Raw genomic sequence first — 46015 nt, forward strand, 5'->3', positions numbered from 1 at the left:
CACCCGCCTGGATGGCGGGTGATGAGCCCCCATGGACGGGTTCACGGCGTGTCTCACAAGGGTATGCCCCGGCGGAGCGCTTTATCCAGAGCACCAAGTTCGATCACCAATCGTTCTCGGTTGGATTACTCACGTCAGACCAACCCAGCGGGCAGGAGCGGGCGGGAGCCGATCCGGGCGCCCTACACAGTTAAGGGGGGTTGCTGTATAATCCGCCGCCGTTGAGCCGTGCCATCAACCGCCTCCCGGGGCGCGGCGCCGGACCCTGGGTCCACTCGCATCCATGACGGTCATGGATAGTCTCTCAAGGCAGAGATCCTGTTGAGAGAGTAACCCCACAAAATCAGAGGAACTCAATCGTGCTTGAAGCCTATCGTACTCACGTCGCGGAACGCGCCGCGGAAGGCGTACCCCCCAAACCGCTGAACGCAGAACAAGTTGCCGAACTGGTCGAACTGCTCAAAAACCCACCCGCTGGCGAAGAAGAGACCCTGGTCGAGCTGATCAGCCATCGCGTCCCCGCCGGTGTGGATGAAGCCGCTTACGTCAAAGCCGCTTTCCTGAGCGCCATCGTGAAAGGCGAAGCCGAAACCCCTCTGATCTCCAAAGAACACGCCGTCAAACTGCTGGGCAACATGCACGGCGGTTACAACATCGAAACCCTGGTCGAGCTGCTGGACAACACGGCTCTGGCTCCCCTGGCCGCCGACGAACTCAAGCACACCCTGCTGATGTTCGACGCTTTCCACGACGTGGAAGAAAAAGCCAAAGCCGGCAACGAATTTGCCAAAGGCGTTCTGCAATCCTGGGCCGATGCCGAGTGGTTCACCAAGCGCCAGAAAGTCCCCGAGAGCATCAAGCTGACCGTATTCAAGGTCACCGGTGAAACCAACACTGACGACCTGTCCCCAGCCCAGGACGCCTGGTCCCGCCCGGATATCCCGCTGCACGCCCTGGCGATGTACAAAAACGAGCGCGAAGGCCTGACCCCGGACGAACCCGGCACCATCGGCCCGATCAAGCAGATCGACGAGCTAAAGAAGAAAGGCTACCCGCTGGCCATGGTGGGGGATGTGGTCGGCACCGGCTCCTCGCGTAAATCCGCCACCAACTCCGTGCTCTGGTACATCGGTGAAGACATCCCGGGTGTGCCCAACAAGCGCACCGGTGGCGTCTGTATCGGCAGTAAAGTGGCGCCGATTTTCTACAACACCATGGAAGACGCCGGCGCGCTGGTATTCGAAGCGCCGGTGGACGACCTGAACATGGGCGACGTCATCGAAGTGCGTCCCTATGAAGGCAAGATTCTCAATGGCGAGACCGGCGAGCTGATTTGCGAATTTGGTCTGAAGTCCGAAGTACTGCTGGACGAAGTCCAGGCCGGCGGCCGGATTCCGCTGATCATCGGTCGTGGTCTGACCGGTAAGGCCCGCGAATCCCTGGGCCTGGCCCCTTCCGACCTGTTCCGCAAGCCCGAGCAGCCCAAGGACACCGGCAAGGGTTACACCTTGGCCCAGAAGATGGTCGGCAAGGCCTGTGGCATGGAAGGTGTGCGCCCCGGTACCTACTGCGAGCCCTACATGACCACCGTCGGCTCCCAGGACACCACCGGCCCCATGACCCGCGATGAGCTGAAAGACCTGGCCTGCCTCGGCTTCTCCGCCGACCTGACCATGCAGTCCTTCTGCCACACCGCCGCCTACCCCAAGCCGGTGGACATCGACACCCAGCACACCCTGCCCGACTTCATCATGACCCGTGGCGGTGTGTCCCTGCGCCCGGCGGACGGCATCATTCACAGCTGGCTGAACCGTATGCTGCTGCCCGATACCGTGGGCACCGGCGGTGACTCCCACACCCGTTTCCCCCTGGGCATCTCCTTCCCGGCCGGTTCTGGCCTGGTGGCCTTTGCCGCGGCTACCGGCGTAATGCCGCTGGATATGCCGGAATCGGTTCTGGTGCGCTTCAAGGGCGACATGCAGCCGGGTATCACCCTGCGTGACCTGGTCAATGCCATCCCCTACTACGCCATCCAGAAGGGTCTGCTGACCGTCGAGAAGAAAGGTAAGAAAAACATCTTCTCCGGCCGCATTCTGGAAGTGGAAGGTCTGCCGGACCTGAAAGTCGAACAGGCCTTCGAAATCTCCGATGCCTCGGCCGAGCGTTCCGCCGCCGGCTGTACCATCAAGCTGGGCAAAGAGCCGATCATCGAGTACCTGAAGTCCAACATCACCATGCTGCGCTGGATGATCGAACAGGGCTACGGCGACGTGCGTACCCTGGAGCGTCGTGCGCGCAAGATGGAAGAGTGGCTGGACAACCCGGAGCTGATGGAAGCCGATGCGGACGCAGAATACACCGAAGTGATCGAAATCGATCTGGCGGAAATCACCGAGCCGCTGCTGGCCTGCCCGAACGATCCGGACGATGTGAAGAAACTGTCCGACGTGCAGGAAACCAAGATCGATGAAGTGTTCATCGGTTCGTGCATGACCAACATCGGTCACTTCCGTGCCGCCGGCAAACTGCTGGAAGCCACCAAAGAGGAGCTGGCCACCCGTCTCTGGATTGCACCGCCCACCAAAATGGACGAGCACCAGCTGATGGAAGAAGGCTACTTCAACATCTTTGGCAGCAAAGGCGCCCGCACCGAAATGCCCGGCTGCTCTCTGTGCATGGGTAACCAGGCGCGAGTGGCTCCGAACTCCACGGTGGTATCCACCTCCACCCGTAACTTCCCGAACCGTCTGGGTCAGGGTGCCAACGTCTACCTGGCCTCGGCCGAGTTGGCCGCGGTAGCCGCCATCACCGGCAAGCTGCCCACCCCGTCGGAGTACCTGGAGTACACCAAAGGCCTGAACAGCATGGCCAGCGATATCTACCGCTACCTCAACTTCAACGAAATTGAGGAATACCAGAAGTCGGCGGACGAAGGTAAGCGCATCGCGTCGGTGCAGATTGAGGAAGTGGCGGTGTAAACCGCCCTACCCTCATCGCCCACAAAAAAGCCCGCTGGCGTGAGTCAGCGGGCTTTTTCATTTTTGTGGCGTCGCACAAACTTGCCAATGAGTGGCATAACGCCGTCGTTGTCAGCCGACCCTGTTTACGGCTGAGGGTTCCAGCCTTCGCCACCGTTATAGGTAGAGAAAATTTGCTCCCTTGAAGAGAACTCGGTTTCGTACTCCTGCTGGCTCAGTGAATAGCTCACCCAACCGCTGGTATCCAGCGGGTCGCCATTGATATCCATGCTGTTGTATTCGCGCCAGCCGTTAGTGGCAGTGGCGGTTTCCGGGTTGGGAGTCGGGTCGGTGTGCCAGGCACTTGAACGGATGTGGTCATCCATCCGGGTATTGACGAATACCACATTGTCGAAATAGTCCTGACTGCCGCCGCTGCGCGCGAGGGCAAACGTATTGTCAGCCACATTGGCACCGGTCGGTCCTTCACCGCGGGTCAGCTCGCTGTTCAGGAACACAAAGCCTTTGACGCTGTCCGGTGTGCGGGCCTGAAGGATATAGCCACCGCTACCGCCATCGGAGCGACCCACCGTGCGAATCTCACTGTTTTCAAACAGCGCCGCCTCCACATAACCCCAAATGTAATCCACGTTGCCAGCAACCAGGGACTCATAGAACCAGCTGTAACCTTTAAGCAACAGGGTGTCCTGCTCGCTCAGAAAGGCAGCGTCTTTGGCCACCAGGCGATGGGGGCTATTGAAGTAAATGGTTTCGGCCTGACCACCCTCCCCGACAAGGGTGGTATTCTCGATCGTGAGGTGCTCAAGAACCAACAGGTCCGCAGACTCGACCAGGAACAATGGGCGACCACTGGTGCCACCATTGAGCTGCTCGTTGTTGCGGTACTCGATGCGGGTATTCTCCCGGCTCTCGCCGCGCAGGGTGAGGTTGTTCTTGTTGCGCAGGTACAGCGGTTCACGGTAAGTGCCGTTCATCACATTGATGGTCACCGCATCGTCTTTGCCCAACTCCAACATGGCATAAGACAGTGCGCCCTGCACCGTGCGGAAATCCGCCTCGCCGGTTTCGGCCACCGTCAGCTCATTACCGGAAGGGGCATCCGCCGTGGTGCTAAACGTCCAGGCGGCGTCTTTACCGAGACCTTCAAATTCAGCCCCATTGAGGGTGCCGTTAATCACCCCATCGGCAATGGCGACATAATAGGTTTCGCCGGGCTCCAGAACTCCGTAATGGGGCGCGATCACCACGCTGTTGCCCTCGACCCAGATCTGCTCCGTGTTGAGGGTGCGCGCACGATCGGCCGATGGCAGGCTGTCCTGCTCGCCCAATACACTGATATTGTCGATCACAGCGTCATCACTGGCGCGGTAAATACGGGCCGAGCCCGCCGCACCGAGCGTGGGAACATCGTCAAAGGTCAGTTTGATCCGGGTATCGCGCAGAATATCGGTTGCACCAACGGCGGGAACAACTCGTTCAGCCAGATCGTAAACCGCGGTTGGCTGGACGAACGCCGGAGTGATTGTGGCTTCAATGGTTCGGATCAGAGTCGCATCAGAGCCGCTGGTAAAGGTGATGGTCGCCTCGCCCTCGGCCAAGGGGCTCAAGTGCACCTGATTGCCCTGCACGTCGACACCGACCACCGCCGTATTCGAGGACTCGACGCTGAACGTATCCGGATCCCCATTGCTCTGCACCGCCGTTACGTCGATCACATAATCATCGGTCTGCGCCTCGGCAATCCATTCACTACTGGCCGGATCAATGGTCAACTGCACCGGCTTGTTGGCCGGATCACCGATGACCACATCATCAATCTCAAACGACTTGTTGGCGGTAAACAGCCCTATATCGCCAATACCGGTGTAGTCGGTATCGGTATGGGAGCCGACATTCTCACCATTGAAGTAGACCGTCAGGGTATCGCCGATCAACTCAAAACGGACCGTGTACCACTGCCCGCCCTCCAGCGTATCTCTGGGGCCCTGGACGATTTCCCGGCCCACCTGGACCGGACGATCGATCGTGCCGTCCACCGACTTGGCGATCTCCACCTTGGTACTGTCGGTGTTGTTCTGCACATTCAGACCCGCGGCATACCAGTTACCTTCACTGTGATAGCGTGCCATCAGGTACAGGAACTTGTTTCCGGTGGTGCTGTTTTCGCGGGGGCGTATCCGCGCTTCCACGTAGTAGTCTTCCGACGGGATTTCAAGAGCGCTCACGTCGATAAAGGCCAACTCGCCGCCCTGACTGGCGGCGGTGAAGCGCAACACGTGGTTGTCGCCATCCTCCACCACATCGAAGGTACCGTTGGGTTCACCCTCCGGGTTATCCGGGGACGACTGCAGAACCCACTGATCGGCCGTGCCATCGGAGAAGTCGTCACAGAAGTACAACCCGCTCTCCGGGCAGACAAATACCGTCGACGCCGGCTCTGACGAGGCGCTCGCGCTGCTGGAGGAGGCCGGATTGCTTGAGGATGAACTGCTGGAGGAGGAACCGTTTTCCGGGGATGAAGAGCCGCCACAGGCGGCCAGCGCACTGCTCAACAGCAGCACGTACAGCCATTTTGGTTGATTCATTGTTTTTACTCTCACGTAATTATTTATAATATGTCATATCAAATGACCCCCAAATAATCTCAGTCGCTCGCCGGCCGGTCAAGCCCCCGGCTTAGGCTCTTTGGTTATACTGTGGTATTTCCCGACCACCCGCTATTGACGGACCCGACCATGCTGATACAAAACGACCATGTCGATCTCGACACTCCCACCGGCACCATGCGCACCTACGTGTACCGCCCCGCGGCCGAAGGTCGCTATCCGGCCATCATTTTCTACTCGGAAATTTTTCAGCAGACCGCCCCCATCGCCCGTTCAGCGGCGATCGTGGCCGGGCACGGCTTCGTCGTCCTGGTACCCGAGGTGGCCCACGAGCTGAATCCGATTGGCACCGTGCTGGGCTACGACGACGCCGGCAAGGAAAAAGGCAACAACGACAAGTTCGCCAAGCCGCTGAAGGATCACGATAGCGACACCGGGGCTATGGTCGCGTTTCTGGAGAAGCAGCAATACTACTCAGGCGCAGTGGGCAGCATGGGAGTCTGCCTGGGTGGGCACCTGGCCTTTCGCGCCGCGTTGAATCCGGCGATCAAGGCGGCCTGCTGTCTGTACGCCACCGACCTGCATTCAAATACCCTACCGGCACCCGACGAAGACCAGACCCTCGCCCGGGCCGGCGAGATCCAGGGGGAGCTGCTGATGATCTGGGGCCGTCAGGACCCACACGTTCCGGATCAACCTAGGGCGGAGATCAATCGCGCTCTCAGGGACGCGGGCTGTACCTTCAGCTGGCTGGAAGTCAACGGCCAGCACGCGTTCATGCGCGATGAGGGCGATCGCTACGATCCGGAGTTGGCATTGCAGTGCTACCAGATGGCGGTCAGTCTGTTTCGGAAAGCGCTGCGCTGAGAGCGGTCAGGGACCCTGACGGTATTTCGCCGCCAATGTCCTGAGCCCACCGCACCCGTGGCTCGTCCGTATCGGTTTCGGGAGCGTACAATAGCGGTATGCGTGTTATTACCTGCCTGCTAACGACTGCCCTGCTATCCGCCTGCCAGCCAACGCCGCCGGCCGAGGCGATGCTGGACGACTACCTGACTCGATTATCCAGGGTGTTATCCGTAGATATTCCCGCCATAGCCGCTGAGCCCGCACCCCGTATGCCGCCACCGCGGGAACTGCAGGTCGAGCTGGAGCCCCTGTCCATCAATCTATTGGATTTCTGGGGGTTTCGTCAGTGCGGCCTGGCCGAGGTACTGGGCGAACGCAACAGTATTCTCGGGCGGGTGATGGTCCCCTCCCAGCACCTGCACATGGACGGTCGTATTCTCCAGCGACTGCGCCATTGCATCCGGACACTGGACGACGCAGAACTGGTGGCGCTGGCCGAAGACCTCGAGCGGCGCAAGCAACAGCAGTGGCCGGCTCGCTACTGGAATGCCAGTGCGGCGGCACCGGAGCTGCGGGCTTTCTGGAGCCCATCCACCACGCCACTGGAACCCGGCCGGGAGGCCACTTTCCAGGAAGCGCTGACCGCCCTCGCCTTTCTATCGCGATTGCCAGAGCGCCTGGAACAGCAACAGTGGCCGGAACGTCCGGAGCTCGAATCGCAATACAAGGCGCTGGAGCAATACGCTCTGGGCGGCAAACTGCTGCAGAGCCTGGTGCTTGGCGAGCGCTATACCCAAGCGGCCAACCGGATGCTGGAACGAGCCCATCAGCAGAAAATGCTCTGCCCGGCGGGCCTGCCGAAGCGAGAGCTCGAATACGCCCGCAACGTCATGGTGAAGGTATTTGTGGGTGAGGTTCAGCCCTGGCTGGCGGCAGTCAATCGTCGAGCCAACAACGTCATGACGCACTATGAAGCGCTGCTGGACCAACAGTCCGCCGAACTGAGGCCTGCCATTGAGCCATTTTTTGATCAAGTGACCACGCAACACCTCGCCTTCCAGAACAGCCTGCGTGACCACGTGGCTCACTGGCAAACCCTGTTCGATGGCTGCGACAGCAAGGCGATTCCGTCGAGGTGACCGGGGCCGGAAAAATCCAGTACACTGCATGCCGTTCTAATGGTTCAACAAACGGCGAGATCATTCCGCATGTCCGACACCAAAACCGTTCTGGTAACCGGCGCCTCCACCGGCATTGGTTACCACTGCGCCAAAGCACTGCAACAAGACGGCTACCGCGTCATTGCCAGCTGTCGAAAACTGCCCGATGTCTCCCGCCTGCAGGCCGAGGGCCTGACCTGCATTCAACTGGATGTTGCGGACTCCGGCAGCATCCACCGGGCCGTCGAGGAAACCCTGCAATTGTGTGACGGGAGGCTGTACGCCCTGTTCAACAATGGCGCCTATGGTCAGCCCGGTGCAGTCGAAGATCTCAACCGGGACACCCTGCGCCGGCAGTTTGAAACCAACTTTTTTGGTTGGGCGGAGCTGACCAATGCCCTGCTCCCCGCCATGATTGCCGCCGGTGAAGGGCGCATCATTCAGAACAGTTCCGTGCTGGGCTTCGCCGCCATGCCTTTTCGGGGGGCTTACAATGCCAGCAAGTTTGCCCTGGAGGGATTGACCGACACCTTGCGCCTGGAACTCGAAGGAACCGGTGTCCATGTCAGCCTGATAGAGCCCGGCCCGATATTGAGTGATTTCCGTAAAAACGCACTGGCGGCGCTGAAAAGCAATATCGACATGCAGAACAGCCGGCATCGGGAAAAGTACGAAAATGCCATTGAGCGTCTGAGCAAAAAGGGGCCCACTCAGCGATTCACTCTGGGGCCGGATGCGGTCTACAAACGCCTGAAACACGCACTGGAAAGTAACCGACCCAAGCCGCGCTACTACGTCACCTTTCCGACCTACCTGATGGGCTATCTGAAGCGGGTGCTGAGCACCCGGAGGCTGGATAAAATCCTGGGGAAAGTGGCCACCTGAGCGACTATCTGTCATTCATCAGACGGTAATCCACGGGCACTTTTATTGTGCCCGTTTTGCCATATACGCTTCGTAGTCCGGAATGGAGCGATCCACTTCGTTGTTGAACAGCGGCGAGGCCACCATGAAATCGGCCGATATCTGGTTGCAGGCCACGGGAATGTTCCACACCGCGGCGATACGCAATAGCGCTTTTACATCCGGGTCGTGGGGCATCGGCTCGAACGGATCCCAGAAAAAAATCAGAAAATCCACTTTGCCTTCAGTGATCAACGAACCCACTTGCTGGTCACCGCCCAGTGGACCGCTGATCAGTTTGTTGATCGGCAGTTGTGTCGCATTGGCGATCACCGTTCCGGTGGTTCCCGTGGCGTAGAGCGTATGGCTCTTCAGGGTCTCCCGGTGCTTGCTGCACCAGGCCACCAGATCCTGCTTTTTGTTGTCATGTGCCACCAACGCAATGCTTTTGTTGTTGGGCAGGGTTACGGTTTTAAATTCCATACTCCACTCGCTTTAGAATCGTTATCGGTTAATCGCGTTTCTCGGCCAGGGCCCGAGTGACATCGGCAATGAGTCGAGGCCCCTGATAGATGAATCCGGTGTACACCTGAACCAACCGGGCACCCGCGGCCATTTTTTCGACGGCACTGGCGCCATCGCTGATACCGCCCACGCCAATAATCGGCAACCGGTCCTTCAGGTGACTGTGCAAGGACGCAATGACATGCGTGCTTTTATCGCGAACCGGCAGACCACTGAGGCCACCGGTCTCTTCACTGTGCGCCAACCCCTCGACCCCTTCCCGGCCAATGGTGGTATTGGTGGCGATCACCCCGTCCATACCCTGCTCCAGCAAGACCTTGGCGACCTGCTCGATGGCCACATCATCCATGTCCGGCGCGATTTTCACGACCAGGGGGACATAGCGCCCAATGGCCTGATAGTGTTTCTGTTGCTCCACTTTCAGACGCTCAAGCATACGGGCCAGGCTGTCACCAAACTGAAGATCACGCAGCCCCGGGGTATTCGGAGAGGAAATATTGAACGTGATGTACTCGGCGTGTTCGTACACCCGATTGAGACAGAAGAGATAGTCATCAACGGCATTTTCCAGAGGCGTGGTGGCGTTCTTGCCGATATTGATTCCCAGGATACCGGAATAACGACGACGCTTGACCTGCTCCACCAGGTGATCCACACCCAAATTGTTGAACCCCATCCGGTTGATGATCGCCTCTTGCTCCGGCAGGCGAAACAGTCGCGGCTTAGGGTTTCCCGGCTGGGGCTTGGGGGTGACCGTGCCGATTTCGACAAAGCCGAAACCGAGCGCGCCCAGCGCATTGAAATAATCACCGTTTTTGTCGAGTCCGGCGGCCAGGCCCAGAGGGTTGGCAAAGCGCAGCCCCATGACTTCGACCGGGTTGTACGCCGCTTTGGGTTTGAACAACGGCAGCAGCTTCAGACGCTCTGCCGCCCCCAGCCAGTCCAGGCTGATGTGGTGAGCGGTTTCAGGGTCCAGTTTGAACAGGGCGTTGCGAATCAGCGAATACATGCAGGGGCTCTTTGCAGCGAGGTGAAACAGCGTCAAAGGATACTGGATTTCGGGTTTCTAGTCGATTTTTTCGATTTTCTTGAAGCGATTGTCGGCATCGAAATGAATCCGGAATCGGCCCCGGATTCCCTCGCGGGTAACAAACTGCCGCAGTATCGGCGCCGGGAAGCGTACACTGCGGCCATCGACGGTCTGGGCAAGCACGCTCTGAGCGCTCCCCTGGTACCAGCGCTGATATTCATCCGGGGAAATATAGAGATTGACGATTACGGCGTTCAAGGGCGATACCACAGCTCCGGGCGGTCCAGTGGGGTGTCGGGCGTCATCAACGGGTTGTCCAGGCGAATGAGGGTACGCTCATTGAGACGGGCCCGCTTCAGACTCTCTCCGAAGTGTGCCATAAGCACCCGATCAAATGAACCATCGTCAATGGCGGCCAACAGACCGCGCTCGATCGCCTCGGCCAGGCGCTCGTTGTTCCGGCGTACAAAAAAGTAATACGCCGATGGATAGACCAGAACCACATGTTCATCCACTGCCAGCTCCAGCTCGGAGAACACCCGCTGCTCTTTCCAGACTTCCACCACCGAGCGGGGAAAGTAGTCGACCCGACCGGCGTACAGCATCTTGAACATCCCCTCCCAGTGGGGCGTGCGGATCACGGGCAGACCGTTATGTTCCAGAATGGCGCTATCTGGCCAGTCATGCCCCTGGACGGTTTTCAGGTCTCGCAGCGGTGCCAGGTCAGTCATGTTGGCAAACTGGTCCTCGTCGCCCGAACGAACCATCAGCAATCGCCAGCCGATCAACCCTTTGAACAGCGGCACCCGAATGGGGCGCAACACAGTCTCTCGGGTCTTGTTGGTATTCATCCAGTGGATGTCGTACATGCCTTTCGCCACAGACATAACACTGCGACTCTCACGAAAGTTTGATAGCGTGACGGGATCCAGAACATACTCCTCCCCCGCCTTATCCAGCGCCAGGGTCAGTAGCTCCAGAAAGTAGTTGGGCCAAGTCTGGCCGTATTCTTCGCCCAGCACCGGGTATCGAATCACCAGTGCCTCACCCTCAGCGGTATTGCTGTCGGCCCAGGAAGCACCGCTCAGTACCACTGCCAGGAGCACCCCTTTCCACACCGTTTTTATAACCTGAAGTCGCATTTTTTCTCGCCCTATCCGCATAATAGTTATTAATCATCAAGAACTGCGGAACCATAGGCACAATAACGAATTCACGCACCAATTCAAAGCACGACGCATCGCCATTTTCAACCGAAGGGTCGTCAGGTATCGACAGTTTTGGACAGCGCGACGGCGCGTACCGACGCCCGGTCCTCGGCCAGGTCCATGGCGCGATCTGAACGCGCCAGTGCCAGTCGGGAGTGCCGGGTTGCGGCGCAGACCATGGTCTGATCCTCCAGAGCCGCAAGAGCACACAGCGCCTTCTGAAGTCGAATCGCCACTTCGGCAATCCCGGCACCATCCCGGGCAATCGCGGTAAAAACATCATCAAACAGATCATCCACTGACAGCTCGGGGACCCATACCCGATCGTACCGTGTCGCGGCTAGCTCGCCCTGCTCCAGGGGCCGGCGCCAGAGGGTGAACAGACGCACCAGGGTGCCAATCACATCGATCGCGGTCCCCGGATCGTTGACGCCGGGAGACAGCGCCTCAGCCGTCGACTCTTCAACCCGTTCAATGGTGTTGACCACCCGCCCCAGCCGGGCAATGCGATCGACCCAGCGGACAAAGGTAATGATGACAATGCCAAAGACCCATACGGTCAGGGCAAAGATGGTGAACAGGCCGGCCCCCTGAAAGTAGCCATTTGTGACCGCGATCAGCGCCACCAGACTGAAGATGAAAGCGCCAATAAAGGCCGACAGCGCGCTCTGGGTGACATCATCGGCAATCACCAGGGGAATGGATCGAGGCGTGGCGGCCGTGCTCGCGGAGGCGTAGGCCGCGACCATGGAGCCCACGGCGAAGGTCGCTATCACCAGCATGCTGGATGCCATCACCGAGAGCAGCGCTTCCACCGAGTCGAGACTGACGACAGGGAGAATGTCGGCAAATGGGGCGCCTTCTGCGAGCTTGGCCAGGAATACACCGCCGACAGAAAGCACGCAAAGCGCCAGGGGTTTCACCCAAAGGCGCTCTCGAATTCGCTGGACGAGAAAACGCACCCGGTCTAACCTCAGGAAAGAGGATGGTTTCATAAATTCAGATAGGCCTGCCGCCGTTAAGCCATAGCGCCTAAAGCCTAGGCCCGGCACCCTGAAGCGTCAAGCGTTTGGGTTCTGCGGAAAACACATCTATTATTCAAGGATAGGCGTACCCAGAGCGCAACCCATCGGTAATACCTGTACCCACATAACAAGGAGCCACCATGAGCCAGCCCGTGATCGCCGACAACAAACCCGCCAAAGTGACACTCAAAAAAGGCGAAGAGTACGCTTTCTGCCGCTGCGGGCGCTCCAAGGATCAACCCTTCTGCGATGGCTCCCACTCCGGAACCGGCTTTACCCCCAAGATGTTCAAGGCCGAAAAAGACGGCGATGCCTTTCTCTGTCAATGCAAGCACACCGACGATGCCCCCTTCTGCGACGGTACTCACAAGCAGTTCAGTGATGATCAGGTGGGGAAAGAGGGGCCTGCCTGGGAAAAGGACGAGCAGAGTGGTGCTCCAACCGCCAAAGCGACACCGGAGGAGCCCACAGTCGAATTCATTCACCTGCTCGCACGGGAAGGACTGAAAAATCTCGGCAGCCACGGGCCGGTATCGGCCATGGGCGTCCCGCGCAACGAACTGCCCCACTGGGATGACCTCCAGATCATGGTCGCCCAGATGGCGACAAAGCCCCTGATGGAGGATGTCTCCATTGATACGGAACTGGTGGTCGGGCCCGAGGCGAAAAAACCACTCAGTCTGAAGATTCCCCTATTGGTCTCCGATATGAGCTTTGGCGCCTTATCGGAGGAAGCTAAAGTGGCCTTGGCCAAAGGTGCCGAGCGGGCCGGCACCGGCATCTGCTCCGGCGAAGGCGGCATGCTCCCGGAAGAAAAAGCCGAAAACAGTCGTTATTTTTACGAGCTCGCCAGCGCCAAGTTTGGCTACAAGGAGAAGCTGTTGAGCGATATCCAGGCGTTCCACTTCAAAGGGGGTCAGGGCGCCAAGACCGGCACTGGTGGTCATTTACCGGGTAACAAAAACACCGAAAAGATCGCTCAAGTTCGCCAGATAACCGCTGGCGAACCCGCCACCTCTCCACCCACGTTCAAGGACCTGTCCAGCGTCAAGGATTTCAAGCGCTTCGCTGACCGGGTGCGGGAGATATCGGGTGGCGTCCCGGTCGGTTTCAAATTGAGCGCCAACCATATCGAGCGGGACATTCAATTCGCGCTGGATGCCAGTGCGGATTACATCATTCTGGACGGTCGGGGCGGCGGCACGGGTGCGGCCCCCGAGATGTTCCGCGATCACATCAGCGTGCCCACCATTCCCGCCCTGGCGCGGGCCCGGCGCTATCTGGATGAGCAGAAAGCCAGTGGCCGGGTGACCCTCATCATCACCGGTGGACTCCGGGTTCCCATGGACTTTGTGAAGGCGCTGGCACTGGGCGCCGACGGTATCGCACTGTCCAACAGCGCCATTCAGGCGGTCGGCTGTGTGGGAGCGCGAATCTGCAATACCAACAATTGCCCCGCCGGTATCGCCACACAGCGCGAGGATCTGCGCAAGCGACTCAATGTCGATCAATCCGCCGAGCGTCTGAGTACTTTCTTTGACGCATCGGTGCAGTTGATGAGCGTCATGGCCAGGGCCTGCGGTCACAACGCGCTGCGGGACCTCAACCAGGAAGACCTGGCCACCTGGCATCGGGAGATGGCTCTCCTGTCGGGGGTTCGATACGCGGGCATCGGCACCCCCTGAACCCGCTTGTCTGGAGGCGCCCAGGGTGTGGTTGGCGCCTCCGGAGCAGACGTCACCGCAACATTCGATTATCATGGGTGGACAGACTCAACGACAGGCTCTGATCCGCCCGATGCGACTGACAGCCCTACTGCTTCTATTGGCACTCTGCCAGGCCACCTTCGCCGCCCGGTCAACGGAGGCGGCGGAAGTGGTGGTCGACATCCCCTATATGGAGCGGGCGGGGCTGCACCTGGACTATGCCATTGATTTGCTGACCCTCGCCCTGGCGCTGTCCGAACAGCGCTATGGCCCCTATAAAATCGTGCAGCAGCCGTCCCAAACCGTTATCCGCCGTCAGTTACTTGAACTACAGAAAAATGAGCGTTTGTCGGTCGCCATCTCCATGCCCATGCCGGAATGGCTGAACAATGCCGAACAGATTCCGTTTCCTATCATGAAGGGCTTGGCCAGTTACCGCCTGTTTTTCAGCCACCGTCAGAATCTGGAGCGGGTCAATGCCATTGAAGGTCTGGCAGCGCTCAAAACCCTGAAAATCGGACAGGGCGCGGGCTGGTCTACCGCTAAAATCCTCGAGGATAACGGCTTTGAGGTCGTGTACGGCGGGCCTTACGAGACACTGTTTCCGATGCTGCTGGGAGATCGCTTCCAGTTACTCATGCGCGGGGTGTACGAAATCAAGCCCGAACTGGAGGTCTACCAGCCCGACATGCCCGACCTGGCGATGGTGGATGAGATTGCCATATACACTTACCTGCCGATGTACTTTTTTGTATCCCGAAAGCAACCGGAACTGGCCGAGCGATTGAACTTCGGTCTGAAAAAAGCGCACGAAACCGGTCAGTGGGACGCGCTGTTTTATCACTATTTCAGTGATACGCTCAGCCTGCTGAACCTCGAAACAAGACGGGTGTTTTATCTGAACAATACCAATATTGACCGTTCTTTCTATGCCAACGACAAGCCCTATCTGCTGCCGTCCATTGTGACGTTGGAGTCGCAGCGACAACAAGCCATCACCGATTGACGCCGTCCCGCTCTGAATGCCGGAACAACACCGGACACTTATCCGATTCAATCCATTTTTTGAGAGAGTGACTTTTGACCCCTACCGACTTTGCGACCCTGCCCCTCGATCCTGCTCTGCTTCGCAACCTGGATTCCCTGGCGTACCACCAGATGACGCCGGTTCAGGCCCAGAGCCTACCCGAGGTGCTGGCCGGCCGGGATGTGATCGTTCAGGCACGTACCGGTTCTGGTAAAACCGCCGCCTTCGGGCTGGGCCTGTTGCACAAGCTTCAGGCGCAACGCTTTCGCATTCAGTCACTGGTGCTGTGCCCGACCCGGGAGCTGGCCGACCAGGTGGCCGAGGAAGTGCGCACCCTGGCGCGAACCCTGACCAATATCAAAGTGTTGACGCTTTGCGGCGGTGTGCCGATCGGACCGCAGATCGGCTCTCTGGAGCACGGTGCGCACATCGTTGTGGGCACACCCGGGCGGATCGAGGACCATCTTCGCAAAGGCACGCTGAATCTGAGCACCGTGGATACCCTGGTGCTTGATGAAGCGGACCGGATGCTGGATATGGGGTTTCAACCCGTGCTGGACCGGATTGTCGAACACATCCCCTCGGACCGACAGACACTGCTGTTCAGCGCCACTTTTCCTCCGGAAATTGAATCCATCGCACAGCGGATCATGAATCAACCGGTTCGCATTACCGTTGAGGAGCGTCACGATGAGCGCAGCATTGAAGAGCTTTTTTCGCCGATTGACGGGCTGTCCCGCCCCGAAGCGGTGCGTCTGCTGCTGTTGGCGGAACGACCGAACGCCGCCCTGGTATTCTGCAATACCAAACAGGGCGTCAAAGCCCTGACCCAACACCTGAACCAGAATGGTCTCAACACCCAGGCGCTGCACGGTGATCTGGATCAGAGAGAGCGGGATCAGACCATGGTGCTGTTTGACAACAACAGCTGTTCGATCCTGGTGGCCACAGACGTCGCCGCCCGAGGGCTGGATATCGACGCCGTGGACCTGGTGATCAACCATGAAATCGCCCGGGACAGCGCGGTGCACACGCATCGGGTGGGGCGCACCGGCCGTGCCGGCCGCCAGGGGAAGGCCATTACCCTGTTTGATGAAAAAGAACGTTTCAAATTGGCCCGCCTGGGGGACTCACTCACCATCGAGCCGCTACCGGACAAGGGCATTCTCACACAGCCGCCCTATCGGGCGCCGATGGCCACCTTGCAGATCGACGGCGGGAAAAAACAGAAAGTACGCCGGGGCGATATTCTCGGTGCGCTCACCGCACCCGGCGGACTGGACGGTCAACAGGTGGGCAAAATACACCTGCAGGACCTGCGAGCCTACGTCGCGGTCAAACGCTCGGAAGCCACGATCGCCCTGGAGATGATCAACAAAGGCAAACTGAAAGGCCGACAGTTCCGCGCCCGCCTGGTGCGATAAGCGGATGCCTCGTCAGTCGAAGTCCTGCTGTTCCATCCAGGGAATGATGCGCTCGAACGCTTTCTCGATATTGTCCATGGAGGTGGAATAGCTCAGCCGCAGGGAATTGCTGCAGCTACTGCCAAAGGTTTCCCCGGGGATGGTGCACACCCCGGTTTCCTTGAGCAGACGCAACGCGATATTGGTACCGTTGGCGCCCTCCGGCAATGACGGAAACAGGTAAAACGCCCCTTCCGGGACATAGCCGGTCATGTGCGGCGTCTGCTCCACCAGCTCCACCAGACGATCCCGGCGCGCGGTGTATTCCTTGAGCATGTGATTGATGAAATCATTGCCGCCGTGCAGTGCCGCCACCCCGGCCCACTGGAACGGGGTATTGGCCACGGTGGTGGTGAACATGTGGTAGCGACGCAGTTTTTTGATCGCCCCCTGACTGCCAATCAGCCAACCGATGCGCATACCCGCCATGCTGTAGGTTTTGGAAAAACTACTGACCACCATTACATGATCGAGATCGCTGCAGCAGGACAACACCGATGGGTAGGTTTTTCCGTCGTAAATGAGATGGTCGTACACCTCATCACTGATGATCTGGATACCGCGATAAGCGGCTTCTTCAACAATCGCCTCCAGGGTTTCCCGCGGATAGACCGTACCGGTGGGATTACTCGGTGAATTGAGCACAATACCGTAGGTATGGGGCTCGATCGCGTCGATGACTTCCTGGGGATCCAGTTGGTGATTGTTTTCCGCGCGGGTGGGAATTTCGGTGACCTCCCCCCCGTTCATCCGGATCAATGGGGAGTACAACATGAACGCCGGATCTGGCACGATGAAATGCCGCCCCGGCGCGGACACGGCGGTCAGCGCCAGGTAAAGCGCCTCGGTGGCGCCGGTGGTGATCATGATGTTGTCCGGGCTCAAGGTCCGCTGGTACCGCTCGCCGTAGTAGATCGCGAGCGACTCCAGCAACTCGGGCAGGCCGGCATCCATGGTGTAGCCGGTCTGGCCACGCTGCAGCGCTTCCACCCCCGCGTTGATCACATTCTGAGGCGTCGGCAGGTCCGGTTGGCCGATGGACAGATGAATCACATCGTCCATGGTGGACGCCAGGTTGACCATTTTCCGGATGCCCGGAATCGGAATGGTCATCAAGGCCGGATTCCAGATGGGATCCTCGGATTCGTAGAACTCGAAATCCATATTGCTCAGTGGCATACCGCTTCCCCCTTCAAGACATCAGTGCCGGACGACGATCGGTCAGATCGTTGGCCTGCTGATACGCATCGGCGGTTTGCAACACCAAAGCGTCATTATAGCGCGCCCCCACCAGTTGCAGGCCGATGGGCATACCACCCGAATCAAAACCACAGGGCACGGTAATGGCGGGCTGCCCGGTCATGTTGAACGGATAGGTAAAGGGCGTCCAGGTGGGCCAGCGGGTATTGGGCCAGTCCTCCGGGACTTCCCGTCCGGTCTTGAACGCGGTAATGGGCAAGGTGGGCGTCAACAGCAGATCGTACTTCTGGTGGAAATTCGCCATGCGCTCACGCAGGCGCATGGATTCATCCACCGCGCCCATATAATCAATCATGGTCAGTCTGCCGGCCTTTTCCGCGACCTTGACCAACTGAGGGTCCATCCGCTCGCGTTTTTTGGTGCCCAGCTCGCGCATGGCATTGGCCGCGCCGCCGTAGAACAGATGGCCAAAGGCGGGTAAAGGATCGCTGAAGCCCGGGTCCACCCGGACCACCTCGGCGCCCAGCTCCCGGAACAGTTCAACCGACTGCGCCACCGCCCGTTCAACCTCCGGGTCAACGTCGACATAGCCCAGATTGGGACTGTAGGCGATGCGCAGCCCTTTGATACTGCGCCCCAGGTTCCCCAGATAATCAATATGTCGACGGGGAATGGCCCGGGTGTCGCGATGATCATGCTCGGTGATCACATTCATCATCAGGGCACAATCCTGCACCGTCCAAGTCATGGGGCCCGCCTGGGTCAGCAAGCCGAACGGACTGGCGGGCCAGTGGGGTACTTCGCCCGCGGAGGGTTTGAAACCCACCAGGCCGCAGAAGGACGCGGGAATACGGATGGAACCACCGGAGTCCGTGCCCAGCGCCAGTGGTGCCATCCCCAACGCCACCGCCACGGCGCTGCCGCCACTGGCACCACCGGCGGTTTTCTGTGGGTTCCAGGGGTTATTGGTTACCCCATCGACCGGATTGTCGGTCACCGCTTTCCAGCCGAATTCCGAGGTGGTGGTTTTGCCGATGGGCACATAACCGTGGCGGGCCAGTGCCGCGGTGGAGGGGGTCGTCCTGTCCAGCGTATGTTTGGGGTCCACCGCCAGAGAGCCCTTACGGGTGGGCCACATGGGGGTAAAAAACACATCCTTCACCGCCACCGGCACACCGTCGAGCGTACCCTGGGGCTGATGCTGTTGATAGCGCTGTTCGGACTCGCGCGCCAGCGCCAGGGTGGTGTCGCGATCCACCAGGCAAAACCCGTTGGTTTCGGAATCCACCCGCTCAATCTGATCGAGCATGGCCGTGGCCACCTCGACCGGTGACAGGGACCCGTCCCGATACTGCTCCAGAAGTTCTACCGCGGTCATCCGCAACATCGTTTGGCTCATCAACGGCCCTCCCCGGTCAGCCTTTGGATACCAGATTGTTCAGTGCTTCACCCGCCTGCCAGCGGGTGAAGTTGTCGGTGAATTGTTCGCCCAGCGCCCGGCGCCAGCCGATAAAGTCACCGGCCATGTGGGCGGAAATCATCACATTGGGTTTATCCCACAGGGGATGATTCTCGGGCAGGGGCTCTTCCTCGAAGACATCCAGCGCCGCCCCGGCAATGTCACCCTGTTCCAGCGCCGCAAGCAACGCCTCAGAGGCCACAATGGGCCCGCGCCCGACGTTGATCAGATGCGCCGACGGCTTCATGGCCCGAAAGGTTTCCCGGTCGAACAGGCCTTCGGTATCCGGTGTTAACGGCGCGGTGATCACCACATAATCGACATGGGGCAACACCGCCATCATGTCTTCCTGGGCGTGCACCTTGCGAAACCCTTCAATAGTCCGCTCGGTTCGGGCGGTGCCTTCAACCTCGAGCCCCGCCGCATTGAGCAACTGCCCCACCGTGGTGCCAATCGAACCGGCGCCGACTATCAGTACACGTTGGCGATCAATCAGCCGGGTTTCCCGGTGCTGCCAGCGATGCAGACGCTGGTAGTTGAGGTTCCCCATGGTGTCTTTGGCAAACAACAGAATGGCCCCCAGCACATATTCGGCAATACCTCGATTGAAAATGCCCCGGGCATTGGTCACGGGAATGTCGCTGTCGCGCAGCGCCGGGAACATCAGCGCATCCACCCCCGCGCTGGTGGCATGCACCCAACGCACGCTGGGCTTTTCAGGCCAACAGCGCTCGATCATTCCTGAACGGAAGTCGGTGACCACCAGAATGTCGGCTCGGGTCAGCGCCTCGGTCAGGGCCTGCTCGTCTCTCACGTGGGTCACCCGAACCGAATCGGGCAGCCCATCCAGGCCTGGCAGATCCGGTTCGTCGTCGGCCGTGAGTACCGCTACTTCGGTCATGATGGATCCCTTTGAGTCGATTCAGTCGTTACAGTTCAGAGGCAACGGCTTCGAGCACTTTGCCGAAACGGTCCGCCGCATCGTCCACTTCTTCCGCCGAAACCACCAGCGGCGGCAACCAGCGGATGATCTGCCCGGCGGTGCCGCAGCGCAGCAAAAGCAGTCCACGCTTCTCGGACTCCTTTGCCAGTTTTTCCGCAATGTCCGCTCGGGGTCGATCCGGGCTGTGGGCGATCTCCATGCCCAGCATCAACCCCCGACCACGCAGGTCATCGATCCAGGCGTACTCTTTCTTATACGCCTCCAACCGAGCATACAGCTGTTCGCCTCGCTCGGCGGCATTGGCGACCAGCTTCTCGCCCTCGACCACGTCGAGTGTCGCCAACGCAGCGGCACAGGCCACCGCATTGGCACCGTAGGTCCCACCCTGCGAACCGGGCAAGCCTTGGTTCATCAGCGACTGGGACGCGGCAATCGCCGACAGCGGAAAACCACTGGCCAAGCCTTTGGCGGTAATGACAATGTCTGGGTGGACATCGGCATGTTCATGGCTCCAGAAGCGCCCGGTGCGGCCGTAGCCGGCCTGGATTTCATCGGCAATCAACAGGATGTTGTGGTCTTTACAGCGCTGGGCGATGCCTTCCAGAAAGACCTTCGGAGCCGGGTAATAGCCATATTCACCCTGCACCGGCTCAATGATCATGGCCGCAGTATCTGAGGGCGCACTGTGGGTTTTCAGGATTTCATCCAGCTCGCGCAGGCAGAACTCCACCGCCGCCTGTTCGTCCCAACCATAGCGATAGGCGTGGGGAAAGGGGGCTGTCACCACCCCGGCCATCATGGGGTGAAACCCGGTGCGCACTTTGGTACCGGAGGTGGTCATAGAGGCAGCGGCCATGGTCCGACCATGAAAACCGCCGTGAAAGGTCAGGATGTTCGCCCGGCCGGTGGCGTGTCGAGCCAGCCGCAAGGCCATTTCGACCGCCTCGGAACCGGAGTTGGCAAACGCCACCGAATCGATGCCCTTGGGCATTTTTTCCACCAGGCGATCGGTCAATTTGAGCATGGGTTCATGGGTCACCGTGGTGTACTGGGCATGAATGACTTTACCCACCTGCTCCTGTGCCGCCTTGACCACCGTGGGATGGCAGTGGCCCGTGCCGGTGACTCCAATACCCGAGGTAAAGTCCAGATAAGCCTGACCGTCAGTATCGTAAAGCCAGGCGCCCTCGCCGTGTTCAACGCAGACGTTACTGGACTGTTTCAGGAGTGGCGACAGATGGCTCATGGATAGTGCTCCTGTTTTCTCGATGGTGCTTTCATTTACGATTGGTGATGATATTCAATCCATTCTCATGAAAGATGCCCGAGAATGGATTGGGTGATCTCATCGGTGGTGCGCGCACCGCTGTTCTGCTCTTGTGATTGACGATGTTGTGCCTGCAGATCTTCGGCAACCGCCGAGCGCAAGGATTGCGCCGCATCCGCCAGACCGAGCCAGTCGAGCATCATCGCCGTGGTCAACAGCATGGCGCTCGGGTTCGCGATACCCTGCCCCGCGATATCCGGCGCGCTGCCGTGGGTCGGCTCGAACAGGGCCGGCCGGGACTTGTCATCGGGGTTGATGTTGCACGAGGGCGCCACACCCAGTCCACCGGCCAACACGGCGGCCAGGTCGGTCAGAATGTCGCCGTGCAGGTTGCTGGCCACCACGACATCGAACTGCCAGGGGCACTGGACAAACTTCATGCAGGCGGCGTCCACCAGTTCGTGATGCACGCCAATGTCCGGATACTCCCGCGCGACCTGTTCAAAGACCTCGGTATACATTTCACCCCAATGCGGTTGTGCATTGCGCTTTGTAATCAGGCACACCTGGGCGCCCTTCAGGCCCGAGCGGTCGCACAGGTACTCGCGCAGCTCGCCGTCCTGCTCTCGCAACGTCAGTCGCTCCCTGGCCCGATTGAAGGCATGCCGGATCAGTCGTTCGGTGGCCTTGCGGGTAAACACTTCCAGTTGGGTGGCGGTCTCATCCGGCGTGCCGGCGCGCAGTCGCCCACCCTGATTGACGTATTCGCCCTCACTGTTTTCCCGAATGACCAGCATGTCGATATCTTTGGCCCGCTCATCGGCGAGGTACTGGGGCGCTCCCGGAAGCAGGCGCGCCGGGCGCTCACAGGCCCAGAGATCCAGGCCTTTGCGGAAAGTCAGCAACGGCGCCAGAGACACACCGTCGGATAACCGGTAACGCTTGGGATCGCTGGTCGGCCCCGGATCGCCAAGCGCACCCAACAACAGGGCCTGATAGTCGCCGAGCCGCTCCAGCGCATCCGCCGGCATCATTTCGCCGTGCTCACGATGCCAGGCGGTACTCGGCCAGGGCAGTGTGTCCCAGCTCAGAGGCAGGTCATACCGCTGGCGCAAGGTGTCCAGCACCCGTTCGGCCGCGGCGACCACTTCCACACCGATACCGTCTCCGGGCATCAACGCCAGCTTGATCGGTTGCTGGGCCATGGCCGTTACTCCCCACCCATGCAGAGGTATTTGATTTCCTCGTATTCGGCCATACCGTGACTGGACCCTTCCCGTCCCAGTCCCGATGCTTTCATGCCACCGAAAGGTGCGGCGGCATTGGACACGGCGCCCTCGTTGACGCCGATAATGCCACTCTCCAGCGCATCGGCGACACGCCAGACGCGATGAATGTTCTGGCTGTAAAAGTACGCCGCCAGACCATAGGGCGTATCGTTCGCCAGGCGAATGGCGTCGTCTTCAGAGTCAAACGCCATGACCGCGGCCAGGGGGCCAAAGGTTTCTTCGTGACAGACCTGCATTTCCGGTTTGATACCGGTGAGCAACAGTGGCTCCACATAGTTGCCCCTGTCGCCCTCCGGTGCCGGACCGAAGACCCGCTTGGCCCCTTTGCTCATGGCGTCCTGATAATGCTGCTGGACCTTTTCGACCGCCGCGCGGTTGATCAATGCGGATTGATTGACCCCTTCTTCAAAACCGTCGCCGACCTTGAGTGTCTTCATGGCCTCGGTGAGTTTTTCAACGAAGGCATCGTGCACGCTGCGCTGCACCAGAAACCGGTTCGCGCACACGCAGGTCTGGCCGGTGTTGCGAAACTTGGAGGCCATCGCCCCCTCGACCGCTTTATCCAGATCGGCATCATCAAACACGATAAACGGCGCATTGCCGCCCAGCTCGAGGGACACTTTCTGAATGTGTTCGGCGCACTGGGACATGAGAATACTGCCCACCCGGGTAGAACCGGTAAAACTGAGCTTGCGCACCACCGGGCTACGGGTCAGCGCCTCGCCGATTGGTTGGGGTTTGCCGGTGATGACGTTCAGCACACCGGCGGGCACTCCAGCCTCCTCGGCCAGTTGCGCCAGCGCCAGCGCCGTATAGGGTGTTGCCTCGGCGGGTTTGACGATCATTGAGCAACCCGCTGCCAGCGCTGCGCCCGCTTTGCGGGTGATCATGGCGGCCGGGAAATTCCAGGGGGTGATACAGCAGGTCACGCCCACAGGCTGACGGGTCACCACAATATGCTGACCGGGTTTGGCGCCGGGAATGGTTTCGCCATAAGCGCGGCGCGCCTCCTCGGCAAACCATTTGATAAACGATGCGGCGTAATTCACTTCGCCCTTGGCTTCGGCCAGGGGTTTGCCCTGCTCAAGCGTCATCAGGGCACCGAGGTCATCGGTATGATCCAGCATCAACTGATACCAGCGCATCAATACCTCATTGCGCTCATTGGCCGTCTTGTGACGCCACACCTGAAAACCCTTCTCGGCTTCCGCGATGGCACGTGCCGTGTCCTGCTCATTGCAGTTGGGAACCTGGCCGATGATCTCCCCCGTTGCCGGGTTGTCCACGTCCAGCGTTGCACCGCTTTGCGCCTGCGACCATTGGCCACCGATGTAACAGGCTTGCTGAAACAGTGCCGCGTGGCGGAGTTTGATCGGGGCTGTTTGCTGGGTCTTGGCCATCGTCATCGAGCTCCTGTCCATCTCATCGTGAAATCGTAAAACGATCAATTCGTTACCTGCTCCAACTCTAGCAGACATCGGCTGGCTGAAAGCAAGTGTTTTTCCGACTTTTTGTCAATAAATGTTGACAACTTCGTTGAACCCTAACAGTTCGTGGGCAAAAGTTTTGACGCCTAAAGATTACTCCCAATCTCCGTACTGGGTGATCTGCACCAGATCGAGCAGCTCGCGCAGCGCCACGGAAAAAATCGCGTAATCGGTACCGCTGCTGTTCTGCACCTCATTCATCATGGAGCGCCAGCGATCCAGCTGCGGAGCGAACTGTTCCGCCCAGTGTGCGACCGTGTGCTCCACTGAACACTCGTTGCTTACCCATCCGCACAATGCCAACGTCAGACTGCGCAATTGCGATTCCAGATCATCCAGATAGGTTTCCCGCGCCATCGCCTGCCAGTAGCTTTCTACGGCCGCCTCAGAAATCTGGCGGGCAAACTCATGCAACTGCAATTGCTCGTTGATACTCAAATAGAGACCCAATACAGACAACAGAGGCAACTCGGTGTGACGAGAAGCCTCGGCGACGCTCAAGCCGGAATACAGATGCCCGGGTGTCGCGACGCGAGGCACCAACGCCTCAGGCACGCCAGCCTGGGTCAGATAGCCGACCTGCGCCTGCCAATCCTCCAGGGCGGCACCGCTCAGTTGCCCCGGCAAGGTGCGAATGACCTCTTCCACCAGGGGCATGAACTGTTGGATTTCCGTGCCCGGATCAAGATGACTGCGCCGGTTGCGTAAAAACCAGCGTGACGCCCGCCGAACTCGTCGCATCAAGGTTTTCATCAGCTCCATCTGCACACTGGCATCAACCTGATAATCCAGCGACTCCAGCGTCTGCCAGACATCATCCAACTGATAAATATCCCGGGCAATCACGTACGCCTTTGCCATATCTCCGGCGCCCACACCGGTGGAGTCCAACAGTCGTTGAGCAAAACTGAGCCCCATGGTATTGACCAGATCGTTGGCCACCTGGGTCGCGACCAGCTCCTGACGCAGCCGATGGCGATTGATCCACTCGGGGTAGTCTTTCTGCAGCGGCTCGGGAAAAGCACGAAACGCGAATCGGGCAATATACTCATCACTGGCAAGATCCGCTTCGGCCAGGTCGTTTTTCAAAATCACCTTGGCATAGGAAATCAGCACGGCCAACTCCGGACGTGTCAGACCTTGCCCCTGAGCCTGACGTTCCGCGAGCGTTTCCTCGTCCGGCAAAAACTCCAACTGGCGATTCAGCCGCCCCTCGGATTGCCACACGCTCATGACCCGCCGATACTCAGCATTACGACGCACCGCATCGGAACTCGCAAGGCTGATGGCCTGGGTCTGGCGATAATTGTTATCCAGAACCAGTGCCGCCACCTCCTCGGTCATGGTCTCCAACCGCTGATTGCGTTGTTTTTGCGTCAGGTCACCGTTACTCAGCACCTCGTTCAGCAGTATTTTGATATTGACCTCGTGGTCCGAACAATCCACGCCCGCCGCATTGTCAATGAAATCGGTATTACAAGCACCGCCCTGCAGCGCAAACTCGATCCGGCCGCGCTGGGTCATACCAAGGTTACCGCCCTCGCCCACCACTTTGCAGCGCAGCTCACTGCCGTCAACGCGGACTGAGTCATTGGTCTTATCTCCCACCTCCATATGACTTTCGGTACTGGCTTTGACGTAGGTCCCTATACCACCGTTCCACAAAAGATCCACCGGTGCTTTTAGCAATTGATGAATCAGCTCGTTCGGGGTCAGCTCATCGTCTTCCAGCGCAAAGCGCTGCTTCATTGCGTCGGTAAGCGGAATCGCTTTGGCGTCCCGGGAAAAAACGCCCCCGCCCTCGCTGATCAGGGATGCGTCATAATCGGCCCAGCTTGAGCCGGGCGTACTGAACAACCTCTGACGCTCCTGAAAGCTCTTTGCCACATCGGGATTCGGATCGATAAAAATATGCAGATGGTTGAACGCCGCCACCAACTGAATGTGTTCGGACAGCAGCATACCGTTGCCGAACACATCGCCACCCATATCGCCAATACCGACAACGGTAAAGTCCTCGCGTTGAATGTCCAGGCCCTGTTCCTTGAAATGCCGCTGCACCGCCACCCAGGCTCCACGTGCCGTGATCCCCATCGCCTTGTGGTCATACCCCTGGCTTCCTCCGGACGCAAAAGCATCCCCCAGCCAGTGGCCATACTCCGCAGAAATTTCGTTGGCAATATCGGAAAAGGTCGCGGTCCCTTTATCGGCGGCCACCACCAGATAGGGATCGTCTTCATCCAGTCTGACCACCTCTTTGGGTGGCACCAACTCCCCCGCCACCCGATTGTCCGTCAGATCAAGCAGCCCGCGGATGAACGTCTGATAGCAGGTGATTGCCTCCTTTTGCAGCGCCTGTCGGTCACCCCCAGCGGGCGGACGCTTGCAGACAAAACCGCCTTTTGCGCCATTGGGCACAATGACCGCATTCTTGACCTGCTGGGCTTTGACCAACCCCAGCACTTCGGTTCGATAATCCTGCAGTCGATCCGACCAACGCAGCCCCCCGCGGGCAACCTTACCCGCGCGCAGGTGCACACCCTCCACACGCGGGGAATAGACAAAAATTTCATACAGCGGGCGGGGCTCCGGAATATCGGGAATCCGGCGGGGCATCAATTTGAAGGCCAGATATTCTTTGAAGCGGTCATCCCCATCTCGCTGAAAATAATTGGTTCGCACCGTACCATCGAGAATCGCCAGATAGCGTCGAATGATGCGATCCTCATTAAGGTTGGACACCTGATTCAGGGAATCCAGAATACGCGCGTGAATGGTGCCTCGCCGCTCGGTACGATCACCACTGGCTGATGGGTCAAACTGCGCTTTGAACAGGCTGATCAGATCCCGGGTTATGCGGGCATGGTTGACCAGTGCCGAGGCGATATAACCCTCGGTAAAATTGAACAATGTCTGGTGCATATAGGCCGCCAGAGCCCGCAACACCGTCACTTCCCGCCACGTCAGCCCGGCACTCAGCACCAGGCGATTGAAACCGTCGCTCTCGGCGCGCTGATTCCAGACTGCCGCAAAGGCATCCTGAAATTTGTGGCGCACGGCCGGAATATCCAGAGAGGCCTCGGCATCGTAAGTGAGATGAAAGTTGTGCAGATAAACCTCATCACCCGAACTCGATACGATGTCGTAGGGGTGCTCCGCTACGACCCTAAGCCCCAGATGTTCAAGAACTGGAATCACATCCGACAATTCCATCGGGGCGTGTCGGCGGAACACCTTGAACCTCAACCCCTGCGCCGAACGATCCGCCGGTTGATAAAAGCTCAGGGCGAGATCACCGTCGCCGTCGAGATTCAGGATATGATCGAGGTCCTGAACCGCGATCCGCGCATCAAAGTGCTCGCGATAGGCGGAAGGAAATGCGTCCTGGTACTGTTCCAGAAGCTTGACCGCCAGTTCCTCTCCTTTTGCTTCCGTCAGCGCCTCAAGCAACTGGTCCTCCCAGGACCGGGTGATTTCGATGATCTGCCGCTCGAGCTGATCGACATCGAACGGCACCGTGCTGACGCTGGATGCCGGACCATCGTCTTCCAGGCGGAAGACCAGATGCACCCGGGCCAGAATCGACTCGGAAAAGTAGGTGTTAAACTCCACTTCCTCCGCGCCCAACGCTTTGCCCAGTAGCGTCTGGATCTTGATCCGGATGCGGGTGGTGAAAAGATCCCGTGGCACGTAGACCAGACAATTGACAAAACGACCGAACGCATCGGGACGGACAAACAGGCGAACCCGGTAGCGCTCATTGATTCGGGCCACACCGGTGGCAATTTCATAAAGCTGGCTGGTACTGCTCTGGAACAACTCGTCCCGGGGAAAGGTTTCAAGAATCTGGCGCAGTGCTTTGCCATCGTGACCGCTGCGACTCAGTCCAGAGCGCTCGAATACTTCACTGACTTTTTCCCGAATCAGCGGAATTTCATAGGGGCTCAGGGTGTACACCGCCGAGGTATACAGACCCAGTAATCGGCTTTCACCACACAACTGACCGTCGGCATCAAACCGTTTGATCACGATATAATCAGAGTAGGCCTGCCGGTGCACGCGGGAACGCTGTGGTGCTTTGGAAAAGGCGATCAACTTGGGAGACAGGTGAAACTGCAGCGTGCCCGGGTTTTCGTCACTGACCGGTTTGCGATCCGCAGCGGTATCGGCATCCCGGAACAGGCCGAGACGCTTGTCCGTGCGCTCCACCAACCAGGTGTCACCGTTTTCGGTCACCAGGTCGTATTCGGTGTACGCCATGAAGGTAAAATGATCCCGAAGGAGCCAGTCCAGAAACGCCTGATTCTCCGGCACCTTATGATTCAATGGTGCCTGGGTAACCCGACTGAGCTGCTCTGCAGCGCTTGACGCGGCCTCTTTCAGCGCACTGAAATCATCCACCACCCGCCGCACCTGCTCCATCACCGTCATCAGCGACCGACTGATCTGGCGCAGTTGACGCGTATCGGTGTGCAGCCGGATCTCCATGTACACCAGCGCTTCCACGGCGCCTTTGTCAGAATCATCCGACGTCTCATCGCCCTCAGCCGGCCAGAGTCCAACCGGCCGCTGCTGCTCGTCTCTGATCACACCGAGCACCGTGCTCTTGATGCTGTGAATCGCAATATTGCGCCGATTCAGCTCGATCCGAATGGAATCGACGAGAAAGGGCATATCCCGCTGCTGAACCAACAACACACTGTGCGGACAGAGCCAACCATCCTCTTCCAGAGTTGGATTGAACAGGCGCACGGACGGCTTGCCGGGCCGGAACTGATTCATCAACCGCCAGGCGCTGTGCACCGCGCCGAAGACATCCTTGATCGGTCGACCGACCCATTCCTCCAGAGGTAAACGTGCAAAAAAAGCCCGACTGAAGGTGAGCCAGAGTGCCCATTGGCTTTCCTCAATGGAATCTCCCGCCAGGGCATCCAGGTCCGCAAACAGCTCATCCTTATCTCCGGCGTTCACCAAGCGTATATCCACACTGCCTCCTGTTCATCGTCCCGCAGACGTTATCGGTGTCGCTCAGTTTTCAGTTTGGTCCGAGGGTGTACACTTGTCGAGTGTCACTGCTTGAAAATCAGGGAACTGACGCCATTAACACAAGTCTACGAGCGCATCGCCGCGGAATTGCCGCGATTTGGTCAGCTTTTGATCAGGTCGCCCATTCATCCAGGCTCAACATCCGATCACAATAAGTGGGGACCCATGCAGGCACACGACGCATTACACACCCTCAATCACTGGCTCAATCAGCAGATTGTCGGCCAGGAACATCTGGTTCAACGCATGCTGATCGCCCTGTTGGCGGACGGCCACCTGCTGGTGGAGGGCGCCCCCGGGCTGGCGAAGACCAAGGCAATCAAAACCCTGTCCGATGCCATTGAAGGCAACTTTCAGCGCATACAGTTCACTCCCGACCTGCTGCCATCGGATGTGACCGGTACCGACATCTACCGCCCTGAGCAGGGTCGCTTTGAATTTCAACCCGGGCCCATCTTTCACAATCTGGTCTTGAGTGACGAAATCAACCGGGCGCCGGCCAAAGTACAGTCCGCCCTGCTCGAAGCCATGGCTGAACGACAGGTCAGTGTGGGCAGCACCACCTACCCGCTGCCGGACCTGTTCATGGTGATGGCAACCCAGAACCCCATTGAGCAGGAAGGGACCTACCCGCTACCGGAAGCCCAACTGGATCGTTTTCTGATGCAGGTCCTGGTGGACTACCCGAATATTGAGGCCGAGCGGAAAATCCTGAAGCTCGCCCGGGCCGAGGCCGCTCACCAGGAGACTCCGCCCCCCGCCGAAATCAGCCAGAGCCTGTTGTTTGAAGGTCGCCAAGCGGTTCTGGCGATCCACATGGCCGAGCCGGTGGAGGAGTATATCGTCCAACTGATCAATGCCAGCCGGCGCCCCGGCGACTATGACCCCGATCTGGTCAACTGGCTGGAATACGGCGCCAGCCCCCGGGCCACCATTGCCCTGGACCGGTGCGCCCGGGCCCATGCCTGGCTGGAAGGCCGGGACTATGTCAGCCCCGACGATGTGCGCGCGATTGCCCACGACGTGCTCCGCCACCGCCTGATTCTGAGCTTTGAGGCCGAGGCCACGGGGATTTCCCGTGAGCAGGTGATCGACCGACTGCTCGACGTGGTGCCGGTGGCCTGATGGCAGGAACAAAGGCCAGACCCACTGCCGCCGCGTTGGCCCCTCAGGGCGCTTACTGCGACCTGGGAGATCTGTTGCGCCTGCGCTTTGCCGCCCGGGACCTGCAACTGTTCGCCCGGCAACCGGCTCGCAGTCTGCTGACCGGCGGGGTACGCACTCGAATGCGTGGACGGGGGATCGACTTTGAGGAAGTGCGGCTCTATCAGCCCGGAGATGATGTCCGCACCATCGACTGGCGGGTCACCGCCCGGACCCAGGTGCCTCACACCAAGATCTTTCGCGAGGAGCGCGAACGCCCGGTATTTGTCGTCGTGGATCAGCGTTCACCGATGTTTTTTGGCAGCCGCACCTGTTTCAAATCGGTGCTGGCCACCCATATTGCCGGCACCCTGGCCTGGGCCGCCCTGAACCAGAGTGACCGGATTGGTGGCCTGATATTTGGCGATCATAACCAGCGGGACGTCCGGGCCCGGCGCAGCAAACACGCCGCGCTGGAACTGCTCCACCAGATGCACGACTACAACCGAGAGCTGGCAACTCCGGTGCCAGACGAGGCCATTACCTCTCTGGAGACACTGTTGGCCGATGTCCGTCGCGTCGCCAAGCCCGGCAGTGCCGTGTTCGTGATCAGTGATTTCCACGACTTCGACACCCGCTGCGAGCAGCAACTGTTCGAGCTGGCACGCCATACCGACGTAACCCTGATGCACGTATACGATCCGCTGGAGCGGGAGCTGAGCAGCAACCATTTCCTGACGGTGAGCGACGGGGAGGAGCGCCTCCAACTGCCCGCCCAGGACCCGGCGTTCCGCCAGGCCTACCGTCGGGAATTCGAGACGCAGTTGCAGGCGCTGACCGAAAGCAGCCGGCGTCTGGCGTTACCGTTGCTCTCCTACGCCACCGACGACGACATTCACACATTGCTGCGCGAGCGTTTTGGCGCCCGCCGTCACCGCGCCCGAGGCTGATTGACTGCACCCATGAATCCGCAAGACCCACTGGCACAACTGAACGACATTCATCTGCCGGAGCCCATCGGCTGGTGGCCCCTGGCCTGGGGCTGGTGGCTGTTGATTGCCCTGCTGCTGATCGTGCTCGGAGCACTGCTGTGGCAGGGTTACCGCCGTCAACGCCGGCAGCGCTACCGTCGCCAGGCAATGGCGCTACTCGAACATGCCTACCGGGACTACCAGCGGAGCGATCCGGGCCCGACCACCCGCCGACACTATGTGCAGCAGGTCAGCCAACTGCTTCGCCGAACCGCGCTGAGCGCCCTGCCCGAAGCGCGCGAAGCTGAATTGGCGGCACTGAAGGGGCCCCAGTGGCTGCGCTTTCTGGACGCCGGTGCCGGGCTGGAACCGGCGTTTACCGAAGGGCCCGGTCACATCCTGGCCGACGGCCCCTATCAACCCGATCCGAAAGTGGATGTCGAGGCCCTGCATCAATTGGCCGCACAATGGATTCGCCGCCACCGCCTGTCCGAGCGACGCGTTCAGCAATGGCTCGCGGAGGTGCACCATGCTTGAGCTGCAATGGCCCTGGCTGCTGCTGTTACTGCCGCTGCCACTGCTGATGCGCTGGGTTCCGGAAGAGCCCAGCCGCGAGGCGGCCCTGCGGGTGCCTTTCTTCAGTCGATTGAAGCGACTGCGAGGCGAAGAGTCCCGTGAAGGCGAACGGCGCTGGTTGATGGCCGCCAGCCTCTGGCTGATCTGGAGCGCCAGCCTGCTCGCCGCCAGCCACCCCCAGTGGGTCGGCGAGCCGGTCAGCCTGCCCAGCAGCGGCCGGGATCTGCTGATGGCCGTCGACATTTCCGGCAGTATGGAAATCGAGGACATGCAGTACCAGGGGCAAGCCATCAATCGTCTGCAGGCGGTCAAAGGGGTGGTGGGTGATTTTGTCCAGGAGCGCCAGACCGACCGCCTCGGTCTGATCCTGTTCGGTACCCGAGCCTACCTGCAAGCGCCACTGACCTACGATCGGCAGACCGTCTATACCCTGTTACAGGAAGCCCAGATCGGTTTTGCCGGTGAGAAAACCGCCATCGGCGATGCCATCGGGCTGGCCGTCAAACGCCTGCGGGACCGCCCCGAGGCCAGCCGTGTCCTGATTCTGCTCACCGACGGCGCCAACAACGCCGGAGAACTGACCCCACAGCGGGCCGCCTATCTGGCCGAGCAACACAACGTCAAGATCTACACCATCGGTTTTGGCGCGGAGGAAATGATCACCCAGACCATCTTTGGCCAGCGCCGGGTGAACCCCTCCCGGGATTTGGATGAAGACACCATGAGAGAAATAGCCGCCCAGACGGGCGGACGCTATTTCCGAGCGCGCAGTCTGGAGGAGCTGTACCAGGTGCACCAGACACTGAATGAACTGGAGCCCATTGAATACGACGAGGAAACCTTCCGTCCCACCCGGAGCCTGTTTCACTGGCCCCTGGCCCTCGCCTTTGTGCTCAGCGCTCTGCTGGCCGCCGGCCGCTGGCTGAGCCCCCGACTGACCGCACGCACCTCGGGAGGATCTCGCTGATGGATACACTTCAGACAGCACTTGAGAACTTCCACTGGCTGCGGCCGCTCTGGCTGCTGGCCCTGATTCCGGCGATCGCTCTGGTTCTGTTGTTGTGGCAACAACGCCAGCAGGCTCGCCAGTGGCGCCAATTGATCGCTCCGGGCCTGCTCGAGCACCTTCTGGACCCGGCGACCCAACAAAAGCGCCGCGGCTACCTGTGGGGACTACTGGCGGCCTGGGTACTGGCCTGCCTGGCCCTGGCCGGGCCCAGTTGGGAAAAACGGCCCATGCCCGTACACAAGACCGAGAACGCTCTGATCATCGTGCTCGATCTGTCGCCCTCCATGCTGGCCGAGGACCTGGCGCCCTCGCGTCTGGTCCGCGCCCGTCTGAAAATCGCCGATGTCCTGCGCGAACGCAAAGAAGGCTTTACCGGCCTGATCGCCTATGCGGGGGACGCCCATGTGGTCTCCCCGCTGACCGACGACACCGCCACCATCCGCAGCCTGCTCAACGCCCTGCACCCCAACGTCATGCCCCTCCCCGGCAGTCGCCCAGAGGAGGCCATCGAACAGGCCAAAACCCTGTTTGCCGATGCGGGTATCAGCGAGGGCCAGATCCTGCTGCTGACGGACGGCGTTGTCGAAAAGGCGACCGACACCATTCTCGAGCAGCTCGGGGATACCGCATTCCGGCTGTCCATTCTCGGCGTCGGCACCCCGGATGGGGCCCCCATTCCCAACGATCGGGGTGGCTTTGAGCGGGACCGCCAGGGCAACATCGTGGTCGCCAGGCTCGAGCAGGACCGTCTGGAACGTTTGGCCGGTCGCACTGGTGGGCGCTACGAGCGTATTGATGCCAGCGCCGACGACGTGCAGTGGCTGCTGGAACAACCCGACTGGATCGAAGGCAAGGAACGTCAGCTGGACCGACAGTTCGACACCTGGTACGACCGGGGCCACTGGCTGGTGCTGCTGTTGTTACCCATCGTGCTGTACAGTTTCCGGCGCGGTCTGCTGGTGCTGGTAGTCGCCCTGCCCCTGTGCGGCCTGCTCCCCCAACCGGCTCAGGCGGCGGACTGGCAGGCCCCATTCCTGACTCCGGATCAACGGGGCGCCCAGGCTCTGGAAGACAGTGATCCGGCCGCGGCCGCCGAGCACTTCCAGAACCCGGAATGGCGCGGCAGCGCGCTGTATCGGGCGGAGGATTACGCGGCGGCGGCGGAAGCCTTCGCCCAGAGCGACAGTGCCCGCGCCCACTACAACCGGGGCAACGCCCTGGCCAAAGCCGGTGATCTGGACGGTGCCATCGACGCTTACGAACAGGCGCTGGAAAAAGATTCGACCCTGGAAGACGCCCGGGCCAACAAGGCGCTGGTTGAACAGCTCAAACAGCAACAGGAACAACAGGAGCAGCAACAGAACGGCGACGACTCACAAGACAGCGACAATGACTCCGGGGAGTCCGGGCAGAACGAACAGGATTCACAAAGCGAACAGGACGGAGAGCAGCAATCACCCTCGGAGAACGAGTCGTCCGGCGACAACGAACAGAACGCCAGCGAAGAGAGTCCATCGGATTCCGACACCAGCGGCTCACCAGGCGACGACGAACCACAGAGAACCGATACGGACAGCCCATCGCCGGAGGGACAGGACGACCAGGCCGAGCGGGAACAGCCACAATCCGGAAACCCGAAAGAGGACGGCCAAGAGGGTGACGAAGAGACCCCAGCCGCGACCCTTCAAGAGGGCGATGTCAGCGATGAAGAGCGCCAGTCCATGGAGCAGTGGCTCCGTCAGGTACCCGATGACCCCGGCGGTCTGCTGCGCCGCAAGTTCGAGTACCAGAGCCAACAGCGACGCTTACAGCAGATGCGCGGCGAAACCGAGGGACAGGGAACCGAAGAGCGCTGGTAGCCCAAGTATACTCAACCCACATGACCATGAGACAGACACCGGACACGATGACATTCATGAAGCCATTCGCGACCCACTTGAGGGCGACATTACAGACCACGTTACTGATGATCCTGCTACTGGCCAGCCACACCCAGGCCCAGGAGCTGATCGCCAACGTCGACCGCGAGACCATCGGGTTGAACGACACCCTGACACTGACCGTGCGCCAGACCGGGCGAACCCTCACCGGGGGCCCCGATTTCGACGGGCTGCGCCGGGACTTCGACATCCTCAGCAATCAGCGCAGTCACCAGATGCGCATCGTCAACGGCGACATGGAAGGCTGGACCGAGTGGCGCCTGATGCTGGCCCCCAAGCGGGCCGGCACCCTCAATATCCCCGCCTTCGAATTCGGCGGCAGCCAGAGCGAACCCATCACCGTGACGGTGCAGGAACGGCAACAGCAGCCAGACAGCGGCGGCCGGGACATTTTTGTGGAGACGGAGGTGAACAAGGAGCGGATCCACGTTCAGGAACAGGTCCTGTTCACGGTGCGTCTGTACAGTCGGGTCAATCTGGATGGCGCGGAAATTCAGCCGCTGGAACTGAAGGATGCGGTGATCAAACCCGTCAATGAAGAGAACTACATCACCCAGATCGACGGCCGCCAGCACATTGTTCTGGAAACCACCTTTGCTCTGTTCCCCCAGCGCAGCGGTACCCTGGACATCCCCTCCCTGGTATATGAACTCGCCGTCAGTCGGGGACAGCGCGACTTCTGGGGCCGCAGCAGCCGACAGCGGGTCCGAACCGACGCCCTGAGTGTGACGGTGGACCCGACGCCCGATCAATACAGCGGCGACACCTGGCTGCCGGCCCGCAATCTGCAGTTGAGCGAACACTGGGGCACCGATCCGGACTCCCTGCGTCAGGGTGAACCGGTGACCCGCCGGATCACCATTCAGGCGGACGGTCTGACCGCCGCGCAACTCCCCGCTCTGACCCTGGAAGAAACCCCGGGCCTGACACTCTATCCGGACCGACCGCAAACCGAAGAGCAGGTCAATGCGGGTGGCGTTCAGAGCACCAGCACCCTGACCCTGGCGATGGTGCCCAACCAGAGCGGACGCCTCGAGATTCCAGCGGTCACCCTGACCTGGTGGGACACCGAGGCGGATCAGATGCGCACCGCCGAGCTGCCGGCGAGCACCGTCAACGTCACCGCCATACCCGGCGCCGCCCCCGCTTCCGAGGTCACACCGTCCCGGGAGCGCGAAAATGGCGAAGACGCCACCGCTCCCCGCCCGGCTGCAAGCGGGTCAGCGTCGCTGGTTACCGTAATACTGGGCATAGCCACGGCGCTCCTGTCAGCCTTGAGCCTCTGGCTCGCCTTCCTCGTCTGGCGGCTGAAGACCGATCTTGCCGCGCGCGAGGCACAGTCCCGAGGCGAGAGAGATCGGGCCCGGGCCGCCCGCGGCCGAGCCTGGCAAGGCGTCAAACGCGCCGCCAAAGCCGATGATCTGCACGCCCTGCGCCGGGCCCTGCTCGACTGGGGAGCCGCCCTCTGGCCCGACGTGCCCCCCCGGGGCCTGACCGATCTGGCCGAGCGGCTTGACGACGACGTGGCGCGGGCGCGACTACAGGAGCTGGACGCCATACTGTTCAAGGGTGAGTCCGACTCGCCGTTCGACACCGCCGCGCTGCTGCAGGCGCTGAATCAGAGCCGGGCCGGTCAGCGATCCGGGCGCACCGACACCGGGGGACTCAAACCCCTGTACCCGCGCTCGTGATGGCAGAGAGCCGCTGGCAGGTTTACATCATTCTCGGTGACGATGGCCGGTACTACACCGGCATCACCACCGATGTGGTCCGCCGCTGGAAGGAGCACAGCGGCGGACCCCGCGGCGCCCGCTATTTTCGCGGTCGCCAGCCCCACCGATTGTGCTTTCTGGAGCATCACCCCGACCGCTCCAGTGCCAGTCGACGGGAGTACGCCATCAAGCAGCTTTCGCGCGCCGCCAAAGAGCAACTGATCGCCAGCGCACCCGCTCCGGCCGTCGATCCGGAGGCCGCCGAATGAGCCGTGCCCTCTGCCCCCGTTGCGAGCGTCCGGAGCGGGCCTGTATCTGCCACTGGGTTCGACCGATCGACAACGGCGTATCCCTGCTGATTCTGCAACACCCCGACGAAGCCCACCGGGCCAAAAACAGCGCCCGCCTGTTGGACCTCAGCCTGCAGAACAGTCAGCGGGTGGTGGGAGAACAGTGGTCCTATGCCGCCCTGGGGGAACTGCTAAACCGGGCCGACGAATCGATACTGCTCTATCCGGAGACCGACGATCTACCCGCCCCCCGGTATCCGGACCCGAACGACCTTACCGAGCGAAACAATACCGGACCGCGACGCCAGCTTGTGGTACTCGATGCCACCTGGCGCAAGAGCCGCAAGATGCTCTACCACAACCCGCCATTGCACGCACTGCCCAGGTTGGCCCTGACCGATACGCCACCATCGCGCTATCGAATCCGTCGGGCGCGCAAGCCCGGTCAGCTCTCCACCCTGGAAGCCTGCTGTTACGCACTGGCGCATCTGGAGGGCGAGCGCGTAGACTATGAGCCTTTACTCGACGCTTTTGACGGCTTCAACGACCAGCAACTCGCGTTTCGACCCAAGCCGTAAACCGATACCGGAGATTGTGAGACTTTATGACCCACACCAGCCATGCCGCCTTTGAGCACCTGCGCAGCCAGACCATCGACTCCCTGAACCTGCGGGTGGAGGAGTACCAGCACAAAGTGACCGGTGCTCAGCACATCCATCTCGCCAGCGACAACCCGGAGAACGTCTTTCTGGTCGCCCTGCGCACTGTGCCCCAGGACTCGCGCGGGGTCGCCCACATTCTCGAACACACCGCGCTCTGTGGCAGCGAAAAGTACCCGGTACGCGATCCGTTTTTCATGATGATCCGCCGGTCCCTGAACACCTTCATGAACGCCTTCACCAGTCCGGACTGGACCGCCTACCCCTTCGCCAGCCAGAACCGCAAGGACTTCGACAACCTGCTGGATGTGTACCTGGATGCGGTGTTTTTCTCCCGCCTGGACGAGCTGGACTTTGCCCAGGAAGGTCATCGCCTGGAGTTCAAGGAACCGGATAACCCCGATTCCCCGCTGACGTTCAAAGGTGTGGTGTTCAATGAAATGAAAGGCGCCATGAGCTCGGTGCCCGCACAACTGTGGCAGTCGCTGTGTCGCTACCTGTTTCCGACCACCACCTATCACCACAACAGCGGTGGCGATCCGGAACACATCCCGGACCTGACCTACGAACAACTCCAGCAGTTCTATCGCACCCATTACCATCCGAGCAATGCGATCTTCATGACCTATGGCGATATTCCGGCGGCGGAGCATCAGGCCAAGTTTGAAGCCAAAGCTTTGCACCGTTTCAAGCGCCTGGATGATGTCATTGCCGTAGGCGAAGAGAAGCGCTACCACGCCCCCATCGCGGTGGAAGAGGCCTACCCGCTGGAGGAAGGCGAAGACCCGACCCACAAAACCCATGTCGTCATGGGTTGGCTGCTGGGCAATATCACCGACCTGGATCAAACCCTCGAAAGCCAACTGATGACCGCCGTCCTGCTGGACAATAGCGCTTCTCCCCTGCTGCACGCCCTGGAAACGTCCGACCTAGGACAGGCGCCCTCTCCACTGTGCGGACTGGATGACTCCCAGTACGAGCTGGCTTTCGGCTGTGGCCTGGAAGGCTGCCAGTTGGAGAAGGTCCCGGAGGTGGAGCAGTTGATTCTCGGTACCCTGGAGCGGGTGGCCGAAGAGGGCGTACCCCAGGAGCTGATTGACAGCGCACTGCACCAGTTGGAATTGCAGCAGCGCGAAGTCGGCGGAGACGGTTTCCCTTACGGCCTGCAACTGATCATGAACAGCCTGCCCGCTGCCACCCACCGGGCTGACCCCATTGCCCTGCTCGACCTGGATTCAGCGTTGGTGAAACTGCGGGAAAAAGTCAAAGACCCGGATTTCATTCCCTCGCTGGTGCGTCGTTGGTTGCTCGACAACCCTCACCGCCTGCGCCTGACCCTTCGCCCGGACAGCCAGTTCACCCGCCGGGCCCAGGAGGCCGAGCAAAAACGTCTGGCCGATATCAACGCCAAACTCACTGACGACGATCGCCAGTGGATCGTGCAGCGCGCCAAGGCCCTGCAGGAACGCCAAGTACAGAAAGACGACGACAGCATCCTGCCCAAGGTCGGCCTGGAAGACATTCCCAAGACCATGGCGTATGTGGAAGGCAGCCGGGAAACCCTCGACCCGAAGAACCCCGCCAGCGACCCGCTGCGCCGCTACGGCGCCGGCACCAACGGCCTGGTGTATGAACAGGTCACCTGCAAACTGCCTGACATCAGCGAGGAGGAGCAGCCGCTGCTGCCGCTCTACTGCAACGCCCTGACCGAAGTCGGCCTGGGCAACCTCGATTACCTCGAGGCTCAACGCTGGCAGGCAAGCGCCGTGGGGGGTATCAGCGCCTCGGCGACGGTGCGTGGCACCACCGATGATGTGCAGAACATTGATGCCTATTTTTCGCTTGGCTCCAAGGCACTGAACCGCAATGCCGGGGCCATGAACGAACTGCTGCGCGCGACCCTGACCGAACCCCGTTTTGATGAACACAACCGCTTGAAAGAGCTGGTCTCGCAGATGCGCGCCCGCCGCGAACAGAGCATCACTGGCAATGGCCACAGCCTGGCCATGCTGGCCGCCTGCGCCGGCATGGCCCCGTCGGCTCGCCTGACCCATCGGATTGGCGGCCTGGAAGGCATCGCCCACCTGAAGCGGCTTGATCAGGCCCTGAAGGAAGGCGAATCCCTGAAAGCCTACGCCGCGCAACTGGCGGGCATTCATGCCCGCCTGCGGGTCGCACCACGGGAGTTCCTGCTGATTGGTGAACCCCATCAACTCGACGAACTGCGCGACACCGTGCAGTCGCACTGGCCCAGCGAGCCGCCGGTGGCCGACTTCCGCTCCTTCGGACTGCCCGCCGTTCACGAGCCCGTACGCGAAGGCTGGCTGACCAACACCCAGGTCAACTTCTGTGCCCAAGCCTACCCGACGGTGCCCTCGGAGCACCCGGACGCAGCCGCCCTGACGGTGCTGGCCGGCTTCCTGCGCAACGGTTATCTGCACCGCACCATTCGCGAACAGGGCGGCGCCTACGGCGGCGGTGCCAGCCAGGACAACAATATCGCGGCCTTCCGCTTCTTCTCCTACCGCGACCCCCGCCTGGCGGATACCCTGAAGGATTTCGAGGCGGCGGTGGATTGGCTGTTGTCCAGCGAACACGAATGGCAGCCGTTGGAGGAGGCGATTCTGGGGGTGGTCAGCAGCCTGGACAAGCCGGCTTCTCCGGCAGGCGAGGCCCGTCAGACGTATCAGGCGGAGTTGTTTGGCCGCACCCGGGAGAAACGCGAGACTTTCCGCAACCGGGTCCTGGGCGTCACCCTGGCCGATATCCAACGCGTGGCCAATGAGTACCTGAAACCAGAACGGGCCAGCACGGCGGTGGTCAGTCACAGCGGAGAACGAGCGGTCCTGGAAAGCCTGGGCTTGGAGTTGCGCGAGCTTTAAAGGGGTATGTTTGTCATTAGCTAAGTAACTTCGGAAGGAATGCTCCGCCTGGGTAGCCGTTAGTAAAGAAGGTGCAGAGAATATGTGACGCCCGGGCCATGAGGGGGAAACCCTTTCAAGACACGCCGTGAACCCATCCCTGGGGGCTCGACGCGCGGAGTCCCTCCGCTTACGGTCTTGAAAGGGCTTCCCCTCCCCGGCCCTCCGTGCCATCTACGGCCTGACTATGCAGTCGCACGAAAGGTGGCGTAGGGCGGATAAGCGCAGCGCATCCGCCGTTACCCAAGATTGCAGTATGAAAGGTGCCAGTTCCCGAAACGTTACGTTGGCACTGCGGAGGCTGGGTACCCCCTTGTGAGACCGTCACCCGCCTGGACGGCGGGTGATGAGCCCCCATGGATGGGTTCACGGCGTGTCTCACAAGGGGTTACCCAGGCGGAGCACTGCCTACGAAGCAAAAAGAATAGTCCTCTCCAAACATTGGGACGGTTTCTAACGTGTACAGCCGCTTCGGCACATCGACACCTCAAACCGCGACCTGTTATGTAGTTTTCGACGGCAAAGTGCTTTAGGATTCCCGAGGCGATCCCAAGCCGGTAACATACGATGGTGACAACGGACTAACTATGCCCCAGCCACCCCTGGAATACAGCGCCGCCACCCACGCGGGCCACAAGCGCGACAACAACGAAGACACGCTCCTGAGCCTGCCCGAGCGCGGCCTATGGCTCGTGGCCGACGGCATGGGTGGGCACGAAGCCGGCGAAGTCGCCAGCGCCATCGTCCGGGACACCCTGCTCGACCAACAACACAAAAGCCTCACCCAGGCCATTCAGGCCTCCCATCGGGCCGTACTCAAAGCCGCCGCCAATGGCGAAGGCGCGCCGGGCATGGGCTCCACCATCGTCGCCCTGCGCAGCCTCGGGGACGACTACGAAGTCGCCTGGGTCGGCGACAGCCGGGCCTACCTCTGGACTCACACCGAGGACGGCGGTCGACTCGAGCGACTGACCACCGATCACTCCTACGTCCAGATGCTGCTCGCCTCCGGTGTGATTGAAGAAGCGGAGGTCGAGGGCCACCCGGATAAGAACATCATCACTCAATGTCTGGGTTCCTACGAACTACAGGAGGTCAAAGTCGACTCAGTGCGCGGCCAATGGTTGAAGGACCAGTGGATTCTGCTGTGCAGCGATGGGCTCACCGACGAATTGGATGACGAAGCCCTGGCCCGCCTTCTGTTTCGATGCCGCAGCCCGCGTGCTGCCGTCAATCGGCTGATGCGCGCCGCGTTGGACGCGGGAGGTCGCGACAATATAACCCTGCAGTTGATCCAGTCACCGCTGAGCCAGCGCTCGCGCTGGAGTACGCTGTGGCAGTGGGTGCCGCATATTACCGGTCGGCGCGGCCCGGATCTGGCCCTGTATGCCACCGCCCTGCTGTCACTGGCGTTAGTGCTCTACTGGGTGGCCCGGTAATGCATATTCCCGGCTACCGCATCATTCGCAAAATCAACCAGGGCGGAATGTCCACCGTCTATCTCGCCATTCAACTGAGCGTGGGCCGAGAAGTTGCCCTGAAAGTCATGTCTCCGGCGCTCAATGGCGATCCGGTGTTCAGCGAACGTTTTCAACGCGAAGCCAATATCGTCGGGCAACTGTCGCACCCTAACATCGTCTCCATCTACGATATCGGGCGTTACAAGAACCTGAACTACATCGCCATGGACTATCTGGCCGGCGGTTCCATTCACGAAAAGATGGCCTCCGGGCTGAGCACTCAGGAAGTCCTGCGGATCACCCGGGAAATCGCCGGGGCGCTGGACCACGCCCATGAGAAAGGCTATATCCACCGGGACATCAAACCCGAGAACATTCTGTTCCGCGAAGACAACTCCGCGGTATTGTCCGACTTTGGGGTCGCCAAGACCGTCAGCTCCGCCTCCCGGATGACCAACGCCGGCACGGTGGTCGGCACGCCTCATTACATGAGCCCGGAGCAGACCCGGGGCAAACCGGTGGACGGTCGCGCCGATATTTACAGCCTGGGTGTGGTCTTTTACGAAATGCTGACCGGGCAGGTGCCCTACCAGGCGGACGAGGCGGTGGCCATCGCCATCAAGCACCTGACCGCGCCCATTCCCAAGCTCCCGCCCCAGTATCAGGCGTACCAGAAGATTCTCAATCAGTTGCTCGCCAAAGACCCGGACAATCGCTTTCAGCGGGGCCGGGATGTGATTGCGGCAATCGATGCACTGGAGGGGCCCGCCGGCCTGGGACAGACGTATTTCACCACCGCGGACTCCACCCGGGTTCAACTCCTCTCACTGTTCCGGGCACTGTTGGCGACCACGCTCGGGGCCTTGCGAGAACAGATACGCTTGGCGTGGCAGAGCCTGTGCTCGCTGCGTTGGACGCCGCGCCGCGGCCTGTACCGCCACCCACAGATCCGGGTAACCGAAATCAAGGGGCCACTGAATCCGCCCCAGGAACACACCACTGTCATTTCCACCCAGGTGCAGCAGGCGGCGCACTACCACAGCCTGTGGCGAGGACGCCGGTTAGTCTCCCGCACTCTGACCCTGGTGATACTGCTGACAGTCATCTGGGGTGCCTTCAGTTTGGCGTTGAACGAATGGGCACTGCCCGGTGAGCGCTGGCTGCCGGACCCGGTGCAGTCACTCGCTCGTCGCACCGCGCACTTGATCGCCCCGACACCGACCGAGCCCCGACCCCAGCCGGTCCGCACCACCGAGATTCCCACGACTCCGCTGGTCTTGCGTCCCGAGCCCGAAACCGAGAATCAGAGCAGCACGGAAGCATTGATGGGGATGAGACCCGAGACACCCGTGGAAACCCCGGCGGCCGCCCCACCACGCTACGAACTGCGGGTCACGCCGGAGCCGGAAAACGCCCGGGTCCGCATTCTGAACATACCGGATCGCTATTACCCGGGCATTCCCCTGTTGCCCGGGCGCTACCACATCGAAACCAGCTATGCCGGCTACGATACCGACACCCGATGGATTGAGGTGGAAGACGAGGCGGTGACGCTGCCGGTATCCCTGCGCAAAACACCGGTGGCGGGTGCAACCTTTTACAACGAGCTCCGCGACGGCGACCGGGGGCCGGAGATGGTGATCGTTCCCGCCGGTCGTTTCACCATGGGCAGCAAACTGGACAGCCGCAGCATGCCCGAACGCAATGTCCGGATTCCCCGGGCATTCGCCATCAGCCGATTTGAAATCACCTTCGCCGACTACGACAAGTTTGCCCGGGCCACGGACCGCCCGCTGCCCGACGACGAGCGCTGGGGACGAGACAACCGGCCGGTGATCAATGTGAGCTGGAACGATGCCCTGGCCTACGTAAACTGGCTCAGTGAGAGCACCGGCAAACGCTACCGCTTGCCGAGTGAGGCGGAGTGGGAGTACGCAGCGCGGGCGGGCACCCAAACCACTTTCTGGTGGGGAGAAGCTGGTGCCGACGCTGACGGACTCGCGAACTGCCGAAGGGGCTGCAACAGTGAGTACACCGGTCTCTTTTCCTCAAAAAGCGCCCCCGTGGGTTCCTATCCGGCCAATGCCTTCGGCTTGCACAGTGTCGCGGGTAATGCGGCCGAGTGGACCCAGGACTGTTACCGGAACCACTTGCTGGAAATGCCTCAGAACGGCACGCCCCTGATCACCGAAAATTGCACCGAGCGGACTATACGCGGAGGTTCGTTTGAGGATTCGGTGGGCAATATCGCCACCCATGTTCGGCGGGGTGCGCCCACTGATTATCGGGACAGTAACCTGGGGTTCCGGGTCGTGGTCGAGTTGTACTGACCGTTCGGCATCGGTAGCCCCGGATAAGGGGCCGGTGCGTCAGGGATAGACCCGGGGTTCGGGCTCAAGATCCACACCGTACTCCGCGGCAATGGAGTGACGAATCTCTTCGGCCAGAGCCAGCACTTCCCCACCGGACGCCCGGCCCGGATTGGTCAATACCAACGCCTGATGCGCGTGCACCGCCACCGGCCCACGGGCCACGCCTTTCCACCCCGCCCGCTCGATCAGCCATCCGGCGGCAAGCTTCACATGGCGCGCATCCACCGGGTAGGAGACCAGCCCGGGATGACGGACCTGCAGTTCGAGAAACTGATCCAGCCCCACCAGTGGATTCTTGAAAAAACTTCCCACATTGGGAATCTCCACCGGGTCCGGCAGTTTGCTGCGACGAATCCGGCACACTGCCTCACTCACCGCCACCGGCGTCAGTTCCGCCATGGGTATCGCGCCCACCGCTTCTTTCAACGCCGGATAAGTCACTTTCAGATGCGGTTGCCGAGACAGTTTCAAAGTCACCGATAAAATGATGTACCGGTCCTTACCGGCCCGTTTGAACAGGCTATCGCGATAACCGAATTCGCAGGCGTCTTTATCGAAGCGATGCACCTCACCGGTCGCCACATCCATGGCCTCCAGCTCCGAAAATACATCTTTCAGCTCCACACCGTAGGCACCAATATTCTGAATCGGCGCCGCCCCCACAGAGCCCGGAATCAGCGAAAGATTTTCCAGCCCCCAGTATTCGTTCGCCAGACAATACTCAACCAGTTCATGCCAGTTTTCCCCGGCGGCCACGCGAAGCCAGACGTGATGGCGATCTTCCTGAACCAGGGTTTTTCCGGTCATGCGCATATGCAGAACCAGGCCGGGAAAATCCGCACGCAACACGACATTGCTACCGCCACCGAGAATCAGAAGGGGCAGATTTCGATCCCGCGCGAACTGGCGCAACGCAGGCAGTTGCGCCTCATCCGTGACCTCCGCATAGTGCTGCGCTTTGGCCGGCACTGCCAGGGTGTTGTAGGGTTGAAGGTTGATATTCTCTTGTATATCCACGCGTTCCGAGTCTCTCATTACCGCTGAGTTTTGATGTGTTGAAGCAGACCGTCGCAGGCGCTTTCAACCAGATCGAGCACCAATTCAAAACCGTCGCCTTCACCGTAGTAGGGGTCGGGCACTTCGCGATAGTGGTCGTTGTCACCAAACTCCAGGAATAAACCGAGATGCCCACTGTAATGAGCCGGTCTCATGGCTTGCAGGTCCTGCAGGTTGCTGTGGTCCATGGCGAGGATGTAATGGTATTCGTCAAAGTCGGCCGGGTTCACCTGCCGGGCCCGAAGCTGACTGAGGTCATAGCCGCGTTTGAGCGCCGCACGCTGGGAACGCGCATCGGGCCCTTTGCCAATATGCCAGGCACCCGTGCCTGCGGAATCAATCTGGATACGTTTCTCCAATCCCGCCTGCCGGACTTTCTCTTCAAATATCCCATGGGCGGTCGGCGACCGACAGATGTTCCCCAAACACACAAATAAAACATTAACGCTCATGTTTAAACCTTTCTAATCTCTGTTTAGTACTGGTACTTTCAGCCAAGTCCGCAGCGACACCGAACACCGTTTTGGGGGACGCTACAAGCACATCCATGTGAGCTCATCGGCGCGCCATCCCTGGCGGCCGACGCCCCCAAAACGGTGTTCGGTATCGCTGCTCCGTGCCACTCATATACCGTTGTGGATACCACTGATACGGCATTTTCAGTTGAGGACAATTCGATGGCACGGAGGCGTCAGAGGGGCAGATAGCGTTTGGAGACTCTCGGAGACATGGATG

The 46015-nt window shown here is 60.3% G+C and carries 33 protein-coding genes; 18 read left to right on the plus strand and 15 right to left on the minus strand.

Annotation, left to right across the window (positions count from 1 at the left end; all coding sequences use genetic code 11):
* The first annotated feature begins 359 nt into the window (after positions 1-359).
* Positions 360-2978 carry a bifunctional aconitate hydratase 2/2-methylisocitrate dehydratase gene (gene acnB / locus B3520_RS06900; RefSeq protein ID WP_286804323.1) on the plus strand — a complete coding sequence of 873 codons (2619 nt, stop codon included), beginning with the start codon at positions 360-362 and terminating at the stop codon, positions 2976-2978.
* 125 nt (positions 2979-3103) lie between these two features.
* Here the strand turns inward: acnB and B3520_RS06905 are convergent, their stop codons facing one another.
* Positions 3104-5563: a pectinesterase family protein gene (locus B3520_RS06905; RefSeq protein WP_286804322.1), complete on the minus strand. Its 2460-nt coding sequence runs from the start codon at positions 5561-5563 to the stop codon at positions 3104-3106.
* A 150-nt stretch (positions 5564-5713) separates the two neighbouring features.
* On the opposite strand from B3520_RS06905, the gene B3520_RS06910 reads away from it, so the two are divergent.
* From B3520_RS06910 to B3520_RS06920, 3 genes are all read left to right on the plus strand, one after another.
* Complete coding sequence (locus B3520_RS06910; RefSeq protein WP_286804321.1) at positions 5714-6451, plus strand: dienelactone hydrolase family protein; 738 nt, start codon at positions 5714-5716, stop codon at positions 6449-6451.
* A gap of 98 nt (positions 6452-6549) precedes the next feature.
* Positions 6550-7572 carry a DUF3080 family protein gene (locus B3520_RS06915; protein ID WP_286804320.1) on the plus strand — a complete coding sequence of 341 codons (1023 nt, stop codon included), beginning with the start codon at positions 6550-6552 and terminating at the stop codon, positions 7570-7572.
* Between the two features lie 69 nt (positions 7573-7641).
* A complete protein-coding gene (locus tag B3520_RS06920; RefSeq protein WP_286804319.1) occupies positions 7642-8478 on the plus strand; it encodes an SDR family oxidoreductase in 837 nt (278 codons plus the stop codon).
* 42 nt (positions 8479-8520) lie between these two features.
* Here the strand turns inward: B3520_RS06920 and B3520_RS06925 are convergent, their stop codons facing one another.
* From B3520_RS06925 to B3520_RS06945, 5 genes are all read right to left on the minus strand, one after another.
* The gene (locus tag B3520_RS06925) at positions 8521-8979 is read right to left on the minus strand and encodes a methylglyoxal synthase (protein ID WP_024460280.1); all 459 of its coding nucleotides are present in this window, start codon (positions 8977-8979) and stop codon (positions 8521-8523) included.
* Positions 8980-9007: 28 nt separating this feature from the next.
* Positions 9008-10030: a quinone-dependent dihydroorotate dehydrogenase gene (locus tag B3520_RS06930; RefSeq protein ID WP_286804318.1), complete on the minus strand. Its 1023-nt coding sequence runs from the start codon at positions 10028-10030 to the stop codon at positions 9008-9010.
* A 57-nt stretch (positions 10031-10087) separates the two neighbouring features.
* A complete protein-coding gene (locus tag B3520_RS06935) occupies positions 10088-10309 on the minus strand; it encodes a DUF2835 domain-containing protein (RefSeq protein ID WP_123637450.1) in 222 nt (73 codons plus the stop codon).
* Positions 10306-11193 (minus strand): substrate-binding periplasmic protein, encoded by an 888-nt coding sequence (locus B3520_RS06940; protein ID WP_286804317.1) that lies wholly within the window; start codon positions 11191-11193, stop codon positions 10306-10308. The genes B3520_RS06935 and B3520_RS06940 overlap by 4 nt, the downstream gene beginning before the upstream one ends.
* 122 nt (positions 11194-11315) lie before the next feature.
* On the minus strand, positions 11316-12254 hold the full coding sequence (locus B3520_RS06945) for a DUF2254 family protein (protein ID WP_286804316.1): 939 nt from the start codon (positions 12252-12254) through the stop codon (positions 11316-11318).
* Positions 12255-12424: 170 nt separating this feature from the next.
* Between B3520_RS06945 and B3520_RS06950 the strand changes: the two genes are divergently transcribed.
* From B3520_RS06950 to dbpA, 3 genes are all read left to right on the plus strand, one after another.
* Positions 12425-13969, plus strand: a complete 1545-nt coding sequence (locus tag B3520_RS06950) for a glutamate synthase-related protein (protein ID WP_286804315.1) — start codon at positions 12425-12427, stop codon at positions 13967-13969.
* Between the two features lie 112 nt (positions 13970-14081).
* On the plus strand, positions 14082-14996 hold the full coding sequence (locus tag B3520_RS06955) for a hypothetical protein (protein WP_123637454.1): 915 nt from the start codon (positions 14082-14084) through the stop codon (positions 14994-14996).
* 74 nt (positions 14997-15070) lie between these two features.
* Positions 15071-16441, plus strand: a complete 1371-nt coding sequence (dbpA, locus tag B3520_RS06960; RefSeq protein ID WP_286804314.1) for an ATP-dependent RNA helicase DbpA — start codon at positions 15071-15073, stop codon at positions 16439-16441.
* A 12-nt stretch (positions 16442-16453) separates the two neighbouring features.
* Here the strand turns inward: dbpA and B3520_RS06965 are convergent, their stop codons facing one another.
* The 7 genes from B3520_RS06965 to B3520_RS06995 form a co-directional block, all read right to left on the minus strand.
* Positions 16454-17659, minus strand: coding sequence for a pyridoxal phosphate-dependent aminotransferase (locus B3520_RS06965; RefSeq protein ID WP_123637456.1), 1206 nt, complete (start codon positions 17657-17659; stop codon positions 16454-16456).
* 13 nt (positions 17660-17672) lie between these two features.
* Complete coding sequence (locus B3520_RS06970; protein WP_286804313.1) at positions 17673-19079, minus strand: amidase; 1407 nt, start codon at positions 19077-19079, stop codon at positions 17673-17675.
* A gap of 16 nt (positions 19080-19095) precedes the next feature.
* Positions 19096-20040 (minus strand): D-2-hydroxyacid dehydrogenase, encoded by a 945-nt coding sequence (locus tag B3520_RS06975; protein WP_123637458.1) that lies wholly within the window; start codon positions 20038-20040, stop codon positions 19096-19098.
* 28 nt (positions 20041-20068) lie between these two features.
* Positions 20069-21328: an aspartate aminotransferase family protein gene (locus B3520_RS06980; RefSeq protein WP_286804312.1), complete on the minus strand. Its 1260-nt coding sequence runs from the start codon at positions 21326-21328 to the stop codon at positions 20069-20071.
* A gap of 65 nt (positions 21329-21393) precedes the next feature.
* On the minus strand, positions 21394-22554 hold the full coding sequence (locus tag B3520_RS06985) for an isocitrate/isopropylmalate dehydrogenase family protein (RefSeq protein WP_123637460.1): 1161 nt from the start codon (positions 22552-22554) through the stop codon (positions 21394-21396).
* A 5-nt stretch (positions 22555-22559) separates the two neighbouring features.
* Positions 22560-24044, minus strand: a complete 1485-nt coding sequence (locus B3520_RS06990; protein WP_286875752.1) for an NAD-dependent succinate-semialdehyde dehydrogenase — start codon at positions 24042-24044, stop codon at positions 22560-22562.
* 174 nt (positions 24045-24218) lie between these two features.
* On the minus strand, positions 24219-29111 hold the full coding sequence (locus B3520_RS06995; RefSeq protein WP_286804309.1) for an NAD-glutamate dehydrogenase: 4893 nt from the start codon (positions 29109-29111) through the stop codon (positions 24219-24221).
* A 225-nt stretch (positions 29112-29336) separates the two neighbouring features.
* Here B3520_RS06995 and B3520_RS07000 point away from each other — a divergent pair, with 225 nt between their 5' ends.
* The 11 genes from B3520_RS07000 to B3520_RS07050 all read left to right on the plus strand — a co-directional run bounded on the left by B3520_RS07000 (position 29337) and on the right by B3520_RS07050 (position 44182).
* Positions 29337-30296, plus strand: coding sequence for an AAA family ATPase (locus tag B3520_RS07000; RefSeq protein WP_123637463.1), 960 nt, complete (start codon positions 29337-29339; stop codon positions 30294-30296).
* The gene (locus B3520_RS07005) at positions 30296-31264 is read left to right on the plus strand and encodes a DUF58 domain-containing protein (protein WP_123637464.1); all 969 of its coding nucleotides are present in this window, start codon (positions 30296-30298) and stop codon (positions 31262-31264) included. The genes B3520_RS07000 and B3520_RS07005 overlap by 1 nt, the downstream gene beginning before the upstream one ends.
* 12 nt (positions 31265-31276) lie before the next feature.
* Positions 31277-31822 (plus strand): DUF4381 domain-containing protein, encoded by a 546-nt coding sequence (locus tag B3520_RS07010; RefSeq protein WP_123637465.1) that lies wholly within the window; start codon positions 31277-31279, stop codon positions 31820-31822.
* On the plus strand, positions 31815-32828 hold the full coding sequence (locus B3520_RS07015; protein WP_286804308.1) for a vWA domain-containing protein: 1014 nt from the start codon (positions 31815-31817) through the stop codon (positions 32826-32828). The genes B3520_RS07010 and B3520_RS07015 overlap by 8 nt, the downstream gene beginning before the upstream one ends.
* Complete coding sequence (locus tag B3520_RS07020) at positions 32828-34729, plus strand: VWA domain-containing protein (RefSeq protein WP_286804307.1); 1902 nt, start codon at positions 32828-32830, stop codon at positions 34727-34729. The genes B3520_RS07015 and B3520_RS07020 overlap by 1 nt, the downstream gene beginning before the upstream one ends.
* 56 nt (positions 34730-34785) lie before the next feature.
* Complete coding sequence (locus B3520_RS07025; protein ID WP_286804306.1) at positions 34786-36501, plus strand: BatD family protein; 1716 nt, start codon at positions 34786-34788, stop codon at positions 36499-36501.
* On the plus strand, positions 36501-36791 hold the full coding sequence (locus B3520_RS07030; RefSeq protein ID WP_211331101.1) for a GIY-YIG nuclease family protein: 291 nt from the start codon (positions 36501-36503) through the stop codon (positions 36789-36791). Before B3520_RS07025 ends, B3520_RS07030 begins: the two co-directional genes overlap by 1 nt.
* A complete protein-coding gene (locus tag B3520_RS07035) occupies positions 36788-37390 on the plus strand; it encodes a tRNA-uridine aminocarboxypropyltransferase (RefSeq protein WP_286875755.1) in 603 nt (200 codons plus the stop codon). The genes B3520_RS07030 and B3520_RS07035 overlap by 4 nt, the downstream gene beginning before the upstream one ends.
* Positions 37391-37416: 26 nt before the next feature.
* Complete coding sequence (locus tag B3520_RS07040) at positions 37417-40353, plus strand: insulinase family protein (protein ID WP_286804304.1); 2937 nt, start codon at positions 37417-37419, stop codon at positions 40351-40353.
* A 626-nt stretch (positions 40354-40979) separates the two neighbouring features.
* Positions 40980-41831, plus strand: coding sequence for a PP2C family protein-serine/threonine phosphatase (locus B3520_RS07045; protein WP_024460305.1), 852 nt, complete (start codon positions 40980-40982; stop codon positions 41829-41831).
* Complete coding sequence (locus B3520_RS07050; RefSeq protein ID WP_286804303.1) at positions 41831-44182, plus strand: bifunctional serine/threonine-protein kinase/formylglycine-generating enzyme family protein; 2352 nt, start codon at positions 41831-41833, stop codon at positions 44180-44182. Before B3520_RS07045 ends, B3520_RS07050 begins: the two co-directional genes overlap by 1 nt.
* A gap of 39 nt (positions 44183-44221) precedes the next feature.
* Here B3520_RS07050 and murB read toward each other — a convergent pair whose 3' ends face one another.
* Together murB and B3520_RS07060 are read right to left on the minus strand one after the other, a co-directional pair.
* On the minus strand, positions 44222-45241 hold the full coding sequence (gene murB / locus B3520_RS07055) for a UDP-N-acetylmuramate dehydrogenase (protein ID WP_286804302.1): 1020 nt from the start codon (positions 45239-45241) through the stop codon (positions 44222-44224).
* A 17-nt stretch (positions 45242-45258) separates the two neighbouring features.
* Positions 45259-45732 (minus strand): low molecular weight protein-tyrosine-phosphatase, encoded by a 474-nt coding sequence (locus tag B3520_RS07060; RefSeq protein WP_286804301.1) that lies wholly within the window; start codon positions 45730-45732, stop codon positions 45259-45261.
* Positions 45733-46015 lie beyond the last annotated feature (283 nt).

Origin of the sequence: Marinimicrobium sp. UBA4509 (assembly GCF_002388575.1) — a bacterium.
Taxonomy (GTDB): domain Bacteria; phylum Pseudomonadota; class Gammaproteobacteria; order Pseudomonadales; family Cellvibrionaceae; genus Marinimicrobium; species Marinimicrobium koreense.

Bases quoted from the DNA above. Each gene is read 5' to 3' on its own strand.
- B3520_RS06905 (WP_286804322.1), bottom strand. From the start codon at position 5,563: ATGAATCAACCAAAATGGCTGTACGTGCTGCTGTTGAGCAGTGCGCTG.
- B3520_RS06910 (WP_286804321.1), top strand. From the start codon at position 5,714: ATGCTGATACAAAACGACCATGTCGATCTCGACACTCCCACCGGCACC.
- B3520_RS06915 (WP_286804320.1), top strand. From the start codon at position 6,550: ATGCGTGTTATTACCTGCCTGCTAACGACTGCCCTGCTATCCGCCTGC.
- B3520_RS06920 (WP_286804319.1), top strand. From the start codon at position 7,642: ATGTCCGACACCAAAACCGTTCTGGTAACCGGCGCCTCCACCGGCATT.
- B3520_RS06925 (WP_024460280.1), bottom strand. From the start codon at position 8,979: ATGGAATTTAAAACCGTAACCCTGCCCAACAACAAAAGCATTGCGTTG.
- B3520_RS06930 (WP_286804318.1), bottom strand. From the start codon at position 10,030: ATGTATTCGCTGATTCGCAACGCCCTGTTCAAACTGGACCCTGAAACC.
- B3520_RS06940 (WP_286804317.1), bottom strand. From the start codon at position 11,193: ATGCGACTTCAGGTTATAAAAACGGTGTGGAAAGGGGTGCTCCTGGCA.
- B3520_RS06945 (WP_286804316.1), bottom strand. From the start codon at position 12,254: ATGAAACCATCCTCTTTCCTGAGGTTAGACCGGGTGCGTTTTCTCGTC.
- B3520_RS06950 (WP_286804315.1), top strand. From the start codon at position 12,425: ATGAGCCAGCCCGTGATCGCCGACAACAAACCCGCCAAAGTGACACTC.
- B3520_RS06955 (WP_123637454.1), top strand. From the start codon at position 14,082: ATGCGACTGACAGCCCTACTGCTTCTATTGGCACTCTGCCAGGCCACC.
- B3520_RS06965 (WP_123637456.1), bottom strand. From the start codon at position 17,659: ATGCCACTGAGCAATATGGATTTCGAGTTCTACGAATCCGAGGATCCC.
- B3520_RS06970 (WP_286804313.1), bottom strand. From the start codon at position 19,079: ATGAGCCAAACGATGTTGCGGATGACCGCGGTAGAACTTCTGGAGCAG.
- B3520_RS06975 (WP_123637458.1), bottom strand. From the start codon at position 20,040: ATGACCGAAGTAGCGGTACTCACGGCCGACGACGAACCGGATCTGCCA.
- B3520_RS06980 (WP_286804312.1), bottom strand. From the start codon at position 21,328: ATGAGCCATCTGTCGCCACTCCTGAAACAGTCCAGTAACGTCTGCGTT.
- B3520_RS06985 (WP_123637460.1), bottom strand. From the start codon at position 22,554: ATGGCCCAGCAACCGATCAAGCTGGCGTTGATGCCCGGAGACGGTATC.
- B3520_RS06990 (WP_286875752.1), bottom strand. From the start codon at position 24,044: ATGACGATGGCCAAGACCCAGCAAACAGCCCCGATCAAACTCCGCCAC.
- B3520_RS07000 (WP_123637463.1), top strand. From the start codon at position 29,337: ATGCAGGCACACGACGCATTACACACCCTCAATCACTGGCTCAATCAG.
- B3520_RS07005 (WP_123637464.1), top strand. From the start codon at position 30,296: ATGGCAGGAACAAAGGCCAGACCCACTGCCGCCGCGTTGGCCCCTCAG.
- B3520_RS07010 (WP_123637465.1), top strand. From the start codon at position 31,277: ATGAATCCGCAAGACCCACTGGCACAACTGAACGACATTCATCTGCCG.
- B3520_RS07015 (WP_286804308.1), top strand. From the start codon at position 31,815: ATGCTTGAGCTGCAATGGCCCTGGCTGCTGCTGTTACTGCCGCTGCCA.
- B3520_RS07020 (WP_286804307.1), top strand. From the start codon at position 32,828: ATGGATACACTTCAGACAGCACTTGAGAACTTCCACTGGCTGCGGCCG.
- B3520_RS07025 (WP_286804306.1), top strand. From the start codon at position 34,786: ATGAAGCCATTCGCGACCCACTTGAGGGCGACATTACAGACCACGTTA.
- B3520_RS07030 (WP_211331101.1), top strand. From the start codon at position 36,501: ATGGCAGAGAGCCGCTGGCAGGTTTACATCATTCTCGGTGACGATGGC.
- B3520_RS07035 (WP_286875755.1), top strand. From the start codon at position 36,788: ATGAGCCGTGCCCTCTGCCCCCGTTGCGAGCGTCCGGAGCGGGCCTGT.
- B3520_RS07040 (WP_286804304.1), top strand. From the start codon at position 37,417: ATGACCCACACCAGCCATGCCGCCTTTGAGCACCTGCGCAGCCAGACC.
- B3520_RS07045 (WP_024460305.1), top strand. From the start codon at position 40,980: ATGCCCCAGCCACCCCTGGAATACAGCGCCGCCACCCACGCGGGCCAC.
- B3520_RS07050 (WP_286804303.1), top strand. From the start codon at position 41,831: ATGCATATTCCCGGCTACCGCATCATTCGCAAAATCAACCAGGGCGGA.
- B3520_RS07060 (WP_286804301.1), bottom strand. From the start codon at position 45,732: ATGAGCGTTAATGTTTTATTTGTGTGTTTGGGGAACATCTGTCGGTCG.